This is a genomic window from Actinacidiphila epipremni, from assembly GCF_012034175.1.
GTDB classification, from domain to species: Bacteria; Actinomycetota; Actinomycetes; order Streptomycetales; family Streptomycetaceae; genus Actinacidiphila; species Actinacidiphila epipremni.
On sequence record NZ_JAATEJ010000001.1, the window covers coordinates 459,309 to 515,308 of the forward strand.

Consider the following 56,000-nt stretch of genomic DNA (forward strand, 5'->3'; position numbering starts at 1 on the left):
ACCGGCGCGACCTGTGGCGGGCCTGCCTGGAGTTCGCCCGCCGCGACCGCCGCTTCGGCGGGGCGCTGCCCAACGAGGCCGAGACCTCCTGACGGCCGCCCCGGCGGGCAGCCGGCGGGCGCCGGGTCAGGACTGCGTGTCGGCGCAGTCCTGGCAGGTGCCGAAGATCTCCATGGTGTGCGCCACGTCCACGAAGCCGTGCTCGGCCGCGACCGCCTCCGCCCACCGCTCCACGGCCGGGCCCTCGACCTCGACGGCCTTGCCGCACGAGCGGCAGACCAGGTGGTGGTGGTGACCGCCGCCCGAGCAGCGCCGGTAGACCGACTCGCCTTCGCCGGTGCGCAGCACATCGATCTCGCCGGCGTCGGCGAGTGACTGCAGGGTGCGGTAGACGGTGGTCAGGCCCACCGAGTCGCCGCGGTGCTTGAGGATGTCGTGCAGGTCCTGCGCGCTGCGGAACTCGTCGACCTCCTCCAGGGCCGCCGCGACCGCGGCCCGCTGCCGGGTCGCCCGGCCCGCGACGGGGGGCCCGCCGGGCGTCCCGGACGGACCGGAGGCTCCGGGCGCTCCCAAATGCTTCGTGGTGGTCACCGGTGCCTCCTCATGACGTCGTGCGCCTCCCGACGCCCCCATTGTGCCAGGCGGCTCCCGCGATGAAGAGCAGGATGAAGAGGGGGAAGACACCGGCGGCGGCGGACAGGACGGCGGAGCCGGGCGGCGGGCAATCACCGGGCCCGGACATTTGCGCAGATCTTGCAGCCCGCCGAACGGATTTGATAAGCGCCCCGCCCCCGCCGGTAATCTGGGGCAACTGACCCCTTCGTCGCACTGAAGAGAGCACCGTGGCCGCCGACAAGATCGACACCATCGTCAGCCTGAGCAAGCGCCGTGGCTTCGTTTTCCCGAGCAGCGAGATCTACGGCGGATCGAAGGCCGCCTGGGACTACGGGCCGCTGGGCGTCGAGCTCAAGGAGAACATCAAGCGCCAGTGGTGGCGGGCGATGGTCACCTCGCGCGAGGACGTGGTGGGCCTGGACTCCTCCGTGATCCTCGCCCCCGAGGTGTGGGTCGCCTCCGGCCACGTCGCGACGTTCTCCGACCCGCTCACCGAGTGCACCTCCTGCCACAAGCGCTTCCGCGCCGACCACCTGGAGGAGGCGTACGAGGCCAAGCACGGCAAGCTCCCCGCGAACGGCCTCGCCGACATCAACTGCCCGCACTGCGGCACCAAGGGCGCCTTCACCGAGCCCAAGCAGTTCTCCGGCATGCTCCAGACCCACCTCGGCCCCACGCAGGACGCCGGCTCGGTCGCCTACCTGCGGCCCGAGACCGCGCAGGGCATCTTCGTGAACTTCGCGCAGGTGCAGACCACCTCGCGCAAGAAGCCGCCGTTCGGCATCGCCCAGATGGGCAAGTCGTTCCGCAACGAGATCACGCCCGGCAACTTCATCTTCCGCACGCGGGAGTTCGAGCAGATGGAGATGGAGTTCTTCGTCAGGCCGGGCGAGGACGAGAAGTGGCACGAGTACTGGATGCAGGAGCGCTGGAACTGGTACACGGGCCTCGGCATGCGCGAGGAGAACATGCGGTGGTTCGACCACCCGAAGGAGAAGCTCTCCCACTACTCCAAGCGCACCGCCGACATCGAGTACCGCTTCAACTTCGGCGGCCAGGAGTTCAGCGAGCTGGAGGGCGTCGCCAACCGCACGGACTACGACCTGTCCTCGCACGCCAAGGCCTCCGGCCAGGACCTGACGTACTTCGACCAGGAGGCCGGCGAGCGCTGGTTCCCGTATGTGATCGAGCCGGCGGCGGGCGTCAACCGCGCGATGCTGGCGTTCATGCTCGACGCGTACAACGAGGACGAGGCGCCCAACGCGAAGGGCGTCATGGAGAAGCGCACCGTGATGCGCCTCGACCCGCGGCTCGCCCCGGTCAAGGTCGCGGTGCTGCCGCTGTCCCGCAACCCCGAGCTGTCGCCGAAGGCGAAGGGGCTGGCGACGGCGCTGCGCAAGCACTGGAACATCGAGTTCGACGACGCCGGCGCGATCGGCCGCCGCTACCGCCGCCAGGACGAGATCGGCACGCCGTTCTGCGTGACGGTGGACTTCGACACGCTCACCGACAACGCGGTGACGGTGCGCGAGCGCGATTCCATGACCCAGGAGCGCATTTCCCTCGACCAGGTCGAGGCATACCTCGCCTCCCGCCTCCTGGGCTGCTGACCTCTACTCCGCGGGCTTGCCCCCCGCCCGGCAGGGCGAGGGGCAGGTCCTCAGGCGACCGTGCGTGGCAGGCGCAGGCTCAAGGCGATGGTGGCGGCGACCGCCGCGAGCTGGGTGAGCAGGGTCCAGACCAGGGCGTCGCGGACGCCGGACGACGTGCTCAGCGTCAAGAAGAGCGTGCCGAGCGTCGCGACGCCCAGCGCGAGGCTGGCCTGCTGCGTCGTGGCCATCGCACCGCTGCCCACCCCCGCCCGCGCCGCCGGCACCTCGCTGAGCACGATGCGGAAGACCACCGGCAGCACGAACCCCTGCCCGAAGCCGACCACCGCCATGCTGGGCGCCAGAGCCCATATGCCCAGGTCAGGCCAGCCCCAGAAGAACGTCGCCGCGAGCGCGACCAGGCCCACGCCCTGGACGAGCGACCCGCCCGTGACGGTACGGCGGCCGTACCGCGCGACCATACGGGGCCCGAGCAGCGACGCCGCGAAGAACGCCGCGCACAGCGGCGCCAGCGCCGCACCCGCCGCGAGCGCCCCGAAGCGCAGCCCGTCCTGCATCGCCACGGCCACCACGAACATGAAGCCGCCGAAGCCCAGGCAGAAGGGCAGGATGAGCAGCAGCCCACTGCGCACGGAGTGGATCCGCAGCAGCGACGGCGGCAGCAGCGGGTCACCGCCGGTACGCTCCCCGCGCCGCTCGACCGCGACGAACGCCGCGCCCGCGAAGGGCGACACCGCCAGCAGCACCCACGACCACAGCGGCCAGCCGGCCGCCCGCCCCTCGGTGAGCGGCAGCAGCAGCGCGATGAGCGTGAGGGCCAGCAGCACGGTCCCGGGCCGGTCGATCCGCGCCGGGTTCGGCGAGCGGGTCTCCGGCACCGACCTCAGGGCCAGCACCAGCGCCACCGCGGCGACGGGCACGTTGACCAGGAAGATGGAGCGCCAGCCGCTCCCGGCGATGTCCGCGGAGACCAGCACCCCGCCGAGCACCTGCCCGACGACGCTGGCGATGCCCGCCGTGGCCCCGTAATAGCTGAGCGCCTTGCCGCGGCTCGCGCCGGACGTCGCGGACTGGATCGTGGCGAGCGCCTGCGGCAGCAGCAGCGCGGAGGCCGCGCCCTGCGCGACCCGGGCGGCCACCAGGGTCCACGCGGTGGGGGCGACACCGCAGGCCAGCGAGGTCACGGCGAAGAGCCCGAGGCCCCACAGGAAGAGGTTGCGGCGGCCCAGCATGTCGCCGAGCCTGCCGCCGAGCACCAGCAGCACGGCGTACGCGACGCCGTAACCGGCCACCACCATCTCCAGCACCGCGGGCCCCGCGTCGAGGTCCCGGTCGATGGTGGGCAGGGCGACGTTGACGATGAAGAAGTCCACCATCGGCAGGGCCGCGCCGAGCAGCACGGTCAGCAGGCCGAGCGGGCTCAGCCCGGGCGCGGCGGGCGCGGGGCCGGGGCGGGACGCGGCCGGGTGGGACGCGGCGGGTTCGGACGGGGCGGGGCCGGGCGCCGCGATACGGGTCACGCGCGGCAGCACCTCGGCCTTGGAGCGGAGTGCCTGGTTCATGTCGGTCACATGCTCCACACTGGACCTGCGCGTAAGGGGGTACCAGAGAGCGTTTATCCAGGTATACGAAGCACCTGGCAACCGGCTGCGGAATCCGGCACGCTGGGAATATGACGGCACCGACAGCTCACGCGGCACCGACGGCTCCAGCAGCTCCAGCGGCTCCCGCGGCTTCCGCGCCCTTGTTGAGCGAGCCGGCCACCCGGCGCCGTGAGCTCGCCTCGTTCCTGCGCAGCCGCCGCGAGCGCATCTCGCCCGAGCAGGTCGGCCTGCCGCCGGGGCGCAGGCGGCGCACGCCGGGGCTGCGCCGCGAGGAGGTCGCGCAGCTCGCCGCGGTCGGCGTGACCTGGTACACCTGGCTGGAGCAGGCCCGGGAGATCCAGGTCTCCGCGCAGGTCGCCGACGCCATCGCCCGCGCGCTGCTGCTGGACCACAACGAGCGCCGGCACCTGTTCACGCTGGCCGGCACCGCCGACCCGCACCCGCATCTGGACTGCCCCGGCATGTCCCCGGCGATCCGCGCCATGATCGACCGTCTGGAGCCGCTGCCGGCCGCGGTCTTCAACGCGCGCTACGACATCATCGCGTACAACCGCACGTACGGCCGGCTGGTCGCCGACCTCGACGCGATGCCGGTCGAGGACCGCAACGTCATGTGGCTGGCCTTCACCCACCCGGTGTGGCGCGAGCGCATGCTCGACCGCGAGCAGAACACCCGGCTGATGGCGGCGAAGTTCCGCTCCTCGATGGCCCAGCACCTGGGCGAGCCGGCGTGGAAGGAGCTGCTGCGGCGGCTGGAGCAGCACTCGCCGGAATTCCGCCGGGCGTGGGAGCGGCACGAGGTCGTGCAGCCCGGGAGCCACGTCAAGCGCTACCTCAACGCCGAGGTCGGCCTGCTCTCGTTCGACTTCAGCCATCTGTGGCTCGGCCCGCAGGAGGGCCCGCGGCTGACGGTCTATTCGCCGGTCGACGAGCTGACCCGGGAGCGGCTGGAGCGGCTGCTCGCCGTCGTGACGGCGCAGGGCACGCCGGCGGACGCGGCGCCCGGGGCGGACGGCCGGCTCGTCGACGCGGGCGGCGGGCTCGTGGACGCGGGCGGCGGGCAGCGCGCTCGGCTTAAAATCGCCGAATGACCCCCACCCGCGCCAGTGGCTCGAACCTGCGCGAGCTGACCCGCAGAACCGTACGTGCCCAGATCGCCGAGCGCGCGATGGCGCTCTTCATCGCCCAGGGCTTCGAGGAGACCACGGTCGAGCAGATCGCCTCCGAGGTCGGCATGTCCGCGCGCAGCGTCTTCCGCTACTTCGACACCAAGGAGGACATGGTCGTCGGCAGCATGCAGGAGTCCGGCGCGCTGCTCGCCGACGCGCTGGAGCGGCGGCCCGCCGACGAGGACCCCTGGCGGGCGCTGCGCGGCGCCCTCGACCTGCTGCTGGAGTATTTCGCGCAGGACAGGGAGGCGGCGCTGGCCCGGGCCCGGATGTTCGCCAGCACCCCGTCGCTGCGCGCGGCCCGCGAGCAGAAGCAGGCCCGGTGGCGGGAGCTGCTGGTGCCGGGCGTCCTGGCGCGGCTGTCCGGCGGCACGGCGGCCGACCGCGAGCTGCGCGCCGCGGCCATCACCACGGCGGTGCTCGGCTGCCTCGGCGTGGCGGTGGCCCGCTGGTCGGACCAGGGCGGCGAGGCCGACCTCGGCGCGATGCTGGACGCGGCGATCCGGGCGGTGCGCGAGTAGGGGCCCGTCAGTCCTCGTGGGCGAGGGTCGCCAGCTCCGAGGTGATGCGGTCCAGCGTCGCCAGGTCGGCCGCGGGGAGGGCGAGCAGGGCCGGGGGAGGGGTGCCGAGGATCGCGTTGGCGCGGGCGGCGGCGGCCTGGCCCGCCGGGGTCGCGGACACGATCTTGCAGCGCCGGTCGGTGGGGTGCTGGGTGCGCTGCACCAGGCCGCGCTGCTCCAGGTCGTCCACGACCAGCGTCAGATACGGCCGGTCGGAGGCCAGCTCCGCGGCGAGCTCGCTCATCCGGTACGACTGCGCGGCGATCCGGCGCAGCGCCTTGACGCGGAAGAAGCTCATGCCGAGGGCGTCGGCGACCTCCTTGCGCCGCTCGTTGTGCTCCAGCACCAGGGAGCGCAGATGCCCCCATACGCGCTCGGCCGCCGCCTGCTGCGTACCGCCGCCCGCGCCGGGCAGGACGGGGCCCGCGGCCCCACCCGGGCCGGAATCCGCAGCCGCGCCCGTCCCCGTACTCGTCCCCGTACCCGTGTCCGGGTCCGTGGCAGCCCGTACCGTAGAAGCCGTCGCGCTGGTCACGCCTTCACCGCCATCCGGTTGTCCGCCGCCTCCGGGGAGATCAGCGATTCCGCCGTACGATCCGCCGTGCGCTTGGCCCACCGGCCGGTGGTGAGCGTACCGAGCACGAGCACCGACGCACCACAGCCGGTGATGATCCACCACGCGCCCTCGTGCAGCCCGGCCGCGAGCGCCGCGCCCAGCACCGCGACACCGAGCGACTGGCCGACCTGCCGGCTGGTCGAGGCGACCGCGGCGGCCACCCCCGCCTGGGCGCGCGGCATGCCGGAGACCGCGGTGTTGGTGATGGGCGCGTTGACGAAGCCGAAGCCGATGCCGAACAGGACATACGCGGGGAAGAGCAGCGCGTTGTGCGCCTGCGCGTCGAAGCCGGCGAAGAGCACCCCGGCCGCGGTCATGCCGATGCCGGCCAGCACCAGCGGCACCCGCGGGCCCCGGGAGCCGACGAGCCGGCCCGACAGCGGCGCGAAGACCAGCGACATCGCCGCCATCGGCAGCGTGTACAGGCCCGCGTCCAGCGCCGAGAGCCCTCGGGTGTTCTGGAGGTAGAGCGTGTTGAGGAAGAGGAAGCCGCCGAGCGCGGCGAAGCCGCTCACCGCGATGACGGTGGCACCGGAGAAGGGCACGCTGCGGAAGAACCGGGTGTCGATGAGCGGGTCCTCGCGCCGGGTCTCGTAGCGGGCGAGCGCCACGACCGCCGCGGCGGCCACCACGAAGCAGCCCACGATCTCCGGCGACGTCCACCCGGCGCCGGCGCCCTCGATGATCCCGTACGTCAGGCTGCCCAGCAGCGCGATGACCAGCACCTGGCCGACCGGGTCCACCCGGCGGGCGCGCGGGGCGCGCGACTCGGGCACGAAGCGGGCGGTGAGCAGGAACGCGGCGATACCGATGGGCACGTTGATCCAGAAGATCGCCCGCCAGCCGACGCTCTGCACGAGCGCGCCGCCGACGATCGGCCCCGCGGCCATGGAGATGCCGACGACACCGCCCCACACGCCGATCGCCCGGGCGCGCTCCCGCGGCTCGTCGAAGGTGTTGGTGATGATCGACATCGCCACCGGGTTGAGCATGGAGCCGCCGACCGCCTGCACCATCCGGAAGGCGATGAGCCAGCCGAGGCCGGGCGCGATGCTGCACAGCAGCGAGCCGGTGGTGAAGACGGCCAGCCCGATCTGGAAGACCCGCTTGCGGCCGACCCGGTCGGCGGTCGAGCCGGACAGCAGCAGGAGCGAGGCGATGACGAGCAGATAGGCGTCGATCGTCCACTGCAGGCCGGAGACGGAGGAGTGGAAGTCCCGCTGCAGCGACGGCAGCGCGACGTTCAGGATCGTGTTGTCCAGGCTGACGATCAGCAGGCTCATACAGCAGATCGCGAGGATCAGCATGCGCCGGCGCGCGGTCGTTTCCGACGTGGGGTCCGACATGGATGGCGGGTCCAATGATTGTACGAGTGGAACGATTATCAGCGTACAACGACAGGCCGGGTCGGTGCCCCGCCGCGTACGGGACAATGGTCGGTATGACCGCAGACGCCACCCTGGCCCCGCCCGCGCCCGGCGCGCTGGCGATCGGCCCGCACACCGTGTGGCCGCCCGTCGTGCTCGCGCCGATGGCCGGCATCACCAACGCGCCCTTCCGCACGCTGTGCCGGGAGTTCAGCGGCGGCAAGGGGCTGTTCGTCAGCGAGATGATCACCACTCGCGCCCTGGTGGAGCGCAACGACAAGACGATGCAGCTCATCCACTTCGACGCCGCCGAGACACCGCGCTCGATCCAGCTCTACGGCGTGGACCCGGCGACGGTCGGCCGGGCGGTGCGGATGATCGTCGACGAGGACCTCGCCGACCACATCGACCTCAACTTCGGCTGCCCCGTCCCCAAGGTCACCCGCAAGGGCGGCGGCTCCGCGCTGCCGTACAAGCGCAACCTGCTGCGGTCGATCCTGCGCGAGGCGGTCGGCAACGCGGGGGACCTGCCGGTCACGATCAAGATGCGCAAGGGCATCGACGACGACCACCTGACGTATCTCGACGCCGGGCGGATCGCGGTCGAGGAGGGCGTCACGGCGGTCGCGCTGCACGGCCGCACCGCCGCCCAGCACTACGGCGGCACCGCCGACTGGGACGCGATCGCCCGGCTCAAGGAGCATGTGCCGGAGATCCCGGTGCTCGGCAACGGCGACATCTGGTCGGCGGGCGACGCGCTGCGGATGATGAAGGCCACCGGCTGCGACGGCGTGGTGGTCGGCCGCGGGTGCCTGGGCCGGCCGTGGCTGTTCGGCGACCTGGTCGCCGCGTTCGAGGCCCCCGACCAGCCGCCCGCCGCACCCGGCTTCGCGCAGGTCACGACGGTGATGCGGCGGCACGCCGAACTGCTCGGGCGCTGGCTGGGCGACGAGGCGCGCGGCGTCATCGACTTCCGCAAGCACGTGCCCTGGTACACCAAGGGCTTCGCGGTCGGCTCCGAGGCGCGCCGCGCGATGGCCTCGGCCTCGTCGCTCGCCGACCTCGACGAGCAGTTCGCCGCGCTGGACCTGGCGCAGCCGTGGCCGGCGCACGCGGACGGGCCGCGCGGGCGTACCGCGCCGGGCAAGCGGGTCGTCCTGCCGGACGGCTGGCTCGACGACCCGTACGCCTGCACGGTGCTGACGGAGGACGCGGAGGCGGACACCTCCGGCGGGTGAGCGTACGTCCGGCAGCGGGGTGGGCGTACGTCCGACGGATGAGACCGAACGGGTGATTCGCGCCACAAGTGCGGCCTTCAGTGCTCATATGAGCGCACAATCGAGCGCGTCACCTCTCGAATGCGACGACACTCCGCGGCTCCGCGACCCGTCAACAGGGTCACGTCAACGCTCACCCAGCGTCACTCCGGTGGTCGAACACCTCGCATAGCGAAGGCTTGCGTTCGAGTCCTGAACGCCGGGTGACGGGTGTGCGGCGGGGCGCCGACTTTCGATGTGAACGCAGACGAGCGGTTACACCCGTGTGTCGTGCTGATGGACGTACTGCGGGGCCTTCGAGATGGGTACGCTCCCCGCCGTCAGGGCAATCCGTCGCGATCCGTTGCGAGGAGTCGAGGCCACGTGTCGGCACGGCAGCAGCAGCAGAAATTCGTCTACGACTTCACGGAGGGCAACAAGGACCTCAAGGATCTGCTCGGCGGGAAAGGTGCGAACCTCGCCGAGATGACCAACCTCGGGCTCCCGGTCCCTCCCGGGTTCACGATCACGACCGAGGCGTGCCGGGTCTACCTGGAGTCCGGTGCCGAGCCGGCGGCGCTGCGCGACGAGGTGAGTGCGCACCTCGACGCGCTGGAGCAGCGGATGGGCAAGCGGCTCGGGCAGTCCGACGACCCGCTGCTGGTCTCGGTGCGCTCGGGCGCGAAGTTCTCCATGCCGGGGATGATGGACACCGTCCTCAACATCGGCCTGTCCGACGCCTCCGTCGAGGGCCTGGCCGCCCAGGCCGGCAACGAGCGCTTCGCGTGGGATTCGTACCGCCGCCTGGTGCAGATGTTCGGCGACACGGTGATGGGGGTGCCCGGCGAGCGGTTCGAGGACGCGCTGGAGGCGGCCAAGCGCGCCAAGGGCACTGCCAAGGGCGCCAAGGGCACCAAGGGCGCGAAGGGCACCGAGGGCGCTGCGAGCGACCTGGACCTGGACGCGGCGGACCTGCGGCAGCTCGTCACGGACTACAAGCAGATCGTCGTCAAGGAGACCGGCCGGGAGTTCCCGCAGGACCCGCGCGAGCAGATGGACCTGGCGATCCGGGCCGTCTTCGAGTCCTGGAACGGCGAGCGCGCCAAGCTCTACCGCCGCCAGGAGCGCATCCCCGGCGACCTCGGCACCGCCGTGACCGTCTGCTCCATGGTCTTCGGCAACCTCGGCCCGGACTCCGGCACCGGAGTCGCCTTCACCCGCGACCCGGCCAGCGGCGCCCAGGGCACGTACGGCGACTACCTGCAGAACGCGCAGGGCGAGGACGTCGTCGCCGGCATCCGCAACACCGTGCCGCTCGCCGAGCTGGAGCGGATCGACCCGGCCTCTTACGAGAAGCTGATGGCGATCATGCAGACGCTGGAGGAGCACTACAAGGACCTGTGCGACATCGAGTTCACGATCGAGCGCGGGCAGCTGTGGATGCTCCAGACCCGGGTCGGCAAGCGGACGGCCGCGGCGGCGTTCCGGATCGCCACCCAGCTGGTCGACCAGGGCGTCATCGACGAGGCGGAGGCGCTGCGGCGGGTCAACGGGGCGCAGCTCGCGCAGCTGATGTTCCCGCGGTTCGACGAGGCGGTGGCCGACAGCGGGGACGTACGGCGGATCGGCTGGGGCATCGCGGCCTCGCCGGGCGCGGCGACCGGCAAGGCGGTCTTCGACTCCTACACGGCGGTGAAGTGGTCCCGCTCCGGTGAGCACGTCATCCTCATCCGCCGCGAGACCAACCCCGACGACCTCAACGGCATGATCGCCGCCGAGGGCATCCTCACCTCCCGCGGCGGCAAGACCTCGCACGCGGCGGTCGTCGCGCGCGGCATGGGCAAGACATGCGTGTGCGGCGCGGAGGAGCTGGAGGTCGACACCAAGCGGCGGCGGCTGACCGCGCCGGGCGGGGTGGTGATAGAGGAGGGCGACCTCATCTCGATCGACGGCTCGTCGGGCAAGGTGTACCTGGGCGAGGTGCCGGTGGTGCCGTCGCCGGTCGTCGAGTACTTCGAGGGCCAGATGCACGCCGGCGCCGACGAGCGCGACGGGCTGGTGCAGGCGGTGCACCGCGTCATGGCGTACGCCGACCGGGTGCGGCGGCTGAGCGTACGGGCCAACGCCGACAACGCCGAGGACGCGGCGCGGGCCCGGCGCTTCGGGGCGCAGGGCATCGGGCTGTGCCGCACCGAGCACATGTTCCTCGGCGAGCGGCGCGAGCTCGTCGAGCGCCTGGTGCTCGCCGACACCGACGCCGAGCGCGAGGAGGCGCTGGGCGCGCTGCTGCCGCTGCAGAAGGCCGACTTCATCGAGCTGTTCGAGGCGATGGACGGCCTGCCGGTGACGGTACGGCTGCTGGACCCGCCGCTGCACGAGTTCCTGCCCGACATCACCGAGCTGTCGGTACGGGTCGCGCTCGCGGAGTCCCGCAAGGACGCCAACGAGAACGACCTGCGGCTGCTCCAGGCGGTCCACAAGCTCCATGAGCAGAACCCGATGCTGGGCCTGCGCGGCGTCCGGCTGGGCCTGGTCATCCCCGGCCTGTTCGCGATGCAGGTGCGGGCCATCGCGGAGGCCGCCGCCCACCGCAAGGCCGCCAAGTGCGACCCGCGCGCGGAGATCATGATCCCGCTGGTGGGGACGGTCCAGGAGCTGGAGATCGTCCGGGAGGAGGCGGACCGCGTCATCGCGGAGGTGGAGGCGGCGACGGGGACCCGGCTGAAGCTGGCCATCGGCACGATGATCGAGCTGCCGCGGGCGGCGCTGACCGCCGGCCAGATCGCGGAGGCCGCGGAGTTCTTCTCGTTCGGCACGAACGACCTGACGCAGACGGTGTGGGGCTTCTCGCGCGACGACGTCGAGGCGTCGTTCTTCACGGCGTATCTGGAGAAGGGCATCTTCGGGGTGTCGCCGTTCGAGACGATCGACCGCGACGGCGTGGGCTCCCTGGTGCGCAGCGCGGCGGAGGCCGGCCGGGCGACCAGGCCCGGCCTGAAACTCGGCATCTGCGGCGAGCACGGCGGCGACCCGGAGTCCGTCCACTTCTTCCACCAGGTGGGCCTGGACTACGTGTCCTGCTCCCCGTTCCGCATCCCCGTGGCCCGCCTGGAGGCCGGCCGCGCGGCCGTCTCCTGACCCCCACCCCCCGACCGGGCCGGACCCGGGCCCTCACCGCCGGCGCCCCTTGCCCTGGGGGCCAACCCTCACCGACCGGTGACCCCACCCGGCCCTTCCCCGCCGGGGGCGACGCTCCGTGCGGAAGCGCCGCCCCCGGCACTCTCCCCCGCGGGGCTCCGCCTGATTCACCGCGCCGGAAGCGCGAGCAGGCGGCTGCGGAGCGGCTCGGTGGTGATCGTCTCGGCGGGCCGCCAGGTGTGGGCCAGGACTTCTTCGGTCTGGAGCGCGGTGACGTCGGTGTCGGTGCGGAAGACGAAGCGGAAGTCGTAGTGCTGGTGCTCGGGTTCGTCCTTGGCGGGGTTGGCCGGGATGGGGTGGACGTCGATGTGCAGGGGGATGGGGCTGACCGGGGTGACGAGGCCGGGGTCGATCCCGGTCTCCTCGGCCAGTTCCCGTAGGGCGGCTCCCATGAGGGTTTCGTCGTTCTTCTCCAGGTGGCCGCCGGGGAAGAGCCACTTGCCGAGGGCTTTGTGTTCCACGAGCAGGAGGCGGCCGTCGGGGCGCAGGAGCAGGGCTCCGGCCGTGGCGTGGCCCTGGGACTCCTTGCGGGAGGTGATCGTCCCGGCGGTGGTCTCCAGGGCTTCGGTGAGCGTCGAGAGGGAGTCCTTGTCCTCGGGGTGCTGGTCGAGGTATGTGGTGAGGGTGTGGTGGATGTGCTGGGCGGTGATGGTCATGGGTTCTCTCAGCGGTTGAAGTAGGTCAGCCAGGTGTCGGCGATGAGGGTCCGGTCGGCGGCGGGCACTTCGTGCACGCCGGCCGGGAGGTCGGCGCGGGCGAGCATGCGGATGGCGGCGAGTATCTCGGCCTGCACGAGGAAGATGAACGGCCCCACGCTGGCGCCGTGCAGGAAGTTGACGGCGTTGCCGCCGTTGAGCAGATAGAAGTAGTGGCCTGTCGTCTGGTACCGGGTGATGTGCGCGCCGTCGGCGTTGCGCTGGTAGACGGCCGGAAGGGCAGCCAGGTCGAGTTCGTCCTCGCTGCTGGTGACCGTGGCGACGAAAGCACCGTTGCGGAGGGTCGAGAAGTCCTCGGCTCGCAGGGAGAGCGCCCCGGTGGCGCACAGGACCAGGCCCGCATTGTGCAGGGCCTTGTCCCGGTCGCGGGCGACGGTGAAGCCCTGGGACAGGGCCTGGGTGCGCCTGATGGGGTCGATGTCGTACACCGTGACCTGCACGCCCTTGGCGTGGAGCAGGCGGGCGATGGAGGAGCCGAGCTTGCCGAAGCCGATGACGAGCGCGGGCCGGCCATGCAGGATGTCGCCGCGCCCGCGCATGAGGGCCTCGGTGGAGAAGACCACGGACTGGCCGACGAGGAAGTCCTCGGGGTCCTTCAGCGGCGAGCGGGCCACGGACACCACCGGGCAGGGGAGCTTGTCCAGCTCGGCGTACCGCTTGTGGCCGTTCTCGGTGTCCTCGACCACGCCGAGGAGCGTCCCGGAGAAGCGCTCCTGGAGAGCGGTGAGGGTCGGGGCGAAGTACCCGCCGACATCGAGCAGGACGACGCGCTCATTGGCCGCACGGTTCTCGAAGTACTCGACGGTCTTGTCCGCGTCGGCGAACAGCTCCCGGCTGAGGTCGTCGCACTGCGCGATGGCCTCCACCTCGCGCTTGGCGGTCGGGGCGATGGACTTCGGCTTGGGCAGCACGGCCTTCAGCGTGGACGCGGCGTTGACCGCGCGGACGAAGCTCGGGCGCTCGGGGAGAAGGTGCGTGACGAGGAACGACGTGGGGAGTTCCTCCGGGCGGAAGTGCGATGTGATCTTGCTGAAGTAGGTGTCTAAGCGGGCGACTTCAAACGACTCCACGGGGTCACCTCTCTGCGGGTTGCTCGTGCTGGCGGTCCTCGCGCGGCACGGTGATGGTGAGCTGGTCGTCCGAGTCGGCGGTCCATTCGGACGTGGAGCTGTGGAGGGGCGGAGGACGTACAGGCCCTGCCGGATGTCGGTCACGATGCCCCCGCGCTCGGCGACGTCATCACGAACCTGGTCGCCGACCCATGCCCGGCCGTTCCTGGTCATGCGGCCGGCTCCTCGTTCAGCACGCCCCACACGCGCTTGCCGAACGGCAGCAGGTCGGTGCCCCAGCGGACCGTCAGCAACTCCACCAGGGCGAGACCGCGTCCGGATTCGGAGAGGTCGTCGGAGTTGCCGCGCCTGGGCCGGACCTTGGAGCGGTCCACGGCCCCGATACGGACCTGGCCCGGGACCGGGCAGGTGACGGACACCCGGATGAGGCGCCCCCGGGTGTGGCGAGCCGCGTTGGCGACCAGCTCGGTGACCACCAGCGCCCCGTCGTCCTCCAACGGCTCCATCCCCCAAGCACGCAGCGCGGTGCGGACGAGCTGACGAGCGGGCTCAGCGCTCTCCGCCACGCATGGCAGCGTTTTGGAATAGTCGGGGTGTCCCGTGGTGCTGACGATGCTGCTCACTGGCATGCAGGACCTCGGTCAGTGCGGGTCGAGTTGGGGTGTCGCCTCAACGCTGTCCGTGTTGCTCATGTGCCAGCGCTTGGCGACGCCTGTCGACCGTAGGGAGCCGTCCAGGGAGGGCTCAACGAGCTTGCGCAGACTTGCGCAGATTCACCCGAGCACGTTGATAGCGGAAGTGATGAGGGATCTCGCGGGCGCGCCGTAGACCGCGATGGCCCCCAACTCGGTGAATGCCCGCGAGTACTCGTCGATCTCGCGCGGTTGGGTGACCGTCAGATGGGCGGACACAAGCTCGACGTTCACCTGCGCGTCGTCGTACATGGTGAAGGACTCGACGGGCCACCCGACGCCGCGGGGATGGCCGAGCGGGATGACGCCCAGGCTCACGGAGGGGAGGGAAGCCGCCGCGATCAGATGGCCCAGTTGGCCGGCCATGATCTCGGCATCGCCGATGACCGTTCGCAGCACCCACTCCTCGACCAGCATGGCGAATCGGTGGTTGCCCGAGCGAAGGATCCGCTGGCGGTCCATCCGCACCGCAACGGCCCCCTCGACGTCGTCCGGCCCGTCCCGAAGAGTGCTGACCGTGCTCAGAACGGCACGTGTGTAAGCAGCGGTCTGGAGCAGCCCGGGAATCACCCAGGACTGGTACGTGCGAAAACGACGCGTGCGCTCGAACAGCGGGAGGACGGATTCCTGCGCATGTTTGAGGCCCGGCTGCTCCATGCGGCGCCACTCGACGTACTGTCCGTCGATACCGCGGGCGGTCGCGATGAGGTCAGGGGCCTGGTCGACCGCCCCGCAGATTTCTGTCCACGTGTGGATGTCCGCGCCGGAAGGGGGCGTCTTGCCGTGCTCCAGTCGTGAGGTCTTCGACTCGTGCCAGCCCGCGCGCCTGGCCAGCTCCCTGCCGGTGAGACCCGATTCCTTCCGGATCTCGCGGAGACGCTGGCCAAGTGCACGGCGTGCGTCCTGGACGCTGGAGGACGGGGATGTCACCGCTGCTGTGCTCGCCTCAGCCGATCTCGTACTCGGCGTGCGGGGTCGCGCGCTCCCACACCGCAGCGAAGGCGTCCGCGCACAGCTTCACTGCCGTCCTGTCGGTGCGTACCTCTTCGTCATCAGGGGCCAGTTCGTCCTCGCCGTCGAAGTGGTGGAAGACGGCAACCTCGTCGTCGAACAGCCAGAAGTCGTTTCCGGGGAGCGCCAGATCGGATGCCCGTCGGCGGGGCAGCCAGCGGACACGCTCACCTGCTGCAACGTTGGCGTGCGTCAGGTGGTGCTCGAACCTGACGTAGTCGCTCACGGGTTCCGAGACGATGCGCGCCCGCTGAACGAGAACGCCCCGCGACGTCGTGTCCGAGATCAACGACAACCACGCGTCGGCCACCTTCAGGCCGTTCCGGGTTCCCATCTGCCAGGCCACGAAGCGCGGATCGGACCGTATGTACCCGTCGCGCATCTCCAGGTGCACGGCGCTGCGGACACACGAACGCAGCCGATCCTCAAGAGTCGGAGCCGGGTCCGCCACTGCCGTTGACCTCCGGAAAGAACTGCATCATGCGCTTCGGGAACTCGATCACGGTCTCGTGTTCGGGGATGTCCATCTGCCGGAGACGCTCCTCGTCCAGCACCTTCCATCCCTGCAACAGGTAGTTGTCCGTCTCGTCGTCGTAGTACACGGTGGGGGACTTCCCCTCGGGACTCTCCGGGTCCTTCCCCAACTTGTGCAGCGTCATGATCCCCTCCGACCAGGTCTCTCCGCGAGCCGTCTCCACGAGCTTGCTCCAGCGCGCTTGCCCAGAACACAGTCTTGCGCGAACTTGCACGAGAGGTCGGGGCGCGGCGCCACCGGGCCCGATCGCCCGAACGCAAAAGGCGCCCCGCCCCTCCGCAAGGGAGAGGCGGGACGCTTCACGTGGTGATCAACTACGGATCGTCGGAAGGACGTGGCGTGTGCCTCGCCGCCCAGCCAGCCAGGAAGGAAGGTGGCCGCCGTCGGCGCCACGATGAGGATGATGGCCTGGAGGGCGCCCGGCAGCGACCCGAGCAGGGCGTGGTTGTCCTGCACGGCGTTCAGCAGCGACACCACCACGGAGGCGACGAAGGCGGTCGTCGTGGCCGACCCGGTGAAGCCGCACTTGCGCTGGAAGGCCTGGTAGCTGTCCACGTCCGCCTGGCCGAGCTTCGGGCCGGGACCGACCTTGTACCGGCCACAGCCCTCGGCGACCAGGCGCTTGCCCATCGCGGTGAAGATCGGGCTGGACTTGCCGAGCGCGGGCTTGGTGCCCTTCATGAAGAACGCGGCGCCGGGGAAGGGCTGGTAGGCGGGCGCCGGGGCGGCAGCCGACGAGCCGGGCGTACTGGGCTTCTTGGCGAGCTGCGCCTTCACGTCGGCCCGGAAGGTGTCGGTCCTCAACGGTGTGCCCCCGTTGTGCCCCGTGGCTGTCGTGCGCTGACGTATTGACTGCTCAGGGTGGTGTATCAGCACTTCGTGCGGAAGCGCCGCCCCCGGCACTCTGCTCTCGCGCTTGGCGGTCAGGACGGCTGGACCTGGTCGAAGTGGGCGAGGGCTTCGGCGGGGTCCGGGCTCACAAGGCGTTCCAGACCGGCCGTCGTGATCTCCGCCCACCTGCCGGCCCGTGCCCACATCCGCTCCTCGAAGGCGCGGACGGCCTCGTCCAGATCCCCAGGACCGGTGGCGAGGGACTCGGCGAGCTCGGCGCCCTCCAGCATCGCGAGGTTCGCGCCCGCCCCCAACGGGGGCATCAGGTGGGCGGCGTCGCCCAGTAGCGTCACCCCAGGGACGTGGGTCCAGGTGTGGGACACGGGCAGAACGTAGAGGGGGCGGTGGACGAAAGCGGTGCCGTGGCGGAGGAGGTCGAGGACGGGCGCGGCCCAGCCGTCGAACAGAGCCAGCAGGTTGGCTCGCACGGCCTCGGCGTCGGCCAGGTCCAGGTTCGCGTGCCAGTCCAGCGGCGCGCGGAACTTGGCGTACACCTTGACGTGGCCGCCGCTGTTGCGCTGGGCGATGAGTGAGCGGTTCACGCCGTACACGGCCACGGAACCGTCGCCGATCAACCGGGCGAGGCCGGGGTGGCGGGTGTCGACGTCGTCGAGGGAGGTCTCGACCGAGGTGACGCCGGTGTAGTGCGGCGTCACCGACGAGACCGCCGGGCGGATCCGGGACCAGGCGCCGTCCGCGCCGACCACGAGGTCGAACGTCTCCTGCCGCCCGTCCGCGAAATGGACCAGCGTGCCGTCCCGGGTCCCCGGCACCACCTGCGTCACGCTCCGGCCCCACTGGACATCGAGCGGGCCGAGCAGCAGGTCACGCAGTTGCCCGCGGTCGATCTCGGGATTGGCCCGCTCATCCGGACGAGGTCGCCAGTCGCGCAGGGCGGTCCCGTCCGTGTCCAGGATGCGCATGGCCTGCCCCTCGGGGCGGGACAGCGCCTCGAACTCAGCCAGCAGCCCCGCCTTGTCCAGCGCGAGCTGGCCCAGCCCTTCGTGCAGGTCCAGCGTGCCGCCCGGGGGGCGGGCGTCGGGGGCGGGATCGCGTTCGAGGACGGCGACGGGGTAGCCATGCCGGTGCAGGACGCGGGCGAAGGTGAGGCCCGCAGGACCGGCCCCGACGACGGCGATACGATGTCTCATGTTGATACACTGTATTTCCCCACTACGATGCATCGCAACAGAACGGTGTGACCATGACTGTGTGGGACCGGCCGGAGCCGCCGGCTCGCCCCGTGCCGCTCGACCGGGAGCGGATCGTCGCCGCCGCCATCGCGCTGGCCGACGAGGGTGGGCTGGAGGCGGTGTCGTTGCGCAAGGTCGCCGCCCGGCTGAACGCCGGCCCGATGCGGCTGTACGGATACATCTCCACCAAGGAGGAGCTGTTCGACCTCATGGTGGACGAGGTCCAGGCCGAGATCCTCCCCGAGGAGCAGCCCGGCGACTGGCGGGAGGCGCTGCGCGTCCTCGCCCACCGCACCAGGCAGGCCGCTCTCCGTCACGAATGGCTGGCCGACCTGCTCGGAGGCCGCCCGACCCTGGGCCCGAACGGCCTCGCCGTGACCGAGGCCGAGCTGGCCGCCCTCGACGGCCTCGCCGACATCGACACCGCCATACGCGCCGTGGAGACTGTCAGCGCCTACTTCACCGGCGCGATCAGGCGCGAGATCGCGAACCTACGGGCCGAGCGCGCCACGGGCCTGTCCAAGCGCGACTGGCAGCGCGCCCACGGCCCCCATGTGACGAGGATGCTGGCCACGGGCCGCTTCCCGGCGCTGGCCAAAGCCGTGCACGACGGCACGGACGTGGACGCCGAGACCTCCTTCGCGACCGGCCTGGACTGGGTCCTCGACGCCGTGGCCGCCAAACTCACCCCGCCGCCGGCGTGACGCTCGGCTCCTGCCGAACGCGACCACCGGCCCCGAAGCGGGGTGGGTGCTTCATGTCTCGTCGCTGAGGGCGGACTCGTAGGCCGCGAGGGTGCGGACGAAGAGGGCGCGGTCGGTGGGGGTGAGGGGGGCCAGGGCGGTGCGCCAGGCGGTGGCGCCGCGGGCGAGCCAGGTGTGGATCGCCGGGCGGTGGGCGGGGGCGATGCTCACGATCGTGCGGCGGCGGTCGGCCTCGTCGGGGGTGCGGTCGAGGATGCCCTGGCGGCCGAGGTCGCTGATCATCAGGCTCACCGTCGCGGGGGCGACTTCGAGACGGGCGGCGAGGTCGTTGACGGTCAGGGGGCCGTCGAAGAGCAGGTAGGAGAAGAGGGAGAGGTGGCGCGGGGCGAGGTTGAAGCCGCTCAGCTCCGGCGGGACCTTGATCTTCTTCGCCCGGCCCACCATGCGCGGCATCAGCAGCAGGAGGGTGCGGATGCCGTCGTCGACCGTCATGCCGGCGGGTTCGTCGGGGTCGTCCGGCGGGGGGGTTTCGCGGGCGTGCGCGGTTGACATCGGTGGTGCTCCCTCATAGCTTTACGGTCAAAGCTTCTTTGCTTGCAAAGCAAAGTCGTGCTCCGTAGTCGAGCCTATCCCCGGGAGGCGCAGGCCATGCCCGACTGGACCGATACGATCATCGCCGAATTCCGTGCCAACGGCGGCCGGGTCGGCGGCATGTTCGAGGGCGCGGACCTCGTGCTGCTCACCACCACCGGCGCGCGCAGCGGCACCCGGCGGACGACGCCGCTGGGGGTCGCGCGGGAGGACGGGCGGCTGCTGGTCTTCGCCTCGAACGCCGGGGGCGACCGGCACCCGGGGTGGTACCACAACGTCCTCGCCCACCCGCGCGCCGAGGCCGAGACCGGCGACGGCGCCGGCGGCGTACGCACCCTCGCCGTACGGGCCGAAGTGCTCACCGGGGCCGAGCGGGACGCGGCCTACGCGCGGCAGGCGGCGCGCATACCGGCGTACGGGGACTACGCCCGCAAGACCGCGCGGGTCATCCCGGTCGTGGCCCTCCACCCGCTCGACCTCACCACCGCGGACCCGGCGCGTAACAGGGCCATCGCCCAGCAACTGCTCACCGTCCACGCCGCCTTGCGCGAGCAGCTCGCCGCGCTGCGGTCCGGCGGCGTCCCCGCGGGCGAGCTCGGCGTGCACTGCCTGGCCTTCTGCGACGCCCTCGGCTCCCACCACGCCGCCGAGGACGCCGTCTTCCCGGCCTTCGACACCGGCTTCCCCCACCTCGCCCCGGTGCTGGCCCGGCTGCGCGCCGAGCACCGCGAGGTCGCCCGCGAGCTGGCCGCACTGCGCGAGCCGCCGGCCGCACCGGACGCGCCCGGCGCCCGGACCACCGCGCGGCTCGACCGGCTCGCCGACCAGCTGGAGCGGCACTTCCGCCACGAGGAGGAGCACCTGATTCCCGCCCTACTCGGGTGAGCCCGGCGGCCGGGGCGACTCGGTCCGGCGTTCGGGGGCAGACGGACGGCATACGCCCGACGGCACGCACACGACTGGGGAGCCCCCGTGTCCGAACGGATCGACACCGCCTTCGCCCGTCACCTGTGGCTGCGGTTCGCGGCCTCCTGGGTGATCGCCACCGCACTGGTCCTCGTCCTGTTTCCCGCACATTCCGTGCCGGGCACGCTCTTACGCGTCGTCGGTACGTCGGCGGTCGCGGTGGTGACGACGTTACGGCGCCGGCGCCGCGAGGAGCGGTCGGCGGGCGGGGGCGAGGAGCTGGCCGGGCTGGACCGGATGCTGCGCCGGGGCCGGGTGCCGGCGCGGCCGGAGCGGCGGCGTGCCATGGGCGAGTTCGTCGCGCGCCGGCTGCACACCGCCCGGCACCGTACCGGCGCGCTGACGGGGATGGCGGTGCTGCTGGGCGGCGTCGCCGCGATGGTGGCCGTCACGCAGGACGCGGGGCGGGCCGCCGTCTTCTCGGCCCTCATGGTGTGCTTCTGGCTCTACCTGCTGCTCGTCAGCCGGCTGAACCTGGAGCGGCTGCGGCGTATGCGCGGCCTGCTGGCGGAGCGCGACGCCGCCGGGCCGGCGGGGGGCGCCGGGACCGCCGGGACCGCCGGGGCGGTGTACGGCGCCGGGACCGGGACCGCCGGGGCGGCGAAGGACGCCGGGGCCGCCGGGCGCCCGGCCTGGGCCGCCCGGCCGCCGCGGGACGCCCGCCCCGGCGCCACGCACCCGCAGCACCCCTCCGCCGCCTGACCCGCCCCGCGCCGCCCGCCCTGACGCGACCAGGCCGCCCCCGCGCCGCCCGCCCCCGGTCCCAACCACCCCGGGTAAACTTTCCGAAGCTTTCGGTGGCCTATTCGAATCTTTTGGTCCCTCCGGATGAGAATCAGCGGCGACACAGCACACACGCACGTAACCGAGCCGGGCTACGATCGCTGCCATGAGTGCCACGATTCCCCAGCCCTCCCAGGATGACCGGTCGGGAACCTCCGGCGAGGGCACGGCGACGCTCGCCGAGATCGCCCGCGCCGCCGGGGTCTCCGCTCCGACTGTTTCGAAAGTCCTCAACGGCCGCGGCGATGTCGCCCCCGCCACCCGCAGCCGGGTCGAGGACCTGCTGCGGCAGCACGGCTACCAGCGGCGGCGCGGCAGCATGCAGCCCGCCCCGCTGCTGGACCTCGTCTTCCACGAGCTGGAGAGCTCCTGGGCGATGGAGGTCATCCGCGGGGTGGAGCGGGTCGCCGGGCAGGAGGGCCTGAGCGTGGTGCTCTCGGAGTCCGCGGGGCGGCTCAGCCCCGGCCAGACCTGGGTGGACGGGGTGCTCGCCCGCCGCCCCACCGGCGTCATCCTCGTGCTGTCCGGCCTCGACCCGGCCCAGCGCTCGCAGCTCATCAGCCGCGACATACCGTTCGTCGTCCTGGACCCGGCCGGCGACCCCGGCGAGGACGTGCCCGCGATCGGCGCGACCAACTGGCAGGGCGGCCTCGCCGCCACCCGCCATCTGCTGGACCTCGGCCACACCCGCATCGGCGTGCTCGGCGGCCCGCCGGGGATGATGTGCAGCCGGGCGCGCATCGACGGCTACCGCGCCGCGCTGGAGACCGCCGGCGTGCGCTACGACCCGGACCTCGTCGTGCCGGGCAACTTCCACCACGAGACCGGCTACACCGCCGGGCTCGAACTGCTGCGCCGCCCCGACCGCCCCACCGCCGTCTTCACCGGCAACGACCTCCAGGCGCTCGGCCTGTACGAGGCCGCGCGCGAGCTGGGCCTGTCGATCCCGCGCGACCTCAGCGTCGTCGGCTTCGACGACCTGCCGCTCGCCACCTGGATCAGCCCGCCGCTGACCACCGTGCGGCAGCCGCTGACGGAGATGGCCGAGGCCGCCGCCCGCCTGGTGCTGGACCTCAGCCGTGGCCGCGAGCCCAGCACCCTGCGGGTGGACCTCGCGACCCGGCTCGTCGAGCGCAGCAGCACCGCCCCGCCGGCCGGCGCCGCGCCCGAGGCCCGGCAGGACTGACCGCCTCAGCGCACCCGCACCGGATACGTCGCCACCGCCACGGCCTCGTCGTCCAGGCACCGCCCGTCCACCAGGTCGAAGCGCTGCTTGAGCAACGGCGAGGCCACATACGGCCGGTCGCCCACCGCCCCGACCAGCCCATGGCTGAGCACCCCCGCCCCGGTGAACGGATCGACGTTGCCGATGGCGTACGTCCGCCCGGCGCGGTCGCGGAAGAGCGCGGCCTGCCGCCCGTCCGGCAGCAGCGCGGCCACCCCGCGCCCGGGCAGCAGCGCCTCGGCGGCGCACACCGCCAACCACCGTCCGCCGACGTGCAGTTCGACCGTGCCCGGCACGGACGGGGCGGCAGCGGGGGAGAGGAGATCGGTCATGGTGGTCATACGGTCACCCTTTCCGTCAGGGAGAGCAGGATCGGCTCGGGCTTGATCTGGCCGCGCTCGGGCACGAAGCGGACCGTGGGGTCGGGCGTGCCGGGCGCGTTGACGAAGGACACGAAGCGGCTCAGCCGCTCCGGGTCGTCGAGGGTGCCGGCCCACTCGTCGCGGTAGCCGGCGACATGCGCGGCCATCAGCGCCTCCAGCTCCTCGCAGATGCCCAGCGAGTCGTGGACGACGACGTCCCGTACGTGCTCCAGGCCGCCGGGGATGCGCTCCAGCCACACGCTGGTGCGCTCCAGCCGGTCGGCGGTGCGGATGTAGAACATCAGGAACCGGTCGACGAGCCGCACGAGTTCGGCGTCCGAGAGGTCTTTCGCGAGCAGGTCGGCGTGCCGCGGGGTCGCGCCGCCGTTGCCGCCGACGTAGAGATTCCAGCCGTTCGCGGTCGCGATGACGCCGAAGTCCTTGCTCTGCGCCTCCGCGCACTCCCTTGCGCAGCCGGACACCGCGGACTTGAGCTTGTGCGGCGAGCGCAGGCCGCGGTAGCGCAGCTCCAGGTCGATCGCCATCCGTACGCTGTCCTGCACGCCGTAGCGGCACCAGGTCTGCCCCACACAGGACTTCACCGTCCGCAGTGCCTTGCCGTACGCGTGGCCGGACTCGAAGCCGGCGTCCACCAAGCGCGCCCAGATCAGCGGCAGTTGCTCCACCCGGGCGCCGAACAGGTCGATGCGCTGGCCGCCGGTGATCTTCGTGTAGAGGCCGAAGTCCCGCGCCACCTCCCCGATCACGATCAGCTTCTCCGGGGTGATCTCGCCGCCCGGGATCCGCGGCACCACCGAATAGGAGCCGTTCTTCTGCATGTTGGCCAGGAAGTGGTCGTTGGTGTCCTGCAACGCCGCCTGCTCGCCCTCCAGTACGTGCACGCTCGCGCCCACGACCGGCGCCAGCGACGCCAGGATCGAGGCGACGGCCGGCTTGCACACCTCGCAGCCCTCGCCGCCCCGCGCACCCTCCCGCCCATGCCCGTCGAGGAGTTGGCGGTAGGAGGGGATCCGCAGCGCCAGCACGATCTCGTACAGCTCCGCGCGGGTCTGCGCGAAGTGCGGGCACAGGCCCTTGTCGACCTCGACGCCCGCCGCCTCCAGCTCGGCGTCCACCAGCTGCCCCAGCACCTTGACGCAACTGCCGCAGCTCGTACCGGCCTTGGTGCACTTCTTGACCTCGGCCACCGAGGTGCAGGAGTGCTCACCCGCGCCGCCCCCGGCACCCCCGGCACCCGCACCGCCCACGGCGGCCCTGATCGCGCCCTTGGTCACGTTGTTGCAGCTGCACACCACCGCCTCGTCCGGCAGCGCGGAAGGCCCGAGCGCCACCGGCGCGCCCGCGCCCGCCGGCAGCACCAGGTGCTCGGGCGCGACCGGCGGCACCGAGCCGGTCAGCGGGCGCAGCAGCCCGTACGACTCGACGTCGCCGACCAGCACCCCGCCCAGCAGCGTGCCGTCCGCGCCGACGACCAGCTTGCGGTAGATCCCGGAACGGGCGTCGGAGTAGCACACGTCGAGGCAGCCCTCCGCGGTGCCGTGCGCGTCACCGAAGCTCGCCACGTCCACGCCCAGCAGCTTCAGCTTCGTCGACAGGTCCGCGCCCGTGAACGCGCCCGCCTCGCCGGCGACGGTACGCGCGGCGGTCTCGGCCATCTCGTAGCCGGGCGCCACCAGCCCGTACACCCGTCCGTCCGCGGCGAGCGCGCACTCGCCGATCGCGAAGACCGAAGGATCGGCCGTACGGCACTGCTCGTCGACGACGATCCCGCCGCGCTCGCCCACCAAGAGCCCGCAGCCGCGGGCCAGTTCGTCGCGCGGCCGGACGCCGGCGGAGAACACCACCATGCCGACCGGCAGGTGGGAGCCGTCCGACAGCGCCATCCCGGTCACCCGGCCCGTGCCGCCGTCCACCGTGATCTGCTGCGTGCCGACCCCGGTGTGCACCCGTACGCCCAGGGCCTCGACGCGGCGCCGCAGCGCGTCCCCGCCGCCCGTGTCGACCTGCACCGGCATCAGCCGCGGCGCGAACTCCACGACATGCGTGTCCAGTCCGAGCCCCTTGAGCGCGCCCGCCGCCTCCAGTCCCAGCAGCCCGCCGCCGACCACCGCGCCGCTGCCGACGCCCGCCGCGTACGCCTCGATCGCCAGCAGGTCCTCGATCGTGCGGTAGACGAAGCATCCGGCGGCGTCCTTGCCCGGCACGGGCGGCACGAACGGGTACGAGCCGGTGGCCAGCACGAGCGTGTCGTAGCCGACGGTCAGCCCGGAGCGGGCCGTCACCGTACGGCGGTCGCGGTCGACACGCACCGCCGGGTCGCCCACGTGCAGCTCGATGCCGTGCCGCGCCATGAAGCCGTCCTCGACCACCGACAGCTCCCGCGGGCTCACGCCCTCGGAGAAGTACGAGGTCAGGTGCACCCTGTCGTACGCCGGGCGGGGCTCCTCGCACAGCACGACGACCCGCGTGCGCGCGGTGACGCCCCGGTCGGCGAGCGCTTCGAGGAAGCGCTGGCCCACCATGCCGTGCCCGACCAGCACGAGGGTCTTCTCCGTGGTGTCAGCCATGCCCGCAACCTCCGTCGTCGCCCATGCCACCACCGTGGGCCGGAGCTGTTTCCCACCCGCATCCCCGCCATTACCCGCAAGGAACGGTGCGCTCATCCACGCACACGGCACACTGTGAGCGGGGGAGGACAAGCTGACCGGATCGTTCCGCAGCGGGTCGTGATCGTGCCTGGCGGCGGCCCCTGCCGCACCGCGAGGATCGAGCCATGACCCACACGAGCACCCCCGCCGAGCCCCTTCCCACCGCCCTGGTCGTCATCGACGTCCAGGAGTCCTTCCGGCAGCGCGAGAGCTGGCAGGCCGCCTCCGACCCCGATGTCGCCGACAAGGTCGCGCACCTCGTCGACCACGCGCGGCGGGAGGGCCACCTGGTGGTGTGGGTGCTGCACGCCGAGCCCGGCTCCGGCACCGTCTTCGACCCCGCCCGCGGCCACGTCCGGCTCATCGAGGGCCTTGCGCCGCAGGCCGGCGAGCCGGTGCTGCACAAGACCGCGCACAACGCCTTCACCACCACCAACCTCGGGCAGATCCTCACCGAGCGCGGCATCCGGCACGTGGTCACCTGCGGCATCCGCACCGAGCAGTGCGTCGAGACCACCGCGCGGTTCGCCTCCGACCTCGGCTACGCCGTCACGTTCGTCGTCGACGCCACCGCGACCGAGCCGATCGCGCACCGCGACGCGCCCGCGGACCGGCCGCTCGCCGAGGTGCTGGCCGATCCGCGTACGCTGCTTCCCGCCGAGATCATCGCCCGAACCGAATACGCGCTGGCGGGTCGCTTCGCCACCGTGACGACCGTCAAGGAGCTGACCGGATCGTGACCCGGGTGGTCTTCCTGCTCGTCCCGCACCTGCATCTGCTCGACCTCGCGGGCCCGGCCCAGGTGTTCTCCACCGCGGCCGACCACGGCCTCGGCCACACCCTGCACTACGCGGCCGAGCAGGAAGACGTCCCCACCGCACAGGGCATCGCGCTGCGCGCCGACCCCGACCTGCCCGCGCTCGCCGCCGACGACCTGATCATCGTCCCCGGCTGGCGCTCGTACACCCTGCGCGAGCACGGCGCCCTCGGCGGCGCGACGCTGGACTGGCTGCGCGCCCACCACGCGGCGGGCGGCACGGTGGCCAGCGTCTGCGCCGGCGCCGACGCGCTCGGCCGCGCCGGGCTGCTCGACGGCCGGCGCTGCACCACCCACCACGACCTCCAGGACGAACTCGCCCGCCGCTACCCGCGGGCCGCCGTCGTCCGCGACGTGCTGTACGTGATGGACGGCCGGGTCGTCACCTCCGCCGGCATCGCCAGCGGCATCGACCTCGCGCTGCAACTGGTCGCCGTACGCCACGGGCCGGCCGCCGCGGCGCGGGTCGCCCGCCAGATGGTCGTCTACGCCCGCCGCAACGGCGACGAGCAGCAGGCCAGCGCGATGCTGCGGCACCGCTCCCACGTCAGCGACGCCGTCCACCGCGCCCAGGACCTCATCGACACCCGCTTCTGCGCCCGCCTCGCCCTGACGGACCTGGCCGCGGCCACCGGCCTGAGCGAGCGCACCCTCACCCGCCGCTTCACCGCCGCGACCGGCCTCACACCGCTGCGCTACCAGCAGGAGCTGCGCATCGAGCGCGCCGAGCACCTGATCGGGCAGGGCGCGACGGTGGAGTCGGCCGCGCGCTCGGTGGGCTTCCAGGACGCGCGCATGCTGCGCCGGCTGCGGGCGCGCGCGTCGGCGGACGCCGCGGCCGTCGCGCGGCGGCACGTACGCGACACCGCCGGCGACACCGGCCCGTAAGATCCCCGCTGCCCCCCGCTGCCCCCCGCTGCCCCCCGCTGCCCCCCGCTGCCCCCGCTGCCCCTCCGCTGAAAGGACGCCCACGATGGCCTCGGCCCATGTGCACACCTACCGCACCGACCTGGTGTGGACCGGCAACCTCGGCTCCGGTACGAGCGGTTACCGCGCCTACGAGCGGGCCCACGAGGTCTCCGCGGCCGGCGTGCCGCTGCTGCTCGGGTCCGCCGATCCGGCCTTCCGCAGGGACGCCTCGCGCTGGAACCCCGAACTGCTGCTGCTCGCCTCGCTGTCGCAGTGCCACATGCTGTCGTATCTGCATGTGTGCGTCATGAACGGCGTGACGGTGACCGGCTACACGGACCAGGCGACCGCCGCGATGACGCAGACCCCGGACGGCGGCGGCCACTTCACCGAGGCGGTGCTGCACCCGGCGGTGCGGGTCGCGGAGGCGGCGACGGCGGACAAGGCGCTGGAGCTGCACGAGCAGGCGAACCGGCTGTGCTTCATCGCCAACTCCGTCAACTTCCCCGTCCGGCATGAGCCGTTGGCGGTCACGGTCGGGTCGTGACGGCCACGTGCGGTGCCCCGGGCGCGGGATGGGTCCGCGCCCGGGGCAAGTCGCCTGCGCTCAGGGGGTGTTGTTGGCGAGCGCCAGCAGGCGGTCGGTGCCGGCGCTGAACCGGTCGCGGTCGACCGCGCCGGAGATGCCGGAGACCGAGCCGGAGTCGCTGTACTGCCAGAACGTCCAGAACGGGAAGCCGCTCGGGATGGTCGGGCTCGCCGCGGAGGTCCAGTGCGCGACGTTCAGCGGGCTGCGCGAGTACATCCCGCTCCACCCGCCGGTGCAGCTGTTCCACCAGCTCGCGCTGGTGTAGATCACGACATCGCGGCCGGTGCGCGACTTGTAGGTGTTGTAGAAGTCCAGGATCCACGACTGCATCGACGCGGCGGACTTGCCGTAGCAGCCGCCCTCCAGGTCCAGCATGCCCGGCAGGGTGAGGTTGTCCGCGGACCAGGCACCGCCGTTGCTGGCGAAGTAGTTGGCCTGCGCCGCGCCCGAGGAGAGGTCGGGCCGCGCGAAGTGGTAGGCGCCGCGGATGACCCTCGCGTTGTACGCGTTGAGGTAGTTCGCGTTGAAGGTCGGGTCCTTGTACGTCGTGCTCTCGGTGGCCTTGATGTAGGCGAACTGGATGCCGGCGGACTTCACCGAGGACCAGTTGATCGAGCCCTGGTAGTGCGAGACGTCGATGCCGGCCGGGTAGCTGGCGTTCGGCGTGACCTGGCCGGGCGCGGGCTGGGCGAGCTGGCCCTTGGTGTCCTGGGCGTATCCGGCGCCCATGTAGCCCTGGCCGACCGGGATGTTGTTGCCCTTCGAGACCGGCTGGGCGGCGCTCGCGGCGCCTGCCGACAGGGTCGTGGCGAGCGCCAGGCTCGCCCCTACGAGTGCGACCGCCATCAGATTCCGTGTGCGGGAGAGCATGGCTTTCCTCCTGAGCGCGTCAGTGTGGCAAGGGGACACGGGCGTGCAGGGTGGTTCGCTCTGTGGACCTTGGACTGCGGACGTGACTTTGTTGTGAACGCGTCATGAGTGACGCATGAAGTGACCTGTGACGTAAAGGGGTTACGCGCATAGATTGCGGTCTAGACCACGTGGCAGGGCGTGGACCTGCGGCGACGGGAGCACGTCGGCGGAACTTTCAGCTGGCCGAAAACCGCCTGCGCGGCGGATGGTTGCGGTCCGTGAGCGCGCAACTTCCCTCCGTAGAGGATCAGTTGCCGGAGGGCGTGGTGGGGGAGGGCGGGGACTTGAGGGCCCGGGCCACGCCCGGCTCGGTGGGGCCGAGGAAGCGCGGGGCGGGGTGGAAGGCGGCGTCCACCGCGGCCTTGCCGGCCGCGAGCAGTTCGCGGGCGCCGCCGGCGTACCACGTCGCGTCGTGCGGCTCGTCGACGCCCACGCCGTAGACGTCCAGCCCGGCGGACTCGCACAGCGCGACCGCCCGCCGGATGTGGAAGCCCTGGCTCACCAGGACCGCCCGGTGCACACCGAAAATGCGCCGGGCCCGGCTGCACGAGTCCCAGGTGTCGAACCCCGCGTCGTCCACGACGACGTGGGCCGCGGGCACGCCGTGCGCGACCAGGTACGTCCGCATCGCGCCCGGCTCGTCGTACGACGTACGGCTGTTGTCGCCGGTGACCAGCAACACCCGTACCTTGCCCGCCCGGTAGAGCTGCACGGCGGCGTCGAGGCGGTGGGCGAGATACGGGGAGGGCCGGCCGCCCGGTTCGAGCCCCGCGCCGAAGACGACGCCGACCGGCGCGGCGGGCACGTCCGCGAGGTCGCGCACCCGGGCGCTCCCGGTGAGCTGCACCCACACCGCGGGCAGCAGCGCCAGCGTGCACAGCGCCGCCGCGAGCTGCACGGCCCGCCGCCGTCCGGTACGGGTCCGGGGGAGGTGGAATCGCCGCAGCGAGGGCCGCCACCGCATGCGCGAGGGCCGCGGGAACCTCGGGAGCCCGAACCTGCCCATGCCGTGCCGCCCCTGCCCTCGCCGGCCCCACCTGTCACGGTGTCCGACGCGCGAATCGCTCCGCCGGTTGCGCGGCGGCCGGCCGGCCGGGGGAGCAAGGGCCGGCCCGGGCGCCCTCACCCCCGGCCCCGGCCCGCTGTGATGCGCGGGAAAAGGTCCCGTGACCTCCGGCGCAACCGCCCCGCAATCCCGTGGCGGCACCATGGACGTATGAGCCCTTCGACCGCGTACGGCCCCGCGCCGCACCCCGGCAGCCGCCCCGTCCTGGTCGCCGTCGCGCACGGCAGCCGGGACCCGCGGGCGCTGCCCGTGGTGCGGGCGCTGGTGGCGCGGGTCCGGGCGGCCCGCCCCGGGCTCGATGTACGGCTCGGGCACGTCGAGCTGGACGAGCCGCTGCTCGCGGACACCCTCGCCGGGCTGCGCGGGCGCACCGCCGTGCTCGTACCGCTGCTGCTCACCCGCGGCCACCACGTCAAGCACGACCTGCCCGCCGCGCTCGCCGCCACCCCCGGCGTACGGGGCACGGTCGCCGCGCCGCTCGGGCCGCACCCGCTGCTCGCGTGGGTCCTGCACGACCGGCTGCGGGCGGCCGGCTGGGCGGCCGGGCGCAGCGACGGCGTCATCCTCGCCGCCGCCGGGTCCCGCGACCCGGACTCCGCCGCCGACACCGCCCGTACCGCCGCGCTGCTCGCCGCCCGGCTCGGCGTGCCCGTCACGCCCGCGTACGCCTCCGCCGCGACGCCCACCGTCCCCGAAGCCCTCGCCGCCCTCACCGCGCGCGGTGCCGACCCGGCCCGTATCGCCGTGGCCTCCTGCTTCACCGCCCCCGGCCGCTTCGCCACCCAGACCGCCGCGGCGGCCCCCGACCTCGCCGCCGCCCCGCTCGGCGCCCACCCGGCGATGGCCGCGCTCGTCCTCCACCGCTACGACCAGGCACTCCGCTCCACGACGGCGAGCGGCACCGCCCTGGCCCGGGCGAGCTGAGGCCGACACCGGAGGCCACCGGCGCCTGCGCGGCCGGCGCCCGTACGCCGGGGGCCCTGACCCGTACACCCCGGGCTGTACGCCCCGGGCCGTACACCCGGGAGCCAGGCCCGTACGCCCTGAGCCAGGACCCGTACGCCCCCAGCCGTACGCCCCCGGAGGGCTCCGCGCGCCGGGCGTCGGCCTCGCGCGTTACCGTCGCCCGTATGGAGAGCGAGAGCGGCTACCGGGCCCAGGACATCGAGCGGTACGTCGACGAGCCCGACAAGCGGCCCGGGCGGACCGCGTTCCAGCGGGACCGGGCGCGGGTGCTGCACTCCGCGGCGTTGCGTCGGCTCGCCGGGAAGACGCAGGTCGTCGACCCCGGGGTCAGCGACGCCGCCGTGCCCGACACGAGCCCGCGCACCCGGCTCACCCACTCGCTGGAATGCGCGCAGGTCGGCCGGGAGCTCGGCGCGGCGCTCGGCTGCGACCCCGACCTCGTCGAGACCGCCTGCCTCGCGCACGACCTCGGCCACCCGCCCTTCGGCCACAACGGCGAACTCGTCCTCGCCGAGTTCGCCGCCGACTGCGGCGGCTTCGAGGGCAACGCCCAGAGCCTGCGCCTGCTCACCCGTATCGAGCCCAAGCGCTTCGCCTCGCCCGACGTCAGCGTGGGCCTCAACCTCACCCGGGCGGCGCTGGACGCCGCGACCAAATACCCCTGGCCGCGCGGCGGCAACCCCGCCGCCCCCGGCAGCCCCAAGTTCGGCGTCTACGAGGACGACCTGCCCGTCTTCCGCTGGGCCCGGCAGGGAGTCCCCGAAGCCCCCCACGCCCCCGAAACGCCCGGCGCCCCCGCCCCCCGGGTGTGCTTCGAGGCCCAGGTCATGGACTGGTCCGACGACGTCGCCTACTCCGTCCACGACGTCGAGGACGGCCTCCAGGCCGGCCACATCGACCCCCGCGCCCTGCGCTCCACCCCCGAGCGCGCCGACGTCTTCGCGTGCGCCGCCGGCCGCTACGCACCCGCCGGCACCTCCCCCGACGAGCTCGCCGAGGCCCTGGACCGGCTGCTGGCCCAGCCCTGGTGGCCCGCGCACTACGACGGCACCGCCCTCGACCAGGCCCGCCTGAAGGACGCCGCCTCCCAGCTCATCGGCCGCTTCTGCCTCGCCGCCGAGGGCGCCACCCGGGCCCGCTACGGCACCGCCCGCCTCACCCGTTACGCCGCCGAGCTCGTCGTACCGCGCGAGCAGCGCCTGGAGTGCGCCGTACTCAAGGCCGTCGCCGACCGCTACGTCATGCAGCGCGCCGCCCAGGCCCGCCGCCGCGCCGAGCAGCGCGTCGTCATCGCCGAGCTCGCCGCCGCCCTGCTCGCCCGCGCCCCGATCGGCCTGGACCCCCAGTTCGCCGCGATCTTCACCGCCGCCCCCGACGACCGCGCCCGCCGCCGCGCCGTCGTCGACCAGATCGCCTCCCTCACCGACGCCGCCGCGACCGCCCTGCACGCCCGCCTCACCCGGTAGCGCTACCGCCGCCGCGGGGCCCAACAGCCGCGAAACGCCCACCCGGGGGGTGCACCGGTACGGCCGCGGCAGCGGGTGATCACAATGATCATTCGGCGCGGCGCCCTTCCCGCGGGCCCCCGCCGTAAGGGACGCTCGCTCATAAGGAACGACCGGCAGGGGAGGCGCACAGTGGTGGACGCACACCAGACCTTCGTGATCGTCGGGGCGGGGCTCGCCGGGGCGAAGGCCGCGGAGACGCTACGCGCCGAGGGTTTCACCGGCCGGGTGATACTGATCGGCGACGAACGCGACCACCCCTACGAACGCCCGCCCCTGTCGAAGGGGTATCTGACCGGCAGCGCCGAGCGCGACTCCGTCTTCGTCCAGCAGCCCGGCTGGTACGCCGAGCACGACGTGGAGCTGCACCTGGGCGAGCCCGTCGTCCACCTCGACAAGGACGCCGGCACCATCAGCCTCGGCGACGGCACCACCCTCGCCTACGACAAGCTGCTGCTGGCCACCGGCTCCGAGCCGCGCCGCCTCGACATCCCCGGCACCGACCTCGCCGGCGTCCACCACCTGCGCCGGCTCGCCCACGCCGACCGGCTCAAGCACGTCCTGACCAGCCTCGGCCGGGAGAACGGCCACCTCGTCATCGCCGGCGCCGGCTGGATCGGCCTGGAAGTCGCCGCCGCGGCCCGCGGCTACGGCGCCGAGGTCACCGTCGTCGAGCCGCACCCCACCCCGCTGCACACCGTCCTCGGACCCGAACTCGGCTCCGTCTTCGCCGACCTGCACGCCGAGCACGGCGTCCGCTTCGCCTTCGGCACCCAGCTCACCGGCATCACCGGCCAGGACGGCATGGTGCTGGCCGCCCTCACCGACGACGGCGAGGAGCACCCCGCGCACGACGTGCTTGCCGCGATCGGCGCCGCCCCGCGCACCGCGCTCGCCGAAGCCGCCGGGCTCGCCCTCGCCCCGCGCGAGGAGGGCGGCGGCGTCGCCGTCGACGCGAGCCTGCGCACCTCCGACCCGCACATCTTCGCCGCCGGCGACATCGCGGGCGCCGAGCACCCGCTGCTCGGCCACCGGGTCCGCGTCGAGCACTGGGCCAACGCCCTCAACGGCGGCCCCGCCGCCGCCCGCGCCATGCTCGGCCGCGAGGTCTGCTACGACCGCATCCCGTACTTCTTCACCGACCAGTACGACCTCGGCATGGAGTTCTCCGGCCACGCCGCCCCCGGCACGTACGACCAGGTCGTCTGCCGCGGCGACGTCGGGAAGCGGCAGTTCATCGCGTTCTGGCTGCGCGAGGGCCGGGTGCTGGCCGGCATGAACGTCAACGTCTGGGACGTCACCGAGCAGATCCAGCACCTCATCCGCTCCCGCCGCGAGGTCGACCCCGAGGCGCTGTCCGACCCGTCCGTGCCGCTAACCTCGTTCCTGGACTGACCGGGCTCCCCTTCCCGGCCTGACCAGGAAGGACGAGCCCCGATGCCCGTTTCGCGCACCGCCGTCGTACCGGTCGACGAGATCTTCGCCCTGCGCTGGGCCGTCCTGCGCACCGGCCTGCCCCGCGAGACGGCCGTCTACCCCGAGGACGCCCGCCCCGACACCTTCCACATAGCCGCCTACGACGAGACCGGCGCCGTCCTCGGCTGCGCCACCTTCTTCCCCGACCCTCCCCCTGACCACGTCGGGTGGTACCCCCGTCCCGGCGAGGCGGCGACGGCGTACCGCTTCCGCGGCATGGGCAGCGCCCCCGAGGTCCGCGGCCAGGGCTTCGGCGGCGCCGCCCTCACCGCCGGCCTGCGCGAGTGCGCGGCCCGCGGCGCCACCCTCGTGTGGTGCCACGGCCGCACCTCCGCGACCGACTTCTACCGCCACATGGGCTTCGAGCGCGTCGGCGAGGAGTTCGAGATCCAGCCCAGCGGCCCGCACTACGACTTCACGACCAAGCACCTGCTGCGCGACTGACCCGCCCCCTCCCGCGGCACCGTCCGCGACCTGTCCCACCCGGGCCGTAGACTTCACGCGTGGCGGGCAGGATCAGGGACGAAGACGTGAAGGCGGTACGGGACGCCGTCCCGATCGACGCCGTGGTCTCCGAATACCTCCACCTGAAGAACGCCGGCGGCGGCAACCTGAAGGGCCTGTGCCCCTTCCACGACGAGAAGTCCCCGTCCTTCCAGGTCAGCCCCTCCAAGGGCCTCTTCCACTGCTTCGGCTGCGGGGAGGGCGGCGACACGCTGGCGTTCGTCATGAAGGTGGACCACCTGTCGTTCACCGAGGCCGTGGAGCGGCTCGCGGGGCAGGCCGGCATCACGCTGCGGTACGAGGAGGGCGGGTACGTCCCCGGGCGGCAGCAGGGGGAGCGGATCCGGCTGGTCGAGGCGCACAAGGCCGCCGCGGCCTTCTACGTCGAGCAACTGGGCAGCGCCGAGGGGGAGATCGGGCGGCGGTTCCTGACCGCGCGGGGGTTCGACCAGGCGGCGGCGGGGCATTTCGGGGTCGGGTACGCGCCGGCCGGCTGGGACCACCTGGTGCGGTTCCTGCGCGGCAAGGGCTTCTCCGACCGGGAGCTGATCACCGCGGGGCTGGCGTCGGAGAGCCGGCGCGGCGGCGCGATCGACCGGTTCCGGGGGCGGCTGATCTGGCCGATCCGCGACATCACCGGCGAGGTCATCGGCTTCGGCGCACGCAAGCTGCGCGAGGACGACCAGGGCCCGAAGTACCTCAACACCTCCGAGACGCCGCTCTACCGCAAGTCCCAGGTGCTGTACGGGATCGACCTGGCGAAGAAGGAGATCGCCCGCACCGGCCGGGCGGTCGTCGTCGAGGGCTACACCGACGTCATGGCCTGCCACCTGGCCGGCGTCACCAACGCGATCGCGACGTGCGGCACGTCCTTCGGCGGCGAGCACATCAAGATCCTGCGCCGGCTGCTGATGGACAACGCGACCTCGGAGGTCGTCTTCACCTTCGACGGTGACGAGGCCGGCCAGAAGGCGGCGCTGCGGGCCTTCGAGGACGACCAGAAGTTCGCCGCCGAGACGTCGATCGCGGTGACGCCGGGCGGCATGGACCCGTGCGAGCTGCGGCTCGCGGAGGGCGACGCGGCGGTGCAGCGGCTCATCGAGGGGCGCACCCCGCTGTTCGCGTTCGCGCTGCGCTCGATCGTGTCGCGCTACAACCTGGACACCGACGAGGGCCGGGTCGCGGCGGTGGACGCGGCGGTGCCGGTGGTCGCCGCGATCAAGAACCAGGCCCTGCGGGACCGTTACGCGATCCGGCTGGTCGGCATGGCGGGCATGGCCACGCAGGCCGAGGAGCAGTCGATGATCCGCCGGGTACGGGCGCTGGCGCGGGCCAGGGCCGCGGGCGGCGGCGGGCCCGCCGTACGGCCGCAGGACGCGCTGCGGCAGCCCGCGGCGGCCGGCGGGCCGGGGCCCGAGCGGCGCCCCGCGGGACCGCCGCAGAACGTGCCGCGCGGGCCGCGGCTGGACCTGCGCAGCCCGGCGCACCGGCTGGAGCGCGAACTGCTCAAGCTGGCCCTGCAGTTCCCGCAGCTGGTCGCGCCGGCCTTCGACGCGTACGGCGAGGACGAGTTCACCGGGCCGCCGTACGCGCAGGTGCGCCGGGTGATCGCCGAGGTCGGCGGGGTGGAGTTCGCGGACACGGACTTCCTGACCCGGGTGCGGGAGGCCGCGCCGGACGACTCGGTGCGGATGATGGTGACGGAGCTGGCCGTCGAGCCGGTGATGCACAAGGCCCCGGAGTTCTACGCGGGGGAGGTGCTGGTGGGCGTGCGGATGAACGCGGTGCGACGCCGCATCACCGAGGTGCACGCGACGCAGGCACGGCTCATCGCGCAGGGCGTACGCCACGACGCCCCGGAACTGGCGGCGGTGGGGAACGAGCGGTGGGCGCTGGAGCAGTACGCCCAGCGTCTGACCCAGCACGGGGCTGCGGCGCTCTGACCCTCGCCGGTGGGGCCGCGGGCGTACGGAGTGGGCGGAGGCGTACGACGCCGGGTGTACGGGCGGGCGTACGACGCCGGGCGTAGGGGGGCGGGCCCGCGGGCGTACGGGATGAGCGTGTCGGGGCGTGCGCGAAGCGTGACGGAAAACCGAAAAACCGGGCGCACGACCCTCGTGGCGGGCGCACTGTGTGGGCCACACTGAAGGACGGCCCAGAGCCCGCCTCGGCTCTCCTTCCGAGCCTTCTCCGAGCCCTCTCAGAGCCCAATGTCGCGCTCACCGCGGAGGTCGCTTCCGTGCAGACGCAGTCGCATTCGCATTCGCCCGCTCCGGCGCAGATACCGGTCCCGGCCGCCCGCCCCCTGCTCACCCCCGTGCCGGACCCGCCGCCCGATCCCGTGAGCCCGGCGGGCCCGGTGGGCCCGGACCCGCTGGGTCCCGCGGACCCGGTGGGCGCGGTGGACGGTGCGGACTCCCCGGACCCGGCCGACGTCCTGGACCCCGCCGCCCTGCCCGCCCTCGTCCGCCCGCGCGCCGACCCGACCGGCCCGTCCGCCGACCTCTTCCGCCAGTACCTGCGGGAGATCGGCCGCATCCCGCTGCTGACCGCCGAGCAGGAGGTGGAGCTCGCCCGGGCGGTCGAGGCCGGCCTGTTCGCCGAGGAGAAGCTGGCCGCGTTCCCGGCCCTGGACTCCCAGCTCGCGGTGGACCTCGACCGCCTCGTCGTGCAGGGCCGGGTCGCCAAGCGCAAGCTCATCGAGGCGAACCTGCGCCTGGTCGTCTCCGTGGCGAAACGTTACATCGGGCGCGGCCTGACGATGCTGGACCTCGTCCAGGAGGGCAACCTCGGCCTCATCCGCGCGGTGGAGAAGTTCGACTACGCCCGCGGCTACAAGTTCTCCACGTACGCCACCTGGTGGATCCGCCAGGCCATGTCCCGTGCGCTCGCCGACCAGGCCCGTACGATCCGGGTCCCGGTCCATGTCGTGGAACTCATCAACCGGGTCATCCGCGTCCAGCGCCGCCTGCTCCAGGAACGCGGCTACGAGCCCACCACCGAGGAGGTCGCCGCCCAGCTCGACCTCACCCCCGAGCGGGTCGGCGAGGTGCTGCGGCTGGCCCAGGAACCGGTGTCGCTGCACGCGCCGGTCGGCGAGGAGGACGATGTCGCCCTCGGTGACCTCATCGAGGACGGCGACGCCGCCTCGCCCGTCGAGACCGCCGCCTTCATGCTGCTGCGCGAGCACCTCGAAGCGGTCCTGTCCACCCTCGGCGAGCGCGAACGCAAGGTCGTCCAGCTCCGCTACGGCCTCGCCGACGGCCGCCCCCGCACCCTGGAGGAGATCGGCGGCCTGTTCGGCGTGACCCGCGAGCGCATCCGGCAGATCGAGTCCAAGACGCTCAACAAACTCCGCGACCACACCTTCGCCGACCAGCTCCGCGGATACCTGGACTGAGCCGCCCCGGCGTCCCCCCGCGCGCAGGCCCGCCCGCAGCCAGGCCCGTACGCAGGCGCATCCGCAGCCCGGCGCGTACGTACGCGCGTGCGCCGCAAGACCGTGCGGTACGTTGCCTGCCATGTCAGAACCGAGCTCCCCCGCCTGGCCGCCCGCCCCGATACGCACCGAGCGGCTCGTCCTGCGCGAGTCCGAGGCCCGCGACCGGCCGGCGTGCGTCGAGCTGTTCAGCTCGCCGGAGGTGAACACCTACCTCGGCGGCCCGCGCCCGCGTGACGAGTGCGAGCGCACACTGCCGCCGACACCCGAGCGCCGCCCCGGCCTCTTCGTGGTCGAGTGCGACGGGACGATGATCGGCACCGTCGAACTGCGCCGGCGCGAGATCCGCGCGGGCGAGTCCGCGATCGGCTACCTGTTCCTGCCGGCGGCCTGGGGCCGCGGTTACGCCGCCGAGGCGTGCACGGCGGCGCTCGGCTGGTACGCCGCCGCGCTTCCGGCCGAGCCGGTCGCGCTCTACACGCAGTCCGCCAACACCCGCTCGATGCGCCTCGCGGCCAAGCTCGGCTTCACCGAGGCCGAGCGGTTCCACAAGTGGGGCGCGGAGCAGTGGAAGGGCGTCAGGACCCCGCCGGCCTGAGCCGGCCCGAGCCGGCCCGAGCCCCTGCCGGGATCTTCGTACGGGCGACGTCACCGGATGCCGCCGGAGCGCCCCCGCCCGGGTCGGATTCTCCCGCTCGCAGCGCCCTGACCTGTGCGCTTACCGCGGTGTGCGCGGCTGACGCGAAAGTGCCTCCTTCCGCCGGGCCGGCCCCGGACGGATGCTCGGTGGCGGCTTCACGCACGCGACGGCGTACGAACGACGATGGACGAACAGGGAGTTCCCGATGATTCTCGTGACCGGTGTCTCCGGCGGCCTCGGCGGCCTGATCCTCGACGGGCTGGCCCGCCGGGACGGCCTCACGGTGGTGGGCGGCACCCGCGCCGGAAGCGGGTCCGGGGCCGGCGACCGGCGGCGTATCGACTTCGACGACCCGGCGTCGCTGCACGCGGGGTTCGCCGGCGTGGACGTGCTCGTCGTGATCTCCGCGGGGTACGCCGAGGACGATGTGGTGTACGCCCGGCACGGCGCGGTCGCCGACGCGGCTACGACCGCGGGCGTACGCCACGTCATCTACACCAGCCTCGCGTCCTCCGGGGAGTCGATGACGATCGCCCTGCCGCACCGCTGGACCGAGGACCGGCTGGCCGCCGGGCCGTTCACCACCACGATCCTCCGCAACGGCCTCTACGCCGAGGTCCCGGTCGGCCTCGCGACCGCCGGCGCCGCGCAGGCCGCCGCCACCGGGGAGTTCGCCGCGCCCTTCGGCGAGGGCAAGGTATCGGTGGTGGCCAAGGAGGATTTGGCCGACGCGGCCGTACGGGTCGCCGCCGAGTCGCAGCAGGACCTGGCGGCCGGCCGGCCGAGCCGGCACGCGGGCCGCGTCTACGAGCTGGAGGGCGACCTCGCCCTCGGCGGCGCGGACATCGCGCAGGCCCTGACCACGGCGCTCGGCCGGCCGGTCGGCTACCGCCCGGCGTCCCTGGCCGAGACCCGCGCGGGCCTGGCCGGCAGCGGCCTGGAGCCGTACCAGATCACCCACGCGCTCTCCCTCTTCTCCAACGTGATCGCCGGCCGCGCCCAGGCCCGCTCCCGCGACCTCCCCGCACTCCTCGACACCCCGCCCCGCCCCGTCCTCCCGGCGATCACCGCGGCGGTCACGCTGTCCATGGCGGGGCTCAGCGGTCCGCGCGGGGCGGGATCGCGCGGTCCAGCAGGCTCATGAGGAGCACCAGGACGCCGATCGCGGCGATCACGTACGAGACGCCGTGCAGCCCGGGGTCGGTGGCCTTGTCGCCGAAGGCGATGGCGATCAGGCTCGACGAGAAGATCGCGCCGATGTACGCGAAGGTGCGGTAGAGGCCGGAGGCGACGGCGATCTCGTCCGCGGGGGACTGGACGTAGAGGGCGGCCTGGTTGGCGAAGCCGCTGAAGCCGTTCGCGAGGCCGAAGAGGGCGGACATGCCGAGCAGCACGAGCACCGACGAGGTGTGCGTGATGAGCAGCATCACCGCGCCGGTCGCCACCAGCGAGACCCCGGTCAGGACGAGCGGCCACCGCACCCAGCCGCGCTCCGACACCAGCCGGGCCACCACGATGCTGATGCCCGACAGCGGCAGCAGGATCAGTCCCACCTGCGAGGCGCTGTAGCCGGCGCTCTCCTCCATCCACTGGCTGAGCCCGTAGAGCGCGGTGTACGTCCCGAGGGCGACGAGCGCCTGCCGGATGTACGTCCGCAGCAGGCGGCGGTTGCGGCCCAGCATCCGCACGTCGATCAGCGGGCGGGCGGTCCGCCGCTCCCACACCACCATCGCCGCGCCGAGCGCCAGGGTCAGCGGCAGCAGCCACCAGGTGGGGGAGGTGAGGTCGGACAGGAAGAGCAGCAGGCTCACGATCGTGCCGGCGAACAGCGCGATGCCGGCGACGTCGACCGTCGAGAAGAGCGAACCGCGGTCGTCCCGGCTCACCGGCCGGTCCGGCGCGACGCCGACCAGCGTCGAGACCAGGGTGACGAGCGCGAGCGGCACGTTCACCAGGAACAGCGCGCGCCAGCCCCACACGCCGGCGAGCAGCCCGCCGAGCGGCAGCCCGACGACGATCGTCACCTGCGAGGCGATCGAGAAGTTGCCCAGCACCCGGCTGGGCACCCCCGTGCCGAGTTCGTCCGCCCGCTTCCTGACCAGCGCCATCGCCGTCGGGTAGGCGGCCGACGTGCCGATGCCGATCAGCGCCCGGGAGACCAGGAGGAAGCCGAAGGCGGGCGCCGCGGCGCCGATGACGCCGGCGAGCAGCAGGATCACCACGCCGGAGACGAAGACCCGCCGGGCGCCGAAGATCGTCGCGAGCTTGCCCATCGTGGGCTGGGCGACGGCGCTGCACAGGTAGAGCACGGAGATGAGGGAGGCGGTGGTGCCCGCGCCCTTGTGGAAGTCCAGCCCGATGCCGACCAGGCCGGTCGCGATCATCGAGCTGTTGATCGGGTTGAGGGTGGAGCCGAGCAGGAGCGGGCTGACGAAGCGCGGCCCGAACCCCTTGCCGCCGCCGGTCGCCTCCGGCGCGGTCGTCGTGTGCGTCGCGGCGGTCACGACGGGTCGGTGCGGGCGTCGGCCGTGACGTCCTCGGTCGTGGGCTCCATACGGTGTCCCTCCGGGTGGTTGTAAAGTGCACTTATCTGGCCGCGAGGGTGCCGCAAGGGCAGGCCCGCCCGCCGGGGTGCCGGCCTCCGCGAGATCGGCCCCCCGCGCCGCTACGGCGACTGCGCCAGCCGCATCAGCAGCGGCGCGACCGCGCCCAGCGCCTCGATCTCGTCGCCGGACAGCCCCGTCTCCAGCGCCTTGGTGAGCCAGTCCTCCTTGGCCAGCCGCCCGGTCCTGAACTCCTCCCGGGCCGCCTCCGTGAGGCTCAGCACGGTCTTGCGCCCGTCCTTGGGATCCGGCGCCCCGCTGACCAGCCCCGCGGCGTCCAGCACCTGCACGATCTTGGCCATCGACTGCGGCCGTACGCCTTCGGCCCGCGCCAGCGCGGTCGCCGTCGCCGGCCCCTCCCGCTCCAGCCGCAGCAGCACGGACGACTGCGACCGCGTGAGATCCGTCCCCTCCGCCTGCTCCCGCAACCGCCGCGCCAACGCGGCCAACGCCACCCGCAACTCACCGGCCACCCGAGCGGTGTCGCTACGTGGGGCCGAGGCGGGTGTGTCCATGCCGCCCACGCTACCACTTAGCCAGCCAACTGCACAGCTGGCTGTCTATCTCAGGGCTCCAGCACGATCCATGTCCGCCCCGGGTGCAGGGGGAGCGGCTTGCCGGCGAGGGTGTAGGTCGTGCCGCTGGGCTCGGAGGGGCGGTCCCAGGTGGCGGGGTAGGTGCGGCCGTCGCGGAGGATCTGGGCCGTGCCGTGGCCGACGGTGTGGGAGAAGGGGACAAAGCCGGTACGGGAGTGGTAGCGGGACTCCGTCACGGCGACGTGCTGGATGATCACGTTGTCCGCCGTCCAGGGGGAGGTGTGGCCGTCCATCGCGACCTGGTAGTGCGAGCCGGTCCAGGTGAAGGTGAAGCGCGCGGCGGGCATCTTCGCCTTCGCCGAGGTGGCCGGGGTGCCGCCCGCGGGCACGGCGGAGGTGAAGCGCAGGCCGATGTCCTTGGCCGGGCCGCCCTTGGCCGCCGCGGCGGCCGGGTGCAGGAACTCGTTGTGCGGGGCGTGCCGGCCGGGCTGGCGGAAGAAGTCCCCGGTGCCGGTCACCGCCGTGAGCGCGCTGCTGTGCCGGAGCACCGGCAGGAGCTTGCTCTGCGCGCCGGAGAAGGCGAGCGCGGGCTTGTCGTACTCCGACAGCAGGTGCAGGTCCGTCTCCCGGGCGCTGCGTACGGGCCCGACGGTCTTCGGCAGGTGCGCGGCGTCGAAGACGGCCATCAGCCGGGACAGGCCGCCCTCGACCTCGATGGCGTAGACGATCGCCGCGTCGTTCAGGCCGGTCGCGGGGCGGGCCGCCGAGACGTTGTCGATCTTCACCGCCAGGACCCGGCCGGCCGCGCCCGGCTCACCGGTCAGATACGAGGCCGACGGGCCCTGCGTGTGCGTGCCGCCGGGGCCGGCGGCGTCCTTGTCCGTGCAGCCGGCGGCGACCGCCAGCGCCAGGGCCGCCGCCACCGCGGCCCCCGCCCGTAACACCCGGCCCGAGCTCGTCCGGCCTGCGCTCATCGCTTCCCCGCCTCCCCCGACGCTTCCCCCGACACTTCCCCCGGCGTGCGGTGCACCTTCCCCCATAGTGCGCCCGCACGCCGCGGAAAGCCCGCCGCCGGGTGAAGGTCAGTCGACCTCGGCCACCGCCTGCGCGAACTGCGCCGCGTACAGCCGCGCGTACGCGCCGCCCGCCGCCAGCAGCTCCTCGTGCGTGCCCTGTTCGACGATGGAGCCGGACTCCATCACGAGGATGACGTCCGCGTCGCGGACCGTGGACAGCCGGTGCGCGATGACGAAGCTCGTGCGGCCATGACTGAGCTTGGCCATCGCGCGCTGGATCAGCACCTCGGTGCGGGTATCGACCGAGCTGGTCGCCTCGTCCAGGACCAGGATCGTCGGGTCGGACAGGAACGCCCGCGCGATCGTGACCAGTTGCTTCTCGCCCGCGCTGACGCCCGTGCCCTCGTCGTCGATGACGGTGTCGTAGCCGTCCGGGAGGGTGCGGATGAAGCGGTCGGCGTGCGCGGCCCGGGCCGCCGCCTCGATGTCCTCGCGCGTCGCGCCCTCGCGCCCGTAACCGATGTTCTCGGCGATCGTGCCGCCGAAGAGCCAGGTGTCCTGGAGCACCATGCCGACCGTCGCGCGCAGCTCCTCGCGGGACATCGCCGCGACGTCCACGCCGTCCAGCGTGATCCGGCCGCCGGTGACCTCGTAGAAGCGCATCAGCAGATTGACCAGCGTGGTCTTGCCCGCGCCGGTCGGGCCGACGATCGCGACGGTCTGGCCGGGGTGGACGCTCAGCGACAGGTCGTCGATGAGCGGGGTGTCCGGGTCGTAGCGGAAGGACACCTTCTCCAGCGCGACCCGGCCGGTGACGTCCACCGGGCGGGCCGGGGCGGCGGGCTCCGCCGACTGCTCCTCGGCGTCCAGCAGCTCGAAGACCCGCTCGGCCGAGGCGACCCCGGACTGGATGAGGTTGGACATGCTCGCGACCTGCGTCAGCGGCTGGCTGAACTGCCGCGAGTACTGGATGAACGCCTGCACGTCACCGATGGACAGCGCGCCCGACGCCACCCGCAGGCCGCCGACGACGGCGACCAGCACATAGTTGAGGTTGCCGATGAACATCATCAGCGGCTGGATCGTGCCGGACAGGAACTGCGCCTTGAAACCGGCCTGGTAGAGCGCCTCGTTCTCCTCGCGGAAGGTCTCCGCCGACTCGTGGGCGCGGCCGAAGACCTTCACCAGGGAGTGGCCGGTGTACATCTCCTCGATGTGGGCGTTGAGCGTGCCCGTGGTCTTCCACTGCTGCACGAACTGCGGCTGGGCGCGCTTGCCGACCCGGGTCGCGACCAGCAGCGTCACCGGCACGGTCACCAGGGCGACCAGCGCCAGCAGCCAGGAGATCCAGAACATCATGGCCAGCACGCCGACGATGGTCAGCGTGGAGTTGATCAGCTGGCCCATGGTCTGCTGCATGGTCTGGCCGATGTTGTCGATGTCGTTGGTCGCGCGGCTGAGCACCTCGCCGCGCGGCTGCTTGTCGAAGTACGACAGCGGCAGCCGGGACAGCTTCGCCTCGACGTCGCGGCGCAGCCGGTAGACGGTGCGGTTGATGACCGTGGTGGCCGTACGCATCTGGATGACGCTCAGCACGGCGGCTGCCGCGTACACCGACAGGGCGATCAGCAGGACGCCGCCGACGGCGTGGAAGTCCATGCCCTGGCCGGGCGTGAAGTCGATGCCGGAGAGCATGTCGGCGACACCGCCCTTGCCGTGGGCGCGCAGGTAGTCCAGCGCCTGGTCCTTGGACGTGCCCTGGACCTGCCGGCCGATGACGCCGGCGAAGATCAGGTCCGTGGCGTGGCCGAGGATACGGGGGCCGGTCACGGTGAGGGCGACGCTGAGGGTGCCGACGGCCAGGACGGCGTAGAGGAGGAAGCGGTCGGGGCGCATCAGGGCGACCAGGCGCCGGGAGGAGCCCTTGAAGTCCATGGAGCGCTCGATGGGGCCGCCACCCATGAAGCGCGCCGGGCCGCCCATGGGCCCGGGCCCGCGCCGGGCGACCTTCATGACCCCGCTGCCGGGCTTTCCGCCCTCACCGCCGGGTGCGCCGGGTGCGCCCTTGCCGAGCGGGACGCCCGGCCCGCCGCCCTTGCCGCCCTCACCGCCGGGTCCGCCGCCGTTCGCGCTCATGCCGCGGCCTCCTGCTCCGTCAGCTGGGACAACACGATCTCCCGGTAGGTCTCGTTGGCGGCCATCAGCTCGCTGTGCGTTCCCGTCCCCACCACGCGGCCCTCGTCGAGCACGACGATCCGGTCCGCGTCGCGGATCGTGGACACCCGCTGGGCCACGATGACCACCGTCGCGTCCGCCGTCTCCGCCGCGAGCGCCCGCCGCAGGGCGGCGTCAGTGGCGTAGTCCAGTGCCGAGAACGAGTCGTCGAAGAGGTAGATCTCCGGGCGCCGCACCAGCGCCCGCGCGATCGCCAGCCGCTGCCGCTGCCCGCCCGACACATTGCTGCCGCCCTGCGCGATGGGCGCCTCCAGGCCGCCCTCCAGCTTGGCGACGAAGTCCTTGGCCTGCGCCACCTCCAGCGCGTGCCACAGCTCCTCGTCCGTCGCGTCCGGCTTGCCGTAGCGCAGGTTGGAGGCGACGGTGCCGGAGAAGAGGTACGGCTTCTGCGGCACCAGGCCGACGGTCTCGGCCAGCAGCGCCGGGTCCAGTTCGGCGACGTCCTCGCCGTCGACCAGCACCCGGCCGCCCGTCGCGTCGTACAACCGCGGGATGAGGCCGAGCAGCGTGGACTTACCGCTGCCGGTGGAGCCGATGACGGCCGTGGTCTCACCGGGGTGGGCGACCAGGTCCACCCCGCGCAGCACCGCGGCCTCGGCGCCGGGATAGGCGAAGTCGACGTTGAAGAGCTCCAGCTCGCCGTGCCGCCGCAGCGCGGTGATGGGCGCCTTGGGCGGGACGACGCTGGAGCTGGTGGTGAGCACTTCCTCGATGCGCTCGGCGCACACCTCGGCGCGCGGCACCATCATGAACATGAACGTGGCCATCATGACCGACATCAGGATCTGCATCAGATAGCTCAGGAACGCGGTGAGCGCCCCGATCTGCATGCCGCCGCTGTCGATGCGGTGCGCGCCGAACCACAGCACGGCGACGCTGGACAGGTTCACGATGGACATCACGGTGGGGAACATCAGCGCCAGCAGCTTGCCGGTGGCCAGCGACACTGCGGTGACCTCGTCGTTGGCGACGCCGAAGCGGCGCTGCTCGTAGTCGTCCTTGACGAAGGCGCGGATCACCCGGATGCCGGTGATCTGCTCGCGCAGCACCCGGTTCACGGTGTCCACGCGCTTTTGCATCGTGCGGAACAGCGGGCGCAGCTTGCGGATGATCAGGCTGACGGCGATGCCGAGGACGGGCACGACCGCGAGCAGCAGCGACGACAGCGGCACGTCCTGGCCGAGCGCCATGACGATGCCGCCCACGCACATGATCGGCGCGGCCACCATCATCGTGAACGACATCAGGACCAGCATCTGGACCTGCTGCACGTCGTTGGTGGTGCGGGTGATGAGGGAAGGCGCGCCGAACTGCCCCACCTCGCGCGCCGAGAAGCTCTGCACCTGGTCGAAGACGGCCGCGCGGATGTCGCGGCCCACCGCCATGGACGTCCTGGCTCCGTAATAGACCGCGCCGATCGCGCACACCATCTGCGCGACGGTCACGCCGAGCATGGTGGCGCCCATGGCCAGGATGTAGCCGGAGTCGCCCTTGACCACGCCGTTGTCGATGATGTCGGCGTTGAGGGTCGGCAGGAACAGGGCCGCGATGGTCGAGACCAGCTGGAGCGCGACCAGCAGGCCGATGGGGCGCTTGTACGGTCGCAGGTGGGACCGCAGGAGTCGGATCAGCACACTGACTACCTCGGGGGCTCGGGACGCGGGGCTCGGGGACGCGGGGCTTGGGGCATGCGGGCGCGCGGACGTACGGGCGTACGAACGTATGGGCGTACGGCGTGCTCGACCTCAGGGACGCGCCGGCGCCCGCCGGGGTTGAGCCCCGGAACCGAAGGTTCGTACGGAACCGGTGGCTCGGGGACCCGGCGGGTGGCCGGCCCCGCCCTGGCCGGCGCGCAACCCTATCCTCAGGCATCCCCGAGCCGCATCCGGTTAAAGCGAGGCAAAGGCTCCGGGGTGGGTGTGTTCGCGCACAGCGATGAACTGCTGCCGCACCGCCGAGCCGACCGCGGGCCCGCCCCCGCCGTGACCGGGCTCACCCGGCCCCGCCGCACCGTCCTGACCGGGGCCGTCCGGCAGCACGTCGGCCTCGGGGTCCAGCACCCGGGTGCCCGGCCGCGGCTCCCACGCCGGGGGCTCGGCCAGCGACTGCGAGCCCAGCACCGCGCCCAGCGACCACGCCGCCTGCCGGGCCGCGCCGAGGGCCGCGTATTCGGCCGCCGGGGGGACGACGACGAGGGTGCCGAAGAGCGAGGGCGCGAGCGCCTGCACGGCCGGCAGCTCGGCGGCGGGGCCGAGCAGGAAGACCCGGCGCACCTCCACGCCCCTGTTGCGCAGCACGTCCAGGGCGTCGGCGAGCGCGCACAGCATGCCCTCGAAGGCCGCGCGGGCCAGGTGCTCCGGCTTCATCGACTCGCGCCGCAGCCCCGCCAGGGTGCCCGCGGTGTGCGGCAGGTCGGGGGTGCGCTCGCCCTCCAGGTACGGCAGCAGGACCAGGCCGTACGCGCCGGGCGTGGAGCGCAGCGCGAGGTCGGACAGCCCCGGCAGGTCGGTGCCCAGCAGGTCGGCGGTGCCGCGCAGGGTGCGTACGGCGTTGCGTACCTGCACCACCGGCAGGTGGCGGCCGGTGGCGTCGGCGAAGGCGGTGACGGTGCCGGTGGGGTCCCGCAGCGCCTCGTGGTGGACGGCGAAGACGGTGCCGGCAGCGCCGAGGGAGACCACCGCGTCGCCGGGGCCGAGGCCCAGGCCCAGGGCCGCCGCCATGTTGTCGCCGGTGCCGGCGGAGATGAGCAGGCCCTCGGGCGTCTGCCCGGCGGGCTCGGCGGGCGCCAGGACGTCCGGCAGCCCCACGGCGTGGCCGAGGGCCAGCTCGACCAGGTCCGTGCGGTATTCGCCGGTCGCCGCGGACCAGTAGCCGGTGCCGGAGGCGTCACCGCGGTCGGTGGTCCGGCGGGCGGGCTGGCCCAGCAGCTGCCACACCAGCCAGTCGTGCGGCAGCAGCACCTCGGCGACCCGCCCGGCCGCCGCCGGCTCGTGCTGCGCGAGCCAGCGCAGCTTGGCCACCGGGTAGGCGGCCTGGGGCTGCGACCCGACGGCCTCGGCCCAGTTCGCCGGCCCGCCCAGCTCCTGGAGCAGGTCGACGGCCTGCGCCTGCGCCCGGTTGTCGCCGCGCAGCAGCGCGGGCCGCACCGTCACCCCGCCGGCGTCCAGCGCGACCAGGCCGTGCTGCTGCCCGGACACCCCGATCGCCTGCACGCCCTCCAGCACCCCGTCCTTGGCCGCCTCGCCCAGCGACAGCAGCCACGCCTGGGGGTCGATCTCGGTCGGCTTCCCGCCGTCCGGCACCTCGTGCGGTGCGTACCCCTGCCGCAGGATCTCACCGGTGTCCGTATCGCATACGACGACGGTGGTACCCGCGGTGGAGTTGTCTATACCGGCCACTTTGCCCATAGGGCCGATGATGCCGTACCGGGCGGGCCTCGCGCGGCATGGACGGGTGTCCTGGTGTTCGACTGCGGGGCCCTGCTGGGCCCTGCTGGCCCCTGCGGGGCTTGCGGGGGCCCGGCGGGGCCAGGTGTGGGAGTTCGGATGCCGGAGATCAGGTGTGGGAGGTCAGGTGTGGGAGGTCAGGTGTTGGAGGTGCCCCAGTCGTCGGCGGGGGCGCCGCCGTTGTGCATGGCGCGGACCTTGTCCGCGAGCGGCTTGGGCAGCTTCGGGCCGACCTTGGCGGTGACGGTGTCCGCGGCCTTGACCGCGGCCGTCCGGCTCTGCTGGGCGGCACTCTCGGCGGCGTTGCGCACCGCCGGGTTCTGGACGAAGGCCTGCCCGGCCTTGACCAGCTGCTCGTACCGCTCACGCCCCGCCCGGGCGCCGATCACGAAGCCCACAGCCGCTCCTGTGATGAACGTCAGCTTGTAGCGCATGGCTCCACCATCCTCGTTGCCTACGCGAGTCCTCGCGTACGCGTCGCTCGTCGCCCGTAACCCGCGTGATGCTGGCCGCCTACCCTGTGCACCCGGTCCACAACCCGGCCGCTATCGGTTGGCGGAGCACCCCCCCACTTGCGCTAATGTATGTGTCGCACCGAGCGCGCGCCTTCCGGGACTGTCCCGGCGGGTGCATTCGGTGCACGCAGAGCGATCCCCTGTAGCTCAATTGGCAGAGCAGCCGGCTGTTAACCGGCAGGTTACTGGTTCGAGTCCAGTCGGGGGAGCTCGGTCCCCTGTAGCTCAATTGGCAGAGCAGCCGGCTGTTAACCGGCAGGTTACTGGTTCGAGTCCAGTCGGGGGAGCGCACGACGAGGACCCCGTTGGGGTCCTTTTTCGTACCCCCGGGAACCATATGCCCGCCCCGGTGAGTCCACCTGATGCCGCGTCTGTGACCCACGAGGGCGACAGATCGTATGAGCAGCTATGCTGCGGCAGACGGCGCGCACGCCACGCCGTACGGGGCGGTAGCTCAGCCGGTTAGAGCAGCGGACTCATAATCCGCCGGTCCTGGGTTCGAGTCCCAGCCGCCCCACCACGGTCCTCTTCGGGCCGTCGCCGGTTGACCTGCGCGTAGGGCCCGAGGCCGGGCTTGGCGAGGGGGAAGAGGTTCTCCTTCCGGAGGGCGCGTGAGCCCGAGGTGAGCCCGGGGGCGCGTGACGCTGCCGCGCGGGGGGCCCGTGGGACCAGCCGGGCAGCCCACTCGGCGACCGCGCGGTCCAGCTCGGGCAGCAGGGCCCATATCTTGTCGAGGTCGTCCAGGGCCGCCTGCGCGGTGTCGCAACCGCTTCGGCGGAAGGTCCGTCTGCTGCCGTCATCCCGGGCGGAAGCCCCTGCCACACGTTCCAGACGCCGTGACGCCGCTTTTCCTCCCTGGTTCAGACGCCCGCGTCGGGCTGGTCGATGAAGGCGAGGTTGCCCGGGAGAGCCGGAGGCAGCAGGTCTTGCTCGCGCATGTGCCACGGAAGGCGCGCAGGGCCGAGCAGTCCTCGAAGGCATGCCCTTCATAGCCGCCGGTGCGCTCCAGGAGGGCGGCCCTGCGGATGCGGTCCAAAGTGGTGCTCGCCTCGCGTCATCGTTCCTTTGCCAGTTCCTGAGAGGCGGTGGCTGCCGCGACGAGGTCGCCGTGGCTGCGGAAGGTTGAGCAGGCCGAGGGCGCCGGGAGGCCGCCGTCCTCGCGTGCGAGGGTCGCCACGACGTGCACTTGGCGGAGCTGGTTGCTCAGGGCGATCCAGTGGCAGGCGTCCGGACCGCCGTTGACCGAGACGGTGACCGCCGCCGCTCGGCGGGCGACCTCGGCCCGCATCGGTCAGATCGCGCTGCCCAGGGTCGGCGCGGACCCATCGCCCTGAGGGTCGACGAAGGTGGCGATGCTGCCGGGCCCAGGGTCCCGTAGCGAATGGGCACACGGCAGCCCCGTCAGTATCCGGTTCGGATCTGGCGCGGTCCGCGACGTCACGCATCCTCTTGAACCAGTCATCGTTCCCGCCGGAGCCGGGAAGCTCGCACCACGTTGGTTCATCGCAAAGACGTGCATAGTCGCCAGTTAGCAGCTGCCGAAACCAGTATCTTTACGATCCGGAGCCGATCCCTCAGTGTGCAATATTCAGCCAAAGAGGCAAGTTATTTGGCTTAAAAAGGTGCACATAGATGTAGGTGTTACTTGAGTTTTTTCCTCAGCGTGTAAGCGCTGGCATGGCGCTCGCGGCCGTAGTGGCCGTGCCTGCCCACGCGTCCTCCCAGGCATGCTCTGTCTCATACGACTACGTCATCGACAGCAAGGCGAACTACTTCGTGCCTGCCGCATGGAACGGAACGCATCTCAAGGACGGGCCCGGTGGAAGTATGAGTGTCAGCGTCACCAAGGCTGGCACACTCAGTCTCAGTGCCACCGGCACCGCGGAGTTCTCGACGAGCGCCCTGTTCGCCAAGGCGAAGGTCTCGGTGAGTTCCACTGTCGCCACGAGCGTGAGCGTCACTGTGGGGCACACGTACAGCCACACCATCACTGCTGGAAAATACGGGAACGCGCAGTACGGCTCGTGGGGCTACAAGATCACCTGGTCCGAGTACATCAACAACGGGCCCGCCTGCTTGTCGCATCTGTACGCCACCGGTAGTGCTACCCTCCCCACCGACAGCACCGGATGGAAATATTGGGAGACGGCGTCGTGAGGCCAGGTGGTGGAAGGTCTCGCTCCTGCGGGGTTGGTCTTCTCGTCGCCGCCGTCGCCTCGCTGGCGGTCAGTTGCAGCTCGCACGGAACGTCCGCCGCTCCGTCTGTCAGGCCGTCATCGCCGAAGCCGTCAACGTCCGTGACGGCGTCCTCTGTCGAGTCGTCCAGCCAGCGGTTCGAGCAGGCACGGACGGCGCTGGCTTCGGTGACGAACCCTGGAGACCAACAGGACTCCGGGGGTGAGGAGTTGGTTCGTGACGGTGTGCACGCTCACCCTTCTCTGAAAGCGGGAGTTGAATACCGGCTGCAGGTGGTGTGCGTGGGTGCGGGAGCCGTGGAAGTCCAAACAGGGCCGCCGCGTAAGTCCGCGAGGCAACTGGCGTGCGACGGAGTTCCCACCAGCAGTCGTTACCAGGGTGGGGTAAGTGATCTTTCGCTCAACATCGTGAGGCAGGGGCAATCCTCGGGTGTGATTGTCTATCAGATCATGCGAGTTGGATCTGCCTGACCCGTCGCCCTTGGTGTGGAAGAATTTCCCTTCGACACCAAGGGCGCACTCATCAAAGGCCGAGGGCCGGCGGGCTGCTGTATTTCAGGCACGAGACGTCACACTTTGTGCGATGGGGCTGAGGTCTGCACGCGGAGACCGGCGGGGTGTGCAGCCGGTGCGCATGTCAGGGGCTGGGCGAGGCCCACGCTGGGCCGAGTTCGTCGAGTGGCCAGTGGTGGCTGAAACTGCGAGCTCGGTAGCGGCGGTTCAAGACTCGGGAATGCCAGGTCACAAGCGCGGGTCCTTGGTGCGCCGGTCGGTGTCGGTCTCGGAGGACCGCTGATCGATCTACCACCCCCGCACGGGTGATGGCTGAACTCCCGGGGCGCCGGCCTGTTCGGCGCGGGCGGACGTCGAGAGGTCACATCCCGGGCGAAAGCGGGTTGCACGGCCACCCGGAGGTCGGCACGGTGGATCGCCCCGGCGGACCCGCGCCCTCGGTCCTCGACCAGGCACGCGCCGACTTCGGCCGGGCCCTGGTGCCCGCCGACGACGTCCGGTAACCGCCGCGCACCGTACTCGGGAGCGGCGCCTCACAGGACGTTTACACCTTCGCGGTGCCGACAGACGGGCAGTTGCTGAACCTCGACGTCTCGGGCTGCCCGACTGCGGGCTACTCGACGCCGCTGCATTGGAAACTGCTCAGCACGGCGGCCTCGCGCGCGGCAGCGCGGGGATGCTCTACTCGCCGGGTCTTACGCGGTGCTCGTCGTCCCGACCGCGCCGGTGACGGGGAAGCTGGGCGTGCAGATCTTCGGGGCGTCCACGTCGGCGGTGACGGCGACACTGGACGGCAAGCCCTCGGCCGTGACGACCGCGGACGCCTCCCAGCCGGTGGTGGTCAGCTTCACGCCGGCGCACCTCGCAGGCCCGCCGGCGCCCCCTCGCGCCGTACCGCCCTCGCGGCCGGACTGATGAGATGCCTATCGCGCACAAGCCGGGCACGCCACGACGGAGGGACACCGCATGCGCCGCGTTCGTACCGCCCTCACCGCCATCGCCGCCGCCGGACTGGTAGCTGCCGGCCTCGGCCTCGCGGCCCCCGCCCAGGCCGCCGACAGCTGGGTCTACATCTCGCTGCCCACCTGGCTCGGCAATTGCCCAGGCGGTGGGTCCGTCAAGATGGTCTACCTCAGCGTCGGCGACACCTGGTCGACCGCCGGAGACGCCGGAGACGACATCGTCTACGCCAAGGTCCACTTGAACCAGTCCCAGCCCGTCACAGGCGAAGGGCTCTGCTACAAGGGCTCCCAGACCTACTACGGCCCGGCGTTCTACCAAGACATCACGCCCACGCGCCTGAAGCAGACATGGTGGGTCGGCCCCGGGGGCACCAGCCACAACTAGGCACGGGAGCAACCCAGGCCCCCCGCTCACCGAGCGCGGAGCCTGCGGCAGACCCTCCCCGGACTCGTCCCGGCGCACGGACGTGCCACAGCAGGGGCTGAGTTGACCGCGGCGGGTCCGCAGCTGGTGAGCCTGAGCATCTGGACTCCCCTCCCCCCCCGGGGGCCGACCAGTCAGGTCCGGAGGCCGCGGCGGCGTGCGAGGTAGCGCCGACGGCTGCACTCGGCCCCGGCCGCGCCTTCACACCGTCGCAGGCCAGGCCGAGCAGGCCGAGGTTGTCCACGTCGCGGGCTGACCCGCCCTCGGCCATGGGCGTGGCGGTGCGGGGCGACTACTGCGGACAGAGCGTGGCGCGCAGCGCTGCGTTCAGGGCCTTGCCTTGGGCGTCGGTGAGCGGGTGTGCGTCGTTGCCGAAACGCTCGGCCGCGAGGTGGTCGGGGTTCTGCGCACCGCCGCGGAGCGCCATGCACTGGTTGCGGCCGGCGTCGACGAGACTGCTGTCCGTGTCGAGCTTGAGGCTCGGGTCGACCGCCGTGACCGCGGCGAGATACAGCTTGAGGGCTGTCCCGGTGGGCTTGGACGGGATGCCGAGATCGGCCTCCATGCCGGCGGTGTCCACGGCAGTAGGCGTCGCAGCGGGCGTCTTGGGTGCCTTGCTGTCGGTGTCCTTGTCGGAGCAGGCGGCCAGGGTAAGGAGTGCGGCAGCGGCGAGGGCCGCGGCGGCGATACGGATACGCATCCGGCCAGCCTTGCGGAGCCCGTGCGTTTGCGTAGGCCCTGTGACGGACCTGTGATGGGCAGGCTCAAGGGACCGCGTCCTTCCCGGCCTGGCTCGTCTCGGGGTGCCGAGAGGACCCTCGTGGAGGCCCTGGTATCGATGAAGGAGGCCAAGCTTCAGTCGATACGGGATGACGCGCAGAAGGCCATGGACGAAGGCCGCGCCGTCTTGCCTACCGGATCGCAGACGGTTCACCGAACGGGTCTGGCTCGCTCGATTCCGTCGCTGGGGCGGGGGGATTGGGCTTGGTCGGGGTGGCGTCTGGGGCGAAGGGGTGGTGGAAGGTGAAGGCGTGGGGGGTGGGGCCGTGGGTGTGGAGGTGGTTCAGTCGGGTGACGGCGTCGTGCCAGGTGGGGATGACGCCGGTGGGGAGCCACCAGATGGTGTGGGTGGGGTGGGGTGTTCGCTCGAACCAGTCGTGGCGGCGGGTCAGCGCTGTGCGGTGCGGGCCGGTGTAGACGGCGTCGAAGGCGGGGCGCAGGCCGGTCCAGAGCGAGAGGGTCGTGGCCAGGGCCGTGGTCTCCGGGGTGCGGCCCCGGTCGTACCAGGCGGGGACGGCGAACTCGCCCCATGCGCCCCAGTCCGAGTCCCAGTGCGTGCGGCGGTCGTCTTCCGCCGGCTCGGCGTGGCCGAGGTAGCCGGGGTGGCGGCTGATCGCCGCGTAGACGGGCTCCGCGCTGTCGTGGAACTCGCGCGTGAGGGGGGCGGGGTCGGCGAGCGGTGACTTCAGGACGCCGAAGGTGTACAGAGCAAGCTGGGGCATGCGCTTCTCCCTGGTCGGTGGACCCTCCGGGCGGCTTCCGCACGGGACCGACCCGCCCCTTTGCGGGCGGCCCGGCCTGAGGAAACCCCTGGGCGACCGTGGCCGCCCACCGAAGGCCAGCCGAAGGTAGCCCGCTCGGCGAGCGCTGTCGAAGTTGCGAATCCGCCGCTGAAGTGGCCTCTCGCGCCGCGCCCTTAGGGACGCCCCGCGTCAGGACGTGGGCGCCGGGGTCACCCAGCGGCGGTAGGCGGGCATGTCGACGTTGCTGCCGCAGATGATGGTCACGACGTGGCGGCCGGCAAAGCGCTCGGGGGCTTCCAGGACCGCCGCGAGGCCGAGGGCGGCGGAGGGTTCGGCGACGAGGCCGGCGTGGTCGAGGAGGAGGCGCAGGGCGGTGATGATGGAGCGCTCCTGGACGAGCACCGCGTCGTCGGCGACCAGCAGGAGGTCGTCCAGGACGGCCGGGATGGGGTAGCGGCCGGCGACGCCGTCGGCGATGGTGTCGGCCGACTCGGTGGTGACGACCCGGCGTTGGTGGAAGGAGCGGGTCAACGCCGGTGCGCCCAGCGGCTGGACGCAGACCACCTCGACGCCGGGCGCCAGTTCCTTGAGCACATGGCCGATCCCGGTGGCCATCGCGCCACCGCCGAGCGCGATCAGGACGGTGTCGAACGACCCGGCGCGGGCGGCCAGTTCGAGGCCGATCGTCGCCGCGCCCTCGCACGTCTCGACGTCCAGGCTGTCCTCGACCAGCCGGATGCCGTCGCGGCGGGCGATGGCCGCCGCCCGTTCCCTCGCCAACTCGTGGTCGCCGTCGACCAGTTCGAGCCGGGCCCCGAGCGCCCGGATCCGGTCGAGCTTGGCGGCGGTCGCGAAGCGGGACGCCACGACGGTGACGTCCAGGCCCCGCCCGCGGGCGGACCACGCGAGCGCCTGGCCCAGGTTGCCCGCGCTGGCGCACACCGCCGCCCGCTCGCCCGCCGCCGCGAGCCCGCTCGCGACCAGTTCCGTACCGCGGCCCTTGAAGCTGCGGACCGGGTTCGCCGTCTCCAGCTTGATGCTCACCGTGCAGCCGAGGACCGGCTCCAGCGCCTCGCAGCGGTAGAGCGGGGTGTCCAGGAACACCGGGTCGATCACCGTGCGGGCCGCCCGTATCCGGGCCGTGTCGAGGCGCGTCTGCTGCACGGCACAGCAGCCTAGCCAGCCCCGGCCGGCGCACACACCGGCGCCCCGCCGGTCAGGGGGCGGGGCGCCGGTCACGAAGGTCAGCGGATCAGTGGTGGGCGCAGACGTCCCCCTGGGGGCCGGCCGGCGGGGACGGGGCAGCGGCGCCGGTCGTGCCGTCGTCCTCGCGGACCGTGATCGTCGCGAAGTCGTGGGCGCCGAGCACCGCGTCGGTGGGGACGGACACCGCGGTCTTGTACGACGTCGCCGGGCTCGCCCCCGGCAGCGTGTCGCCGGTGATCGGTACGGGCACGGCCACGCAGGTGGCGCCCGGCCGGAAGGTGACCTTCGACATCGCCGGCTCCAGCGCCCCGGTCGTCGCGCCCAGCACCGTCAGATAGGCGGTGACGGGCGTGGCGCTGCGGCGCGAGAGGTAGACCGCGACCCGTACGGTGGACGGGCCCGAACCCTCCTCCACCGACGCGGAGTCGACGTTCACCGTGGGGCGGGAGCGCGGACGCGGGCTGCCCGGGGACTTCGAGTCGAAGGCCAGGTCGGACAGGTACGCGCCGCCCGCGGGCCCGGCCGGGGTGAAGCGGACCGACGCCAGGCGGTGCAGGTCGAGCCCCGCGCGGCGCAGCGTCGCGGTCGGGACGTGGACCT

53 protein-coding genes and 3 tRNA genes (2 of these 56 cut by a window edge) are annotated in these 56,000 nt (G+C 72.5%); 26 read left to right on the forward strand and 30 right to left on the reverse strand.

Translation table 11 applies throughout. The features are described 5' to 3' along the window. On the forward strand, positions 1–92 hold the final stretch of the coding sequence (locus HCN08_RS01835) for an isoprenyl transferase (protein ID WP_167981009.1). 724 nt of this gene lie to the left of the window's left edge; the window shows 92 of its 816 coding nt (coding positions 725–816); the start codon falls outside the window, past its left edge; it ends in the stop codon at positions 90–92. Positions 93–126: 34 nt separating this feature from the next. Here the strand turns inward: HCN08_RS01835 and HCN08_RS01840 are convergent, their stop codons facing one another. Next, positions 127–591, reverse strand: coding sequence for a Fur family transcriptional regulator (locus tag HCN08_RS01840; RefSeq protein WP_322974174.1), 465 nt, complete (start codon positions 589–591; stop codon positions 127–129). 251 nt (positions 592–842) lie between these two features. On the opposite strand from HCN08_RS01840, the gene HCN08_RS01845 reads away from it, so the two are divergent. Further along, positions 843–2,225 carry a glycine--tRNA ligase gene (locus HCN08_RS01845; RefSeq protein WP_167981011.1) on the forward strand — a complete coding sequence of 461 codons (1,383 nt, stop codon included), beginning with the start codon at positions 843–845 and terminating at the stop codon, positions 2,223–2,225. A 50-nt stretch (positions 2,226–2,275) separates the two neighbouring features. On the opposite strand, the gene HCN08_RS01850 is transcribed toward HCN08_RS01845, so the two are convergent. Further along, positions 2,276–3,787 (reverse strand): MFS transporter, encoded by a 1,512-nt coding sequence (locus tag HCN08_RS01850; protein ID WP_167981012.1) that lies wholly within the window; start codon positions 3,785–3,787, stop codon positions 2,276–2,278. 110 nt (positions 3,788–3,897) lie between these two features. Here HCN08_RS01850 and HCN08_RS01855 point away from each other — a divergent pair, with 110 nt between their 5' ends. After that, positions 3,898–4,920 (forward strand): helix-turn-helix transcriptional regulator, encoded by a 1,023-nt coding sequence (locus HCN08_RS01855; protein WP_167981013.1) that lies wholly within the window; start codon positions 3,898–3,900, stop codon positions 4,918–4,920. Next, a complete protein-coding gene (locus HCN08_RS01860; RefSeq protein WP_167981014.1) occupies positions 4,917–5,519 on the forward strand; it encodes a TetR/AcrR family transcriptional regulator in 603 nt (200 codons plus the stop codon). Before HCN08_RS01855 ends, HCN08_RS01860 begins: the two co-directional genes overlap by 4 nt. 7 nt (positions 5,520–5,526) lie before the next feature. Here HCN08_RS01860 and HCN08_RS01865 read toward each other — a convergent pair whose 3' ends face one another. Together HCN08_RS01865 and HCN08_RS01870 are read right to left on the reverse strand one after the other, a co-directional pair. Further along, on the reverse strand, positions 5,527–6,093 hold the full coding sequence (locus HCN08_RS01865) for a MarR family winged helix-turn-helix transcriptional regulator (RefSeq protein WP_322974175.1): 567 nt from the start codon (positions 6,091–6,093) through the stop codon (positions 5,527–5,529). Beyond that, entirely contained in the window at positions 6,090–7,520 is a 1,431-nt protein-coding gene (locus tag HCN08_RS01870; RefSeq protein WP_167981015.1) for an MFS transporter, read from the reverse strand. Before HCN08_RS01870 ends, HCN08_RS01865 begins: the two co-directional genes overlap by 4 nt. A 95-nt stretch (positions 7,521–7,615) precedes the next feature. Here HCN08_RS01870 and dusB point away from each other — a divergent pair, with 95 nt between their 5' ends. Both dusB and ppdK read left to right on the forward strand, forming a co-directional pair. Further along, on the forward strand, positions 7,616–8,779 hold the full coding sequence (gene dusB / locus HCN08_RS01875; protein ID WP_167981016.1) for a tRNA dihydrouridine synthase DusB: 1,164 nt from the start codon (positions 7,616–7,618) through the stop codon (positions 8,777–8,779). 402 nt (positions 8,780–9,181) lie between these two features. Next, on the forward strand, positions 9,182–11,935 hold the full coding sequence (gene ppdK, locus HCN08_RS01880; protein WP_407648647.1) for a pyruvate, phosphate dikinase: 2,754 nt from the start codon (positions 9,182–9,184) through the stop codon (positions 11,933–11,935). Positions 11,936–12,102: 167 nt separating this feature from the next. On the opposite strand, the gene HCN08_RS01885 is transcribed toward ppdK, so the two are convergent. The 8 genes from HCN08_RS01885 to HCN08_RS01920 form a co-directional block, all read right to left on the reverse strand. After that, positions 12,103–12,651, reverse strand: coding sequence for an NUDIX hydrolase (locus HCN08_RS01885; protein WP_167981017.1), 549 nt, complete (start codon positions 12,649–12,651; stop codon positions 12,103–12,105). Between the two features lie 8 nt (positions 12,652–12,659). Continuing rightward, a complete protein-coding gene (locus HCN08_RS01890; protein WP_167981018.1) occupies positions 12,660–13,781 on the reverse strand; it encodes an adenosylhomocysteinase in 1,122 nt (373 codons plus the stop codon). 209 nt (positions 13,782–13,990) lie between these two features. Continuing rightward, entirely contained in the window at positions 13,991–14,347 is a 357-nt protein-coding gene (locus HCN08_RS01895) for an ATP-binding protein (protein WP_322974176.1), read from the reverse strand. Between the two features lie 207 nt (positions 14,348–14,554). Continuing rightward, positions 14,555–15,403 (reverse strand): helix-turn-helix domain-containing protein, encoded by an 849-nt coding sequence (locus tag HCN08_RS01900; protein WP_167981020.1) that lies wholly within the window; start codon positions 15,401–15,403, stop codon positions 14,555–14,557. 16 nt (positions 15,404–15,419) lie between these two features. Further along, positions 15,420–15,866, reverse strand: coding sequence for a DUF6879 family protein (locus HCN08_RS01905; RefSeq protein ID WP_240969719.1), 447 nt, complete (start codon positions 15,864–15,866; stop codon positions 15,420–15,422). 43 nt (positions 15,867–15,909) lie between these two features. Further along, entirely contained in the window at positions 15,910–16,143 is a 234-nt protein-coding gene (locus tag HCN08_RS01910) for a hypothetical protein (protein WP_167981022.1), read from the reverse strand. Then, a complete protein-coding gene (locus tag HCN08_RS36845) occupies positions 16,140–16,823 on the reverse strand; it encodes a peptidoglycan-binding protein (protein ID WP_407648648.1) in 684 nt (227 codons plus the stop codon). Before HCN08_RS36845 ends, HCN08_RS01910 begins: the two co-directional genes overlap by 4 nt. Positions 16,824–16,942: 119 nt before the next feature. After that, a complete protein-coding gene (locus tag HCN08_RS01920) occupies positions 16,943–18,061 on the reverse strand; it encodes an FAD-dependent oxidoreductase (protein ID WP_167981023.1) in 1,119 nt (372 codons plus the stop codon). 53 nt (positions 18,062–18,114) lie between these two features. Here HCN08_RS01920 and HCN08_RS01925 point away from each other — a divergent pair, with 53 nt between their 5' ends. Next, positions 18,115–18,807, forward strand: a complete 693-nt coding sequence (locus tag HCN08_RS01925; protein ID WP_167981024.1) for a TetR/AcrR family transcriptional regulator — start codon at positions 18,115–18,117, stop codon at positions 18,805–18,807. A 51-nt stretch (positions 18,808–18,858) separates the two neighbouring features. Here HCN08_RS01925 and HCN08_RS01930 read toward each other — a convergent pair whose 3' ends face one another. Beyond that, positions 18,859–19,359: a MarR family winged helix-turn-helix transcriptional regulator gene (locus HCN08_RS01930; protein ID WP_206318186.1), complete on the reverse strand. Its 501-nt coding sequence runs from the start codon at positions 19,357–19,359 to the stop codon at positions 18,859–18,861. A 96-nt stretch (positions 19,360–19,455) separates the two neighbouring features. On the opposite strand from HCN08_RS01930, the gene HCN08_RS01935 reads away from it, so the two are divergent. The 3 genes from HCN08_RS01935 to HCN08_RS01945 all read left to right on the forward strand — a co-directional run bounded on the left by HCN08_RS01935 (position 19,456) and on the right by HCN08_RS01945 (position 22,333). Next, positions 19,456–20,283 carry a nitroreductase/quinone reductase family protein gene (locus HCN08_RS01935; RefSeq protein WP_167981025.1) on the forward strand — a complete coding sequence of 276 codons (828 nt, stop codon included), beginning with the start codon at positions 19,456–19,458 and terminating at the stop codon, positions 20,281–20,283. A gap of 87 nt (positions 20,284–20,370) precedes the next feature. Next, positions 20,371–21,066: a hypothetical protein gene (locus HCN08_RS01940; RefSeq protein ID WP_167981026.1), complete on the forward strand. Its 696-nt coding sequence runs from the start codon at positions 20,371–20,373 to the stop codon at positions 21,064–21,066. A gap of 187 nt (positions 21,067–21,253) precedes the next feature. Then, the gene (locus HCN08_RS01945) at positions 21,254–22,333 is read left to right on the forward strand and encodes a LacI family DNA-binding transcriptional regulator (RefSeq protein ID WP_167981027.1); all 1,080 of its coding nucleotides are present in this window, start codon (positions 21,254–21,256) and stop codon (positions 22,331–22,333) included. Positions 22,334–22,338: 5 nt separating this feature from the next. Here the strand turns inward: HCN08_RS01945 and nirD are convergent, their stop codons facing one another. Both nirD and nirB read right to left on the reverse strand, forming a co-directional pair. Beyond that, positions 22,339–22,713, reverse strand: coding sequence for a nitrite reductase small subunit NirD (gene nirD, locus HCN08_RS01950; protein WP_167981028.1), 375 nt, complete (start codon positions 22,711–22,713; stop codon positions 22,339–22,341). Beyond that, positions 22,710–25,322 (reverse strand): nitrite reductase large subunit NirB, encoded by a 2,613-nt coding sequence (gene nirB / locus HCN08_RS01955; RefSeq protein WP_167981029.1) that lies wholly within the window; start codon positions 25,320–25,322, stop codon positions 22,710–22,712. The genes nirD and nirB overlap by 4 nt, the downstream gene beginning before the upstream one ends. A gap of 206 nt (positions 25,323–25,528) precedes the next feature. Here nirB and HCN08_RS01960 point away from each other — a divergent pair, with 206 nt between their 5' ends. The 3 genes from HCN08_RS01960 (at position 25,529) to HCN08_RS01970 (ending at position 27,676) form a co-directional block, all read left to right on the forward strand. Further along, positions 25,529–26,143: a cysteine hydrolase family protein gene (locus tag HCN08_RS01960; RefSeq protein WP_167981030.1), complete on the forward strand. Its 615-nt coding sequence runs from the start codon at positions 25,529–25,531 to the stop codon at positions 26,141–26,143. Further along, positions 26,140–27,108 carry a GlxA family transcriptional regulator gene (locus tag HCN08_RS01965; protein WP_167981031.1) on the forward strand — a complete coding sequence of 323 codons (969 nt, stop codon included), beginning with the start codon at positions 26,140–26,142 and terminating at the stop codon, positions 27,106–27,108. Before HCN08_RS01960 ends, HCN08_RS01965 begins: the two co-directional genes overlap by 4 nt. An 85-nt stretch (positions 27,109–27,193) precedes the next feature. Further along, on the forward strand, positions 27,194–27,676 hold the full coding sequence (locus HCN08_RS01970) for an OsmC family protein (protein ID WP_167981032.1): 483 nt from the start codon (positions 27,194–27,196) through the stop codon (positions 27,674–27,676). A 60-nt stretch (positions 27,677–27,736) separates the two neighbouring features. Here HCN08_RS01970 and HCN08_RS01975 read toward each other — a convergent pair whose 3' ends face one another. Both HCN08_RS01975 and HCN08_RS01980 read right to left on the reverse strand, forming a co-directional pair. Further along, entirely contained in the window at positions 27,737–28,588 is an 852-nt protein-coding gene (locus HCN08_RS01975) for a GH25 family lysozyme (protein WP_167981033.1), read from the reverse strand. A 289-nt stretch (positions 28,589–28,877) separates the two neighbouring features. After that, complete coding sequence (locus HCN08_RS01980; protein ID WP_167981034.1) at positions 28,878–29,594, reverse strand: SanA/YdcF family protein; 717 nt, start codon at positions 29,592–29,594, stop codon at positions 28,878–28,880. A gap of 252 nt (positions 29,595–29,846) precedes the next feature. On the opposite strand from HCN08_RS01980, the gene HCN08_RS01985 reads away from it, so the two are divergent. The 8 genes from HCN08_RS01985 to HCN08_RS02020 all read left to right on the forward strand — a co-directional run bounded on the left by HCN08_RS01985 (position 29,847) and on the right by HCN08_RS02020 (position 39,370). Further along, the gene (locus HCN08_RS01985) at positions 29,847–30,620 is read left to right on the forward strand and encodes a sirohydrochlorin chelatase (protein WP_167981035.1); all 774 of its coding nucleotides are present in this window, start codon (positions 29,847–29,849) and stop codon (positions 30,618–30,620) included. Between the two features lie 206 nt (positions 30,621–30,826). Further along, positions 30,827–32,128 (forward strand): deoxyguanosinetriphosphate triphosphohydrolase, encoded by a 1,302-nt coding sequence (locus HCN08_RS01990; RefSeq protein ID WP_167981036.1) that lies wholly within the window; start codon positions 30,827–30,829, stop codon positions 32,126–32,128. Between the two features lie 171 nt (positions 32,129–32,299). Beyond that, a complete protein-coding gene (locus tag HCN08_RS01995; RefSeq protein WP_167981037.1) occupies positions 32,300–33,562 on the forward strand; it encodes an NAD(P)/FAD-dependent oxidoreductase in 1,263 nt (420 codons plus the stop codon). A gap of 42 nt (positions 33,563–33,604) precedes the next feature. Next, positions 33,605–34,087, forward strand: coding sequence for a GNAT family N-acetyltransferase (locus tag HCN08_RS02000; protein ID WP_167981038.1), 483 nt, complete (start codon positions 33,605–33,607; stop codon positions 34,085–34,087). A gap of 59 nt (positions 34,088–34,146) precedes the next feature. After that, positions 34,147–36,090 (forward strand): DNA primase, encoded by a 1,944-nt coding sequence (gene dnaG, locus HCN08_RS02005; protein ID WP_167981039.1) that lies wholly within the window; start codon positions 34,147–34,149, stop codon positions 36,088–36,090. A gap of 296 nt (positions 36,091–36,386) precedes the next feature. After that, entirely contained in the window at positions 36,387–37,547 is a 1,161-nt protein-coding gene (locus tag HCN08_RS02010; RefSeq protein ID WP_322974177.1) for an RNA polymerase sigma factor, read from the forward strand. Positions 37,548–37,668: 121 nt separating this feature from the next. Then, positions 37,669–38,184, forward strand: a complete 516-nt coding sequence (locus HCN08_RS02015; RefSeq protein WP_167981040.1) for a GNAT family N-acetyltransferase — start codon at positions 37,669–37,671, stop codon at positions 38,182–38,184. A 247-nt stretch (positions 38,185–38,431) separates the two neighbouring features. Further along, entirely contained in the window at positions 38,432–39,370 is a 939-nt protein-coding gene (locus tag HCN08_RS02020; protein ID WP_167981041.1) for a Rossmann-fold NAD(P)-binding domain-containing protein, read from the forward strand. Here HCN08_RS02020 and HCN08_RS02025 read toward each other — a convergent pair. The 7 genes from HCN08_RS02025 to HCN08_RS02055 all read right to left on the reverse strand — a co-directional run bounded on the left by HCN08_RS02025 (position 39,324) and on the right by HCN08_RS02055 (position 48,496). Continuing rightward, positions 39,324–40,730 carry an MFS transporter gene (locus HCN08_RS02025; protein WP_206318189.1) on the reverse strand — a complete coding sequence of 469 codons (1,407 nt, stop codon included), beginning with the start codon at positions 40,728–40,730 and terminating at the stop codon, positions 39,324–39,326. The two genes, HCN08_RS02020 and HCN08_RS02025, sit on opposite strands and share 47 nt — an antisense overlap. 161 nt (positions 40,731–40,891) lie before the next feature. Continuing rightward, positions 40,892–41,344 carry a MarR family winged helix-turn-helix transcriptional regulator gene (locus tag HCN08_RS02030; RefSeq protein ID WP_167981042.1) on the reverse strand — a complete coding sequence of 151 codons (453 nt, stop codon included), beginning with the start codon at positions 41,342–41,344 and terminating at the stop codon, positions 40,892–40,894. A gap of 50 nt (positions 41,345–41,394) precedes the next feature. Then, a complete protein-coding gene (locus tag HCN08_RS02035) occupies positions 41,395–42,339 on the reverse strand; it encodes a DUF3048 domain-containing protein (RefSeq protein WP_167981043.1) in 945 nt (314 codons plus the stop codon). Positions 42,340–42,447: 108 nt separating this feature from the next. Continuing rightward, positions 42,448–44,364, reverse strand: coding sequence for an ABC transporter ATP-binding protein (locus tag HCN08_RS02040; RefSeq protein ID WP_167981244.1), 1,917 nt, complete (start codon positions 44,362–44,364; stop codon positions 42,448–42,450). Between the two features lie 149 nt (positions 44,365–44,513). Next, positions 44,514–46,250, reverse strand: a complete 1,737-nt coding sequence (locus HCN08_RS02045; RefSeq protein WP_167981044.1) for an ABC transporter ATP-binding protein — start codon at positions 46,248–46,250, stop codon at positions 44,514–44,516. 255 nt (positions 46,251–46,505) lie between these two features. Further along, entirely contained in the window at positions 46,506–48,023 is a 1,518-nt protein-coding gene (locus HCN08_RS02050) for an FGGY family carbohydrate kinase (protein ID WP_167981045.1), read from the reverse strand. A gap of 176 nt (positions 48,024–48,199) precedes the next feature. Continuing rightward, positions 48,200–48,496: a YtxH domain-containing protein gene (locus tag HCN08_RS02055; RefSeq protein ID WP_167981046.1), complete on the reverse strand. Its 297-nt coding sequence runs from the start codon at positions 48,494–48,496 to the stop codon at positions 48,200–48,202. Between the two features lie 217 nt (positions 48,497–48,713). On the opposite strand from HCN08_RS02055, the gene HCN08_RS02060 reads away from it, so the two are divergent. The 3 genes from HCN08_RS02060 to HCN08_RS02070 all read left to right on the forward strand — a co-directional run bounded on the left by HCN08_RS02060 (position 48,714) and on the right by HCN08_RS02070 (position 49,097). Continuing rightward, a tRNA-Asn gene (locus tag HCN08_RS02060) sits at positions 48,714–48,786 on the forward strand. A gap of 5 nt (positions 48,787–48,791) precedes the next feature. After that, positions 48,792–48,864 (forward strand) — tRNA-Asn (locus HCN08_RS02065). A 156-nt stretch (positions 48,865–49,020) separates the two neighbouring features. Beyond that, positions 49,021–49,097, forward strand: a tRNA-Ile gene (locus tag HCN08_RS02070). Positions 49,098–49,631: 534 nt separating this feature from the next. Here HCN08_RS02070 and HCN08_RS36380 read toward each other — a convergent pair. Continuing rightward, positions 49,632–49,865, reverse strand: a complete 234-nt coding sequence (locus HCN08_RS36380; RefSeq protein ID WP_206318190.1) for a hypothetical protein — start codon at positions 49,863–49,865, stop codon at positions 49,632–49,634. A gap of 389 nt (positions 49,866–50,254) precedes the next feature. Here HCN08_RS36380 and HCN08_RS02080 point away from each other — a divergent pair, with 389 nt between their 5' ends. Next, the gene (locus HCN08_RS02080; protein WP_206318191.1) at positions 50,255–50,734 is read left to right on the forward strand and encodes a hypothetical protein; all 480 of its coding nucleotides are present in this window, start codon (positions 50,255–50,257) and stop codon (positions 50,732–50,734) included. Positions 50,735–51,980: 1,246 nt separating this feature from the next. Here HCN08_RS02080 and HCN08_RS02085 read toward each other — a convergent pair. Next, positions 51,981–52,136: a hypothetical protein gene (locus HCN08_RS02085; protein ID WP_167981047.1), complete on the reverse strand. Its 156-nt coding sequence runs from the start codon at positions 52,134–52,136 to the stop codon at positions 51,981–51,983. A gap of 115 nt (positions 52,137–52,251) precedes the next feature. On the opposite strand from HCN08_RS02085, the gene HCN08_RS02090 reads away from it, so the two are divergent. Next, complete coding sequence (locus HCN08_RS02090; protein WP_167981048.1) at positions 52,252–52,632, forward strand: hypothetical protein; 381 nt, start codon at positions 52,252–52,254, stop codon at positions 52,630–52,632. 331 nt (positions 52,633–52,963) lie between these two features. Here HCN08_RS02090 and HCN08_RS02095 read toward each other — a convergent pair whose 3' ends face one another. The 4 genes from HCN08_RS02095 to HCN08_RS02110 all read right to left on the reverse strand — a co-directional run. After that, positions 52,964–53,371 carry a hypothetical protein gene (locus HCN08_RS02095; RefSeq protein WP_167981049.1) on the reverse strand — a complete coding sequence of 136 codons (408 nt, stop codon included), beginning with the start codon at positions 53,369–53,371 and terminating at the stop codon, positions 52,964–52,966. Between the two features lie 211 nt (positions 53,372–53,582). After that, positions 53,583–54,173: a DUF3291 domain-containing protein gene (locus HCN08_RS02100; protein WP_167981050.1), complete on the reverse strand. Its 591-nt coding sequence runs from the start codon at positions 54,171–54,173 to the stop codon at positions 53,583–53,585. Positions 54,174–54,383: 210 nt separating this feature from the next. Continuing rightward, entirely contained in the window at positions 54,384–55,358 is a 975-nt protein-coding gene (locus HCN08_RS02105; RefSeq protein ID WP_167981051.1) for a threonine ammonia-lyase, read from the reverse strand. Positions 55,359–55,446: 88 nt separating this feature from the next. Continuing rightward, positions 55,447–56,000, reverse strand: the 3' portion of a protein-coding gene (locus tag HCN08_RS02110; RefSeq protein ID WP_167981052.1) for a hypothetical protein. It continues 2,110 nt past the right edge of the window; the window shows 554 of its 2,664 coding nt (coding positions 2,111–2,664); its start codon lies off the right edge, out of view; its stop codon occupies positions 55,447–55,449.

What these genes read in the sequence shown, in the direction of transcription:
- HCN08_RS01850 (WP_167981012.1), bottom strand. Translation starts at nt 3,787, where the DNA reads ATGAACCAGGCACTCCGCTCCAAGGCCGAGGTGCTGCCGCGCGTGACC.
- HCN08_RS01855 (WP_167981013.1), top strand. Translation starts at nt 3,898, where the DNA reads ATGACGGCACCGACAGCTCACGCGGCACCGACGGCTCCAGCAGCTCCA.
- HCN08_RS01860 (WP_167981014.1), top strand. Translation starts at nt 4,917, where the DNA reads ATGACCCCCACCCGCGCCAGTGGCTCGAACCTGCGCGAGCTGACCCGC.
- HCN08_RS01870 (WP_167981015.1), bottom strand. Translation starts at nt 7,520, where the DNA reads ATGTCGGACCCCACGTCGGAAACGACCGCGCGCCGGCGCATGCTGATC.
- dusB (WP_167981016.1), top strand. Translation starts at nt 7,616, where the DNA reads ATGACCGCAGACGCCACCCTGGCCCCGCCCGCGCCCGGCGCGCTGGCG.
- HCN08_RS01885 (WP_167981017.1), bottom strand. Translation starts at nt 12,651, where the DNA reads ATGACCATCACCGCCCAGCACATCCACCACACCCTCACCACATACCTC.
- HCN08_RS01905 (WP_240969719.1), bottom strand. Translation starts at nt 15,866, where the DNA reads ATGCGCGACGGGTACATACGGTCCGATCCGCGCTTCGTGGCCTGGCAG.
- HCN08_RS01910 (WP_167981022.1), bottom strand. Translation starts at nt 16,143, where the DNA reads ATGACGCTGCACAAGTTGGGGAAGGACCCGGAGAGTCCCGAGGGGAAG.
- HCN08_RS01920 (WP_167981023.1), bottom strand. Translation starts at nt 18,061, where the DNA reads ATGAGACATCGTATCGCCGTCGTCGGGGCCGGTCCTGCGGGCCTCACC.
- HCN08_RS01925 (WP_167981024.1), top strand. Translation starts at nt 18,115, where the DNA reads ATGACTGTGTGGGACCGGCCGGAGCCGCCGGCTCGCCCCGTGCCGCTC.
- HCN08_RS01930 (WP_206318186.1), bottom strand. Translation starts at nt 19,359, where the DNA reads ATGTCAACCGCGCACGCCCGCGAAACCCCCCCGCCGGACGACCCCGAC.
- HCN08_RS01935 (WP_167981025.1), top strand. Translation starts at nt 19,456, where the DNA reads ATGCCCGACTGGACCGATACGATCATCGCCGAATTCCGTGCCAACGGC.
- HCN08_RS01945 (WP_167981027.1), top strand. Translation starts at nt 21,254, where the DNA reads ATGAGTGCCACGATTCCCCAGCCCTCCCAGGATGACCGGTCGGGAACC.
- nirD (WP_167981028.1), bottom strand. Translation starts at nt 22,713, where the DNA reads ATGACCACCATGACCGATCTCCTCTCCCCCGCTGCCGCCCCGTCCGTG.
- nirB (WP_167981029.1), bottom strand. Translation starts at nt 25,322, where the DNA reads ATGGCTGACACCACGGAGAAGACCCTCGTGCTGGTCGGGCACGGCATG.
- HCN08_RS01960 (WP_167981030.1), top strand. Translation starts at nt 25,529, where the DNA reads ATGACCCACACGAGCACCCCCGCCGAGCCCCTTCCCACCGCCCTGGTC.
- HCN08_RS01970 (WP_167981032.1), top strand. Translation starts at nt 27,194, where the DNA reads ATGGCCTCGGCCCATGTGCACACCTACCGCACCGACCTGGTGTGGACC.
- HCN08_RS01975 (WP_167981033.1), bottom strand. Translation starts at nt 28,588, where the DNA reads ATGCTCTCCCGCACACGGAATCTGATGGCGGTCGCACTCGTAGGGGCG.
- HCN08_RS01980 (WP_167981034.1), bottom strand. Translation starts at nt 29,594, where the DNA reads ATGCGGTGGCGGCCCTCGCTGCGGCGATTCCACCTCCCCCGGACCCGT.
- HCN08_RS01985 (WP_167981035.1), top strand. Translation starts at nt 29,847, where the DNA reads ATGAGCCCTTCGACCGCGTACGGCCCCGCGCCGCACCCCGGCAGCCGC.
- HCN08_RS01990 (WP_167981036.1), top strand. Translation starts at nt 30,827, where the DNA reads ATGGAGAGCGAGAGCGGCTACCGGGCCCAGGACATCGAGCGGTACGTC.
- HCN08_RS02000 (WP_167981038.1), top strand. Translation starts at nt 33,605, where the DNA reads ATGCCCGTTTCGCGCACCGCCGTCGTACCGGTCGACGAGATCTTCGCC.
- HCN08_RS02015 (WP_167981040.1), top strand. Translation starts at nt 37,669, where the DNA reads ATGTCAGAACCGAGCTCCCCCGCCTGGCCGCCCGCCCCGATACGCACC.
- HCN08_RS02020 (WP_167981041.1), top strand. Translation starts at nt 38,432, where the DNA reads ATGATTCTCGTGACCGGTGTCTCCGGCGGCCTCGGCGGCCTGATCCTC.
- HCN08_RS02030 (WP_167981042.1), bottom strand. Translation starts at nt 41,344, where the DNA reads ATGGACACACCCGCCTCGGCCCCACGTAGCGACACCGCTCGGGTGGCC.
- HCN08_RS02035 (WP_167981043.1), bottom strand. Translation starts at nt 42,339, where the DNA reads ATGAGCGCAGGCCGGACGAGCTCGGGCCGGGTGTTACGGGCGGGGGCC.
- HCN08_RS02040 (WP_167981244.1), bottom strand. Translation starts at nt 44,364, where the DNA reads ATGGGCGGCCCGGCGCGCTTCATGGGTGGCGGCCCCATCGAGCGCTCC.
- HCN08_RS02050 (WP_167981045.1), bottom strand. Translation starts at nt 48,023, where the DNA reads ATGGGCAAAGTGGCCGGTATAGACAACTCCACCGCGGGTACCACCGTC.
- HCN08_RS02055 (WP_167981046.1), bottom strand. Translation starts at nt 48,496, where the DNA reads ATGCGCTACAAGCTGACGTTCATCACAGGAGCGGCTGTGGGCTTCGTG.
- HCN08_RS36380 (WP_206318190.1), bottom strand. Translation starts at nt 49,865, where the DNA reads ATGCGGGCCGAGGTCGCCCGCCGAGCGGCGGCGGTCACCGTCTCGGTC.
- HCN08_RS02080 (WP_206318191.1), top strand. Translation starts at nt 50,255, where the DNA reads ATGGCGCTCGCGGCCGTAGTGGCCGTGCCTGCCCACGCGTCCTCCCAG.
- HCN08_RS02090 (WP_167981048.1), top strand. Translation starts at nt 52,252, where the DNA reads ATGCGCCGCGTTCGTACCGCCCTCACCGCCATCGCCGCCGCCGGACTG.
- HCN08_RS02095 (WP_167981049.1), bottom strand. Translation starts at nt 53,371, where the DNA reads ATGCGTATCCGTATCGCCGCCGCGGCCCTCGCCGCTGCCGCACTCCTT.
- HCN08_RS02100 (WP_167981050.1), bottom strand. Translation starts at nt 54,173, where the DNA reads ATGCCCCAGCTTGCTCTGTACACCTTCGGCGTCCTGAAGTCACCGCTC.